This is a genomic window from Acinetobacter sp. WCHAc010052, from assembly GCF_002165295.2.
In the GTDB taxonomy this organism is placed as follows: Bacteria; Pseudomonadota; Gammaproteobacteria; order Pseudomonadales; family Moraxellaceae; genus Acinetobacter; species Acinetobacter chinensis.
Window position 1 is genome coordinate 1499453 of record NZ_CP032143.1, and the last position, 57671, is coordinate 1557123.

The window sequence follows — 57671 nt, forward strand, 5'->3', positions numbered from 1 at the left end:
CTGCAATGCGGTGAAACCAGATGATGATGGGCGGGTTGCAGTGGAATGGCTGTCTTATTTGCCGTATGAGTCAGTTGTGGTTGTATGTCATATGAATGTTGTGGCATATATGGAATCTGTACTGATTGAAGAATCTTTCCATCCTTTTGCACTGGCAGAAGCACGACTGTATGAGCAGGCTGTTATTGCACCTGGTCTGTCTGTAAAAACCACTGCATTTATACCAGAATCTTAATTTTCAATTTTTAAAATGGCAGAAGAATAACAATGTTGCATTTATGGATGCCAGAGACAAGCGGGGCCTGGCACTGGTCTGTTGGAGAGCACTGGAATCAGGCTGTATCGCTTGAACAGCTGATTCAGGATATCCAGGGCTACCATGGGGAAGAAGCGGTCGTGTTTTTTCCATCCCGAAATTTGCAGATTCTGCAACAGCAGTTGCCTAAAGTGCAGTATAAACAGCTGGGCGCGGATGGCGTTAAATATCTGTTGGAGGAATTTGTAATTTTTCCTATGGATGCAATGAAAGTGCTGAATCACTTTCAGAGCCCTGATCAGTTAACTGTGCTCGGTGTCTCAAAGGGTGCAGTTGAAACGATGCAGCATGCGCTGAATCTGATCCCTGTTAAAATTGTTTCGTTATTGCCTGATTTTCTTATACTGCCAGTTCCTGCGCAGGATGAAACAGTTATTGTCAATATAAACGGTCGTCTGCTGGTTCGTGAAAATGAATTTCTGGGTAATTCCATAGATGACCTTTCCTTGTTTCTGGATTACCAGCCGAAATCAAAAAAATACCGAATTTCAGGCTTTACAGATGAACAGCTGAGTACAGTTGAAGCAGCAGCGACACAGGAATTACTCGAAAGTTTTCAGTATGAATTTACTGCGCTGAAAAAAAGTAAAAATCATCCTTTTAATTTTCTGCCTAAAGCAACGCGTGAGGGTGGCGTTTCAGGTTACTGGAAAGCCTGTGCTGTTGTTCTGTTGAGCGTACTGGCAGTACAGTTCAGTTATGATGCTGTGCGATGGTTTAAGCTGAAAAAAGTTGCAGATCAGACTGCGCTACAGGCAACTGATCAGTTTAAATACTGGTTTGGGCAGAATTATCCTGTGACTGAGCAGAATATTAAAAGTCAGTTTAAGGCGCAACTTGAGAAAAGTAAGGCTGCAAATACTCAGGCTTTGCAGTTACTCAGTAGAATAGGTCCGGTTCTGATGCAGAATCAGATTGTGGCTCAAAGAGTGAATTATGACGCATCCATGCTCAGTATGGAGCTGAAAGCAGGTTCATCGACAGTTCTTCAGAATCTGACACAGCAGTTGAATCAGCAAGGATTTAAGGTTGAGCTTGGAAATATTCAGCCTGATGGTGCGGGTGTTATAGGATTGGTGAAAATACAGTAATGGAAGCAACTGATAAATTACAGCAGCAGCTGGGTAGCTGGTCTGAAAAAATAAGCGATTATCTGGATAGCTTATCCACGCGTGAACGCCTGCTTGTCATATTCACCTGTATTTTTGTTGTGGTGGCAGGTGTGGGCTCAGCCATCTGGGCAATGTATACAGCTGCAGAAAAGCAACAGGACAGAGTTCGTGAGCTGAAGGATACCGTGGTGTGGATGCAGAGTAATGCAGTTACCATGAAACCGGCTACAGATCTTGAATTAAGTGCTTCAGATAAGGTGCAGCGTATAGCGCAACAGCAGGGATTGTCTGTAGCATCTCAGCAGCAGGGCGATCAGATCCAGCTGGTGGTGACACATCAGAATTACTCAGTACTGGCTGTTTTTTTAACTCAGCTGGCGCAGATGGGCTTAAGTATAGAAAAAATGGAATTAATTTCTGAAGCCGGTCAGATTAAATTAACGGCGACTGTACAATAAAGTCAGGAAATTATCCTGTTTCAGGCATGGTGTTTTGTGTGGGCTATGCCTATAATGTGGCGACTTAAAAAGCAGTAGACTTTTCCAGATATGTTGTATTCTCTTGCTCGCCCTTTGTTGTTTAGTTTAGCACCAGAGCGTGCACATGAGCTGACATTGTCCATGCTGAAATCTGCCCATAAAATGGGTATGATGCGACAGAATGTTGAACCTAAGCCTGTCACCTGTATGGGAATTGAATTTCCAAATCCGGTAGGACTGGCAGCAGGACTTGATAAAAATGGTGCATATATTGATGCACTTTCAGGTCTGGGTTTCGGTTTTATTGAAATTGGTACCATTACCCCGCGTCCACAGGCTGGAAACCCTCATCCACGCCTTTTCCGTTTACCTGAAGCCAAAGCGATCATCAATCGTATGGGTTTTAACAATGACGGTGTTGATCAGCTGATTGAAAATGTAAAAGCTGCAAAATTTAAGGGTGTACTGGGGATCAACATCGGTAAAAATGCGGATACAGCGGTTGAAGATGCAGTTTCTGACTATCTGATCTGTCTTGAAAAAGTTTATAACTACGCTTCTTATATTACAGTCAATATTTCCTCACCAAATACTAAAAATCTGCGTAGCCTGCAAAGTGGTGATGCGCTGACTGAGTTATTGCAGACCCTGAAAAAGCGTCAGCTGGAACTGGCTGAAGAGTTTCAGCATTATGTTCCTCTGGTTCTCAAGGTTGCGCCTGACCTGACAGCAGAAGATATTCAGTTTATCTCAGCTCAGCTGATTGAGTTTAAAATCGATGGTCTGATTGTTACCAATACGACACTGTCCCGTGAAGGTGTGGAAAACCTGAAACATGGCAATGAAGCGGGTGGTCTTTCGGGTGCGCCGGTATTTGAAAAAAGTACCGCATGTCTTGCAGCATTTTCTGCTGAATTAAAAGGTGAAATACCTTTGATCGGTGTTGGCGGGATTCTGTCAGGTGATCAGGCTGCTGCAAAACAAAAAGCAGGTGCTGACCTTGTACAGATCTACAGTGGCCTCATATATACAGGGCCGACTCTTGTAAAAGACTGCGTAGATGCATTTGCGACATGAACGCCCTTGATATCTTCATACTGATATTATTGCTGATCGGAGGGTTGAACGGCTTGAGACATGGATTTGTGAAAGCCTTTGCCAATCTTGTAGGATGGATTTTTGCACTGATAGTTGCTGCAAAATACGCTACAGCAATGGCTCCTCTGATGGTCACACTCAGTGAAGATCCTGTGGTACAGAAAATTGCAGCATTTGCATTTATTGTTCTGATTATTGTTGTGCTGACCTGGTTGGTAACAGCATTACTGAGCAGTATATTAAAGACATTGAAACTCGGCCCTTTAAACCGTCTGGCGGGAGGTGCATTTGGCACACTCAAAGGGTTGATGGTGGTTCTGATTGGTATGCAGGGCATTGGTCCATTTGTGGAAAGTTCTCCGCACTGGAAAAACTCAAAAGCAGTTCAGACGCTGCTGCCTTATGCGCCATTGGCGAGTGAGCTGTCTAAAGATGCAGCTCATGAAGCACTTGATCATATTCGCTCGACAGATGCACAGCCTTCTGTTGAACCTTCATCTGACGCCGTGCAGAAAAATCGAAAGCATGCAGATGAATCAACAAATAATCCTTTTTATTAATCCTAGCTTGTTTGCGAGGTTGCTATGTGTGGAGTAGTTGGTATAGCTGGTAAATCACCTGTTAACCAAATGTTGTTTGATGCGTTAACGATGTTGCAGCATCGTGGACAGGATGCAGCTGGGATAGTGACTTGCCATAATGGGCGTTTGTTTCTTCGTAAAGACAACGGTATGGTGCGTGATGTTTTTCATACGCGTCATATGCGTGCTCTGCTTGGAAATTTCGGTATAGGTCATGTGCGTTATCCTACAGCAGGTTCTTCAAGCAGTGCTGAAGCACAGCCGTTTTATGTGAACTCTCCTTATGGTATTACCCTGGCACATAACGGTAACCTGACAAACGCTGAAGAAATTCATGATGATCTGTTTAAAACAGATTTACGTCATATGAATACGGATTCAGATACAGAAGTGCTGCTGAACGTCTTTGCACATGAGCTGCAGAAGCGTGGCAAGCTTGAGCCAATGCCGGAAGACGTTTTTCATGTTGTGAGTCGTGTACATGAGCGTTGTAAAGGTGCTTACGGTGTTGTTACGATGATTACCGGACATGGTCTGGTGGGATTCCGTGACCCGAACGGTATTCGTCCTTTGATTTACGGCTCCCGTGAAACTGAAGCTGGTACTGAATATATTATTGCTTCAGAATCTGTAGCGATTACAGCACTGGGCTTTAAAGTTGAGCGTGACATTAAACCTGGCGAAGCGATTTTTATCAACTCAAATGGTGAGCTGTTTTCACAGCAGTGCGCTGCTGCTCCTCAATACAATCCATGTATTTTTGAGTATGTTTATTTTGCCCGTCCAGATGCGACGATTGATGGAATTTCAGTGTATAAAGCCCGTCTGAAAATGGGTGAAAAACTGGCAAATAAAATACTGAAAGACTGGGGTGAAGATCATGATATTGATGTTGTGATTCCAATTCCGGATACCAGTCGTACTTCAGCTGTTGAGCTTGCAGGTATTCTGGGTGTGAAATTTCGTGAAGGTTTTATGAAAAACCGTTATATCGGACGTACATTCATCATGCCGGGTCAGCAACAGCGTAAAAAATCAGTACGCCAGAAGCTGAACCCTGTTGAGCTTGAATTTAAAGGTAAAAATGTACTGCTTGTGGATGACTCCATTGTCCGTGGTACAACATGTAATGAAATTATTCAGATGGCACGTGATGCTGGTGCGAAAAAAGTATTTTTTGCTTCCGCTGCGCCAATGGTGAAATATCCGAACGTATACGGTATTGATATGCCTGCAAAGGCTGAGCTGATTGCTTCTCATCGCAGTGTTGAAGAAATCCGTGAAATTATCGGTGCTGACCGTTTGATTTTCCAGGATCTGGAAGACCTTAAAAATGCGGTACGTACAAGTAAAGTACCTGAAGTTGCTGAGTTTGACTGTTCTGTATTTGATGGTCAGTATGTGACAGGTGATATTGATGAGCAGTATCTTGAAGCTTTGGAGCAGAGTCGAAGTGAATCTGCTAAAAAGAAAAAAGATGGTTATATTGATGTCAATATTGATGCATCATCAGTGGACCTGACCGGTCTGAAAGAAGAGTAATAAACATCTTCGATTCAATGTGAAAAGCGGGTAATTCCCGCTTTTTTCATTTATGATGGCAGGGACATGAAATACAATGTAAGTCAGGGATATTACATTTAGACAAATGCGCTATTCATTTATTAAAAACAAAAATATGCTTTGGTCTGCGAGTATCTGTCTGCTTGCAGTCATACTTTCGGTATTTATATTGAATACCTTATTGGGCTTGCTTGTCTTTTATGTTGATCAGACACAATCTATTTTGTGGCATGCGCTCAGTCCTTATCTAATCGCACTCCTGCTTTTTGTTATGGGTGCTTCCGTACTGATAGAGTTTTATGTGTTTCGCTCAGGTGGGCATTCTTTGGCAAAACAGCTCAGAGCCAGACGTTTAAGTCTGATTGAGAGCACACCTGAAGAAAGCGCGGCTCTGAAAATTACTGAATATCTGGCTGAAACTTTTCTGATTGATACGCCTGCTGTTTATGTTCTGCCAGATGAAGTGGGTGTCAATGCGCTGACAGCCGGTTTTTATCCAAAGGATATTGTGATTATTCTGACCTGGGGGGCTTTGCAGAACCTGGATGAGCAGGAACTTTATGGTTTACTCAGTCATGAATTCAATCAGATATTAAGTGGTGAGACGACTGAAAATACCCGATTAAAAATTCTGTACAGTGGTTTGACCACTTTCAGTCAGTGGGGCAGTAAAATTTCCAAACTGGGTTTCAATAAACATGGACAGAATCAGGAACATAAGTTTGCGACATCATTTGTAGCAGTTGGTGGGGTAATCTGGCTGATTGGAAGCCTTGGGATATTGATTACCCGTTTTATTAAATATCTGACACTCGGTGGGCGAACTTTTAAAAATGACCTGAAAACCCGTCGTCTGATTCAGAACAATGCCAATATTCAGACTTTGTTGCGAATATATGTACACCATGCGGGTTCTCAGATTCACAGTGAGTACTCAGAATCCATTTCTCATATGTGTTTTGCGAACTCTTTAAGCCCGCAAAGCTGGATGAATATTCATCCGAGTATTGAACGGCGCATCTTTGAGCTGAATCCGGCGCTGGTTCAGGATCTTCAGCTGGAAAATCTGAAAAAACTCCGTAATCAACCATTGTTCAGTCTTTTTCGCTCACTGGAAGAAGTGAACAGCGAATATCATTATCCGTGGAGTTCGCCACAGCCATTGCCTTTACTGCGGCTTTCTCCGATCAGTTTTGCAATCAATGATGCGATCAAACCACTGAATTCTGAAGTCAGGGGGAATATGCAGCGTCCCGAACTGATCCAGCGTGCATTACAGACAGCTACAGGATCACGGGAGGTCATGGTTGCTATTCTGATGATTCGTCAGTATCGGGAGTTTATCCCGCCTGAGGCAGAAGTCAGTCGTGCAATTGTTGACTCTTTGCTGAATATGGATGGTCGTGTCCATATTTCAATCTTTCATGAAGCCTGTAAAAATATTGGTGGAATGCCCGCTACGATCGCCAGGCAGTTTCTGACTAAACTTGCCCGAATTATCCAGGAAGATGGTGAGATTGGATTGCTTGATGCATTATTGCTCGAGCGGGTAAAAGCAGAGCTACATCTGCTGCCGTTACATACACCGACTGCGCTGGATGAGGTTAAGCCTCAGATTGTACGTCTTATAGATGCTTTACTGCATGTCCAGCAGATCAACTCGGCAAACCAGCTGGAAGTCCGTGAACTGATTCTTAAGCGGGTTCTGAGTGTTGAGGAGCTGGAAATATATGAAGAAATTTCTGATGAGCCAATTGATCTTTCGGAAATACTGAATGATATGGCAGGCTTACTGTTGCGTGACCGTTTGAGCATACTGGGGATTGCTGAAATATGTTTATGGAATGACCGTATCATTACGCAGGATGAGCTGGATGTACTTGAGTTGCTGTACTGGCGGCTGGGCTTTGAAAGCGATGATATTGTGGAGCAGATGCAGAAGAAAAACAGCATTATGATCGTATAAGGTTAATGCATATTGAATGAAGCCTGAGCGAATGTATGAATTAAGCTCGGCAAAAGTTCTTTATACCGTTAGAATATTCTTTGAATAGATTGTGATGAAAGAATGATGATAGGGCAAACGCGTGAAATACTTGCAAACCTTGGAATAGATGTATGGATTCCACGGGAAAATGCATGTCAGCAAATGCCGGAATTCAGTCTTTGGCGTGATCAGTCCGAACCTGTTGCTGTTGATCGGATGGTTGAATTTCCTCAGGTTTCTTTACCTGAACCTGGTCATTCAGACATTCCTGAATCAGTTGTAAAATCACGTGAAACAGAAAAGCCTGATGTGGTTTTGACGCCTAAGTCAGATACTGCTGTACAGGAAAATCTGCCACGGGTTATTTCTACAGCTGAACCTGTTCATATTCCTCCGTTTTGCCTTCAGGCGATCAGTCTGGAGCATTGTGCGGTGGTATTGAATGCAACTGTGCTTTCTCAGGCTGAACAGCATTTATGGGTAAATATTCAGAATGCATGCAGTGCCCAGTTTTATGAGTTGAAATGGCCATTTCCTCTGGTGGAAATTCAGGATGGCCGTGGGGTTGCCAGTTATGTCCAGGGTTTCCTGGATGCAGTATCTTCAGATAAAAATCTACTTTCGCTTGGAGAAATTCCGCATTGTTCTGCATCGAAAGTAATTCAGCTGGCGGATCTGCAGAGTATGCTGGAACGTCCGTTACTGAAAAAACGGTTATGGCAGTTTATGCAGAAATCAGTATCAGATCATGGATGAGTCATGGATAAAAAAGTGGTTGTTTTCAGTCAGCTGGATCAGGAAATATTAACTCAGCTCGAGCAGAAATATGAAGTCGCGGTGGTTGATCCCAGACAGGGTGATGTGAATCAGCAGATTTTAAAACTGGTTGAAAATGCGGATGGAATGATTGGAGCAGGGCGTTTGCTGAATGAAACCAATCTGCATACGGCTGAACGTTTAAAAGTGATTTCCAGTGTCAGTGTCGGATATGACAATTACGATCTGAATTATCTCAATAGTAAGAAAATATGGTTGTGTAATACCCCTCACGTACTGACTGAGACGACAGCAGATCTGGCATTTACCCTGATGTTGAGTGCGGCACGACGGGTGCCTGAGCTTGATCGGTGGACCAAAGGTGGGCAATGGAAGCGTACAGTTGCGGCTGCGCAGTTCGGACAGGATATCCATGCGAAAACATTGGGAATTATTGGTCTGGGGAATATTGGTGCGGCGATTGCAAAGCGTGGGCACTATGGATTTGGCATGAATATTCTGTATCACAACAGACATGAAAAGCCTGAGTCGGCTCAGGTATTCAATGCCCAGTACTGTACATTGTTGGAGTTGCTGAAAAAGTCTGATTTCATTGTAGTAGCAGTTGACCTGAATACTGACTCCAAAGCACTGATTGGGAAAGATGAGTTTACGCTTATGCAGCCGCATGCTGTTTTTGTTAATATCGCCCGAGGTTCGGTCGTTGATGAAAATGCGCTTGTTCAGGCTCTGAAAACAGAACAGATATTTGCAGCTGGGCTGGATGTGTATGCAAGGGAGCCATTGCAGGAATCTGAACTGTTTGACTTGCCAAATGTCGTGACATTGCCACATATAGGTTCAGCTACAGCAGAAACCCGTAAAAAGATGGCGCAACTTGCTTATGATAACCTTGTTTCAGTGCTGGATGGGACTTTGGCTGAAGCGACGGTTAATCCTTTATTTAATCATAATTGATAACACATCATTGCAAATTTCTCCTTTTTTCAGTGGTATATTCGATATGACTGAACCACTCACTGCTGGAAAACAGATTTGAAAAGGCTTATTTTTGCATGCAGTCTGAGCATCATTACAATCATGAGCCAGGCTCGATCTGAGGCATATACTGTATCACCGCAGTTCAATGTACCTGAAATTGGCAGTGGAATTGGTTTACTGGATCAGCAGAAAGAACGCTTGATTGGTGAAAAGGTTTTTCGTGAAGTTCAGAAGCAGATGCCGGTTATTCAGAATCCCTGGCTTGAAGATCAGCTTTCAGGGATTTTCTCTCATATATTAAGTCAGACTCAGCTTGGTCAGCCAGTTGGACTGGTGGTCATCAACGATCCTCAGATCAATGCTTTTGCTGTTCCTGGTGGTCTATTTGCACTGAATACGGGGCTTCTGATTTCAGCCAGAAATATGGACGAAGTGGCAGGGGTAATGGCGCATGAGATTGCCCATGTATCACAACGTCATTACAGTCGATCACAGGAAGCATTTAAGGGGCAGGGTTTGCTTGCGCTTGCGGGTATTCTGGTGGGTGCACTGGTTGCTTCACAGGCAGACGGAGATGCGGGTGCAGCGGTGATGCTGGGGTCTCAGGCGGCACTGCTTGATAAGCAGTTGTCCTACAGCAGGAATCAGGAGCGGGAAGCTGACCGTATAGGCATGCAGTATATGTATGCGGCAGGATACAACCCGCAGAGTATGGCTGATTTTTTTGAGGTGATGAACAGAGCGACCAGTCGGGTCAGTTTTCTACCAGACTTCTGGTATACCCATCCTTTGACCACAGAGCGTATGAGTGAAGCACGTCTAAGGGCAAATCAGCTGCCACAGGTCAAATCCAGCTTAAGGGACGAAGGGTTTGAAGTGCTGAAGATGTATTCAAAAGTCATTTCTTCCCAGATGTCTGAACAGCAACTGAAAATACTTGCAGACCGAGGGGACTTTGCTGCATTGCTGGGATTGGCAGTATTCTATGTCCGTCAGGGTGATTATGTGCTTGCTCAGCAGGCACTGGATCAGGCAAAAATAAAAAATAATTCACATAATCTATTGACCTTGACTCAAACTGACATATATTTAGGTCAGAATAAGCTTGATGATGCATTAAAAACAGTGGTTTCAAATGCACAGATCATGCCGGAAAACAGAGCTTTGAATTTGAAGCTGGCTGAAGTCTATATTCGACGTGGTGAACCTCAGGCTGCGAAAAATATTGTTCAGCGATTTGTGGATAGAAATTCCAGGGATATCAGTGCCTGGCGGTTGATGCAGCAGGCAGCAAACCTGGAGAAGCAGTCTTCACTAAGAGCGGTCAATGTCTTGCGCTATCGTGCGGAGGCGGAGTACTGGTCGGGTAATGAAGAAAGTGCGATTAAATCTTTATTGCATGCACAAAGACTGGCAAAAAATGATGATGTTGTATCATCGCAGGTAAAAGTACGATTAACAGAAATGCAGAATGAGCGACAGCTGAAAATATAACAAAAGATGATTGGTTGTTCAGCACTCCCTTTTCTGTCATAAAAATAAGGAGAGTAAAGTGATAGAAGGACAATGTCTTTGTGGCTCAGTCAGTTATATTTATCATGCCGAACTTGAAAAAACCATTCTGTGCTACTGTCAGCACTGTCAGCGGGCGCAGGGAACAATGTGTGGCTGGAACAGCCCTGTAGATAAAAATAAATTTGAAATTGTACGTGGTATAAAATATCTGAAAGAATATTTTCATAGTCCCAATAAAGCACGTGTATTCTGTCAGGAATGTGGAAGTCCAATTTATTCATATCGGGTGGATCTGCCTGATATCGTTCGGCTTAGACTCGGGACAGTAACACAAGGGCATATTCCTGCTCCGGTTGAGCAGGCGTTTATACAATACAGACCAGTATTTATGAAAGTGGAAGGCTGATGGATATGTGCTGTGATTTTTCAATGCTACAATGTTGTGGCGCTATAATTTTAAAGATCAAATGAAATTGTCCATGAGAAAAAAGCTGTTATTCATTTTATTTGCGGGAAGTTTTGCGGTTTATCAGAGTGTTCATGCAGGCAGTATTGAGCAGTATGTTCAGTCTGTGGAAGCAATTAAGGATACTTACAGGCAAGAAACCCGTGCATTTTTTAATGGTCTTGATCCGTATCAGAAAGGGTTCAGCCAGGTTCAGCAGGAACAGTTCTGTGGAATTGTACGAAAATATGTTGATGGGCTTTATCAGGCTGCTGATGAAAACAGAGCTTTTCTGGATAAACAGTACAGTGGATTGACAAAGCAGGATGTTATTCAGCAGGTGGAAACATCTAAAGAAATGCAGATGCTGAAAAAATACAACGTGAAATGTGATTTAAAATAATGAACAGGTTTGAACTGTCTTTTATGAAAGGCAGTTCAACGCTAAAGATGTGATCTGAAAAATAAACTTTATATTAAGAAAGTTTCGCTTTAATTTTAGCAGAAACCTGAGCAGGATCGGCGCGTCCGGCTATGAGCGGACGCAGAGAGTTCATCACCTTACCCATATCTTTCATGCTGGTAGCTTCTTGCGCAGTAATTGTCTGTGCAATGATGGAATCAAGCTCTTCCTCAGTCATAGCTTCTGGTAGAAATTGAGATAAAACTTCAATTTCAGCTTGTTCCTTACCAGCTAAATCTTCCCGGCCAGCACCTTCAAAGGCTTTGACCGATTCTTTACGTTGTTTGATTTGCTTTTCAATGACCGCAAGAACCTGATTATCGTCAAGCTCTATGCGTTCATCGACTTCGATTTGCTTGATTGCTGCCTGGAGACCACGAATTACCGTCAACTTATCCATTTCTTTAGCACGCATAGCGGCTTTCAGAATGTCTGTAATCTGGTTTTTTAAAGTAGTCATTTATATTGTCCGGTAGTCAATCAATCACAAATTAATCTTAGTAAAGGCGAGTTGTACGTACTGATTCGCGAGCCAGTTTCTTCTGGTAGCGTTTAACAGCTGCAGCTTTTTTACGTTTACGTTCCTGAGTAGGTTTTTCGTAGAATTCACGTTTACGAACGTCAGCAAGAACACCTGCCTTTTCGCATGAACGTTTGAAACGACGGATAGCTACGTCAACTGGTTCGCCTTCTTTCAATTTAACTTGTGGCATGAAGAATCCTCATAAGTTATGGATAAGATCTGGGCTGAATTGCCTTTGATCACAAGTGAAGTGCAGTATTTTACTCATTTACATCTCATATCACAAGTCTATAATAGCCTCAGCAATAATTTGAAACGGGTAAAAGGCAGTTTAATGATCGTTCTTGGCTTGGAAACTTCTTGTGATGAAACAGGTCTGGCACTTTATGACAGTGAAGTCGGCTTAAGAGGACAGGTGTTATACAGTCAGATAAAACTTCATGCAGAATATGGCGGTGTGGTGCCTGAACTGGCTTCGCGGGATCATGTCAGGAAAATGATTCCTTTGATTAATCAGTTGCTTGAAGAAAGTCAGGTTAAAAAGTCAGAAATTGATGCGATTGCCTATACACGTGGTCCAGGTTTAATGGGAGCACTGATGACAGGTGCGCTGTTTGGCCGTACACTGGCATTTGCGTTAAATAAACCCGCTATTGGTGTGCATCATATGGAAGGTCATATGCTGGCACCGCTTTTATCAGAAACACCACCGGAATTTCCGTTTGTCGCTTTACTGGTGTCAGGTGGACATACACAGCTCATGGCTGCACACAGTATTGGTGAATATGAAATTCTGGGCGAGTCGATTGATGATGCTGCAGGTGAAGCTTTTGATAAAGTTGCAAAAATGATGGGACTGCCTTATCCAGGTGGACCGAATATTTCTAAACTAGCAGATAAGGGCAACTGTGAAGCCTTCGCTTTTCCTCGTCCAATGTTGCATGTGGGACTGGATTTTTCATTCAGCGGACTGAAAACTGCTGTTTCCGTTCAGTTGAAAAAACTTGAAAATGAAAATATAGCACCAGAAAACTATGAAGCCGATATCGCTGCATCTTTCCAGGAAGCACTGGTTGAGACTCTGGTCAAAAAATCGGTCAAGGCACTGAAGCAGACAGGTTTGAAACGTCTTGTGATCGCAGGTGGCGTGAGTGCAAATAAACGCCTGCGTGAGCGTCTGGAAGCGGATCTGGCGAAAATTAAAGCCACAGTTTATTATGCGGAACCTGCACTCTGTACAGATAACGGTGCAATGATTGCATTTGCAGGTTATCAGCGCTTAAAAGCGGGGCAGCAGGATGGTTTGTCTGTGACTACAACCCCGCGCTGGCCTATGACTGAACTGACAAAACCTGAGTGATTGTCAGAACAGTCTGTGTGAAATAAAAAAGAGGCTTCTGCCTCTTTTTTTATTTGCTGTTTTTATTGCTCAGTTAGTCGGTTCTGGTAAATACCTTCAATGGTATCTACAAGTGTCCGTGTGGTCTGATCAATTTCAAAATTCAGCAGATCACCCTGTTTAACATTTTTAAAATTGGTCAGGCGTAAGGTTTCAGGGATTAAATCCACGGATATTTCATTACGCTGTTTATCGACATGGTTGATGGTCAGGCTGCATCCATGCAAACCAATAAAACCTTTAAGGAAAAAATATTTCATTTTTTCTGAGGGAATCTGGATGTCCAGGTGCAGTGTTTCACCAATATGCTCCAGTGCGCTGATCTGTGCAGTTCCTTCAATGTGCCCATAAATATTATGACCACCGTTTTCATGTCCCATTTTGAAAGAACGCTCAATATTGACCATCTGATCGGGATTCAGATGTCCTAATGTAGTCAGTTTTTTAGTCTGATCTGCGACATCAAAAGCGACCAGATTTTTGTCTTTGAGAATCTGTGTAACCGTCAGACAGGTTCCATCAACAGCAACGCTTGCACCTGTAAAAACATCGTCCATAAAGCCATGCTGATTCGTGATGAAAATAGTGTCGTAACCATTGCCATGAGTGATGGAATGAATACGTTCAGTTCCTGAAACAATTCCTGTATACATCTTTATATCAACATTATGAAAGTAAATCCTGGAGGGATTATAAGCATAAAAATACGGAAAAAGGGATTCTGTCTTCAGAGGTGTTTACATGTTAGATTGATTCAGTATGTAAACTGGAAATGGATATTTATCTGCAATGCAGAGTGATATCAGAAAACTAAAAAAGTCTGAATGAGAGAATAAAATGTCAAATAAATCAGAAATACTGAGCAGTACTGTTTATCAGAAATTTTCTCGGGGCGTTCAGCTTCCTTATGACATACTGGATATTCATGACATTCCAGATGGCGCAAAAGAAGGGCATTTTATTGAGATCCACTGTGGAGGATTCGGTTCGGAAATATCGCCACATCCAACAGAAAAGCATCAGTTTTACGCGCTGACCGACCGTGGTCCCAATACGACATACGATGTGAACGGCGATAAAGGAAAAATTTTCCTGAAACCTGATTACACGCCAAAAATTGGATTGTTTCAGCTGAACTCAGATGGAACGATCAGCAAACTAAAAGAAATTTTACTGAAAAATCCGGATGGTGAACCCATTACAGGATTGCCCAATCAGCATTTTGGTGCAACCAAAGAAATCGCTTATGACCAGCATGGCAAAGTCCTTGAAAAAGGTACAAATGAATTCGGACTGGATTCGGAAGGACTGGTGGCACTACAGGATGGAACCTTCTGGGTAAGTGATGAATATGGTCCTCATATTGTTCACTTTGATGCATCCGGTGTGGAGATTGATCGGATCAATGCTTATGAGCATGATGAGCGCAGAAAGTCTGGATATTTATTGCCACTGGAATATGCTAACCGTCGTCAGAACAGAGGAATGGAGGGGTTGACCATAACGCCCGATCAGAAAAAACTGGTGGGTATTATGCAGTCTGCGATGAGTAATCCAGATCCTTCTGTTACAAAGTCTGACCTTGTTCGTATAATGATGATTGATCTGGAAACAAAAGCGGTGTCCCAGTATCTGTACCGACAGGAGGGAGGAGATCAGGTCTATTCCTGTACCGCGATTGTTGCATTAAATCAGCAGCAGTTTCTTGTTGCTGAGCGGGACGATGATTTTTATATGGATAATCCAAAGGCATTTAAACGGGTCTATAAAATTGATCTGACTGACGTAACCGATCTGGAGCAGATCGAAAACAGTGATCAGTTTGAACAGGATGAAAAAACAGGCTTACTGATAGATGGTTTAACTCTGGAGCAGTTCGTTCTTCAGAGGGGATGGCAAGGGCTTCAGGATGTCGGCATTGTTCCTGTAGCAAAAACACTGGTGGTTGATCTTATAGAGAAGCTGCATTATCCACACGATAAAGTTGAAGGTCTGTGGGTCATTGATGAACATCATCTGGCTGTACTGAATGACGATGATTATGCTTTTTCAGAAACAGATGGTGTCATGCAGCAGAAGTATCTGGATAAAGATAAAAAAGTGATTGATGCCAATACTTTATATATTATTGGTGGTTTTGATACAGGAAAATAAAAGCTCAGAACTGTATTGGAAATGTTCAGTTCTGAGCTTTGATCATCAGAGTAAAAGAAAAAGACTGTCTTTTACTCTGTTTGGAATGAGGCTTAGAGTTGATTCAGTTGCTGTGATCCGACCCAGTGTTTAGAGAACTGATAAGCTGCCCGTCCAGAACGCTGACCACGGGACTGACACCATCTTAATGCTTCAGCGCGAGCTTCATCTGTCATAGGCATGTCAGATTTATTCAGATAGCTTTCCACAATTTCCAGGTAAAGCTGCTGATCCATTGGATAGAAAGACAGCCACAGACCAAAACGGTCTGAAAGCGAAATTTTTTCCTCAATCGCTTCCTGAGGATGCAGTTCTTTGTACTGAGGAACATCAACTTTGGTGACGGGTGTGTTTTCGTGCATGAACTCAGGTAACAGATGGCGTCGGTTACTGGTCGCATAGATAATAAAATTGCTTGAACCTGACTGTAGTGAACCATCCAGCACGCTTTTCAGACTGCGGTAATTTTCATCTTCGGCATTGAAAGCAAGATCGTCACAGTAAACAATGAATTTTTCAGGACGATGCGCAATCTGTTTCTGAATTTCAGGAAGTTCAGAAAGATCATCACGTTCAATTTCAATCAGACGCAGACCGTCTTTTGCATATTTTGTGAGTAAAGCACGGACAATGGAGGATTTTCCTGTACCGCGTGAGCCTGTCAGCAGTACGTCATTTGCAGGTAAGCCTTTCAGGAACTGTAAGGTATTCTGTATGACTTTTTCTTTCTGCCGTTCAATACCCCTTAAATCATCAAGGAAAATATCCTTAGGATTTAAAATAGGGATTAACTGTTTATTCTGCCATTTATAGGCAACAGCAGAAAAATCTGTCTCCTGTCGGACGGCTGGGAGACTTTGCTGTAGCTGTTGTAGTACAGTGGAGAGAGATTGCAGAATGTTATCAGGTAAATCTATATTGGCCATGATGTTCAGCTTATGATTGCAAAATGTTGGTTCTGTTTTGTGCTGACATAGAACTCTATACCACTCAGTCAGTATTTGCCAATATATTCATTGCTTTTGCAATTGAAAGACAGATAAAGTTTTCTGCATAGTTTAAAAGTTTCTTTAGACCTGTACTGCGTATAAAAAATTTATGTAATAAGGAAGATGTGCTTATGCTGTTCAAAGATTTGACCCAGGATATGAATCCACATCAGGCATACCGTATAAAGAAACTGAAGCGTCAGCTTGAACGTGCTGAGTCGTATGAAGAATGGAAATCCACAGCACTCAAAATAGATGAAGAGTCGGGTGCTCAGGAATGGAAATTGGACAACAGTTCAGCTTATTTTGATGCAGAAATTATTTCACACCGTCTAAACCTGCTCAGGCGTTACAGAACGTCCGAACGTACCCGTGATCTGATGTATATATTGCGGGAAGGTCTGACTTACGATATTGCCAATATTGCACATCCATTGCTGTTTACTGCCACCTATGTGGGAACAAAAAAAATTATTGAAGACTATATTGATGAAGTCAGTAAGAGTCTTGCTTTTGTGGCATCCAATGAATGCCAGTCACTTTCTGCGCAGGAAAAACTGGATTTTTTTGAGCAGTGCAGAACAGCTTATGGTCAGCCAGCCATTATGTTTTCAGGTGGGGCAACACTGGGGCTGTTTCATACAGGGGTCTGTAAAGCACTCATGGAACAGGATCTGATGCCTAAGGTTCTTTCGGGTTCCAGTGCGGGTGCGATCATGACCGCCATGCTGGGTGTTTCGAAACCCTCAGATGTGACTGGGATTCTGAGTGGTGAGAATTTTTTCAGTGAAGCATTTCATTTCAGGAAAATAGGACAGATTCTGAAAGGTGATGGCGGTATCGCAGATGTTCGCTATCTGAAAAAATTTCTGGTGGAAAACCTGGGAGATGTCACTTTTGCTGAGGCATTCAAAACTTCGGGTCTGCATATCAATGTCGCCGTGGCACCTTATGATGCATCTCAGGATGCACGGATTATGAATGCCTATACTTCTCCTGATTTACTGGTATGGAGTGCTGTACTGGCTTCATGTGCAGTGCCTGTCCTGTTTCCACCGGTCAGACTCACCAGTAAGCGTTATGACGGTGAGCAGACACCTTATATGGCAACAACGCGATGGGTGGATGGAAGCGTACGCAGTGACTTCCCTCAGGAAAAAATGGCGAGACTGTACAATATCAACTACACCATCGCAAGCCAGGTCAATCCTCATATCGTTCCTTTTATGCAGACCGATGAGCAGCGTTACAGAAGCGACATGCTCAGCTGGCCTGAAAGGATCGCTAGAAGGCAGGGGAAAGTTATTTCCAAAGGGGTAATGGACTTTACGCGGCAGAGAATGGGCAACGTCAATGCTCTGCGCAGGTTAATGGATCATGGCTATGGCATTGTAGACCAGCGATATTATGGTGATCTGAATATCGTCGGTAATTACAGTTTTAAACATTATGGTTATATGCTTCAGAACCCGCGACCATTTCTGTTTAAATTGCTGCAACGTGAAGGCGAACGTGCAACCTGGCCAAAAATATCAGCCATTGAAACACATGCCAGGGTTGGGAAAACCATTCAGCACTGTCTTGAGCTTTTAAATTACCAGCAAAATAAAGCTGAACATGTCAAAGCCGAGCATATTTCAGTTTAGCCAGGAGCAGATCACATCACTGGATCTGAAACTGGTCACCAAGCCACGCAGCCAGATGTTTGGTCGGCGGCTCTATACATTCAGTTTTGATGAGCAACAGTACTGGCTTAAGGCACAGATCAGAAATACACATAAAGATGTGGAGCAGGGTTTTCTGCGTGAAATGGACTTCTATCCGCAGATAGGGGTTGGTGGAGACTTTTCACTGCCTTTCAGCCAGATGGAGTGGGGCGATGCATTATTTCAGAGGGATCAGGAGCATTATTATCCTGGCGTTCTGATTTTACCTCATGCTGTTCCAGTTTTTGACCTGCATCCTGAAAAGCTCAATGCCAGTGAAATTCACTTCCAGATTCTGAGTGTGCTTGAACTGCTGGATGGTTTGTATAAATGGGGCTATCTGCATGCAGATTTAAAAGCAGAACATTTTGTTCATTATGCTGGAAAAAATGCATTGATCGATTTTGAACAGATCATCCCTCAACTTAAACAGCAATCTCAGAAACTGACGGCAACTCCCCGGTATATGGCACCCGAACTCTTTCATGGTGACGTTAAAAGTGTGCAGAGTGAAATTTATGCTTTAGGAGTTATCCTGCTTGAATGGCTGACACAGCAAAGGCTAAGTGCAAAAAACTATCAGGAATGGGCTGTTTTGCACTGTCAGACACTCAAGGTTGAACTTCCTGTGCAATTTCAAGCCTATTCAGAGATTATTAAAAAAATGCTTTCAAAGAAAAAAGATCACAGATTTTTATGTTTTGAACAGATTAAATACAGCTTAATGCTTGAAAACGTTTAAGAAAAATACAGAAAAGCGGGTTTTGTTTCTTATTTAAACAAACAAGTGGATTTTTAATAAAAAGGGCTTGTCATGATTAAGTGATCTCTATAATATACACAGCCATCGGGGACGTGGCGAAATTGGTAGACGCACTGGATTTAGGTTCCAGCGCCGCGAGGTGTGAGAGTTCGAGTCTCTCCGTCCCCACCACTGATTCTTCAAATGTATTTGAAGATAAGGTAACAGAGGATTGGTGTAATGGTAGCATGACGGTCTCCAAAACCGTTCGTCAAGGTTCGAATCCTTGATCCTCTGCCAGTTTTAAAAAAATCTGACTTAGGTTAGTACCCTGATGGGGACGTGGCGAAATTGGTAGACGCACTGGATTTAGGTTCCAGCGCCGCGAGGTGTGAGAGTTCGAGTCTCTCCGTCCCCACCATCATAAGTAAGCGTGTAACTTACTTGTCTTTTAAGACTTAAAAATTTATTTAGATTATTACACTGACCGGGGATGTGGCGGAATTGGTAGACGCACTGTGTTCAGGTCGCAGCGCCCACAAAGCGTAAGAGTTCGAGTCTCTTCATCCCCACCATATTTAAGCAGGTGTGTAACCTGCTTGATTGTTAGAGTTTAGCTTTAACAGTTGAATTATTACACATGACCGGGGATGTGGCGGAATTGGTAGACGCACTGTGTTCAGGTCGCAGCGCCCACAAAGCGTAAGAGTTCGAGTCTCTTCATCCCCACCATATTTTATAAAGCCAGGCTATGTCCTGGCTTTATCTTTTTATATCTGAACGATATTTCATTTCAGTGACATCAGCCTGAAATTACATCATTCTGAATAAAAGTCTGCCAGGTTGGTTTGAGCTCATACGGTTGCACATATTTGATCTGACAGGCATGCAGTGATCCTTACTGATGCCTGTAATATGGGTGATACTGTGCATGGATTTGTATACTTAAGCTTTAAGGTGATCTTCAAATTCTTCGCCTAACTGCATTGCCAGATGGTTGCCAGAAAGATCGCAGGTGACTAAGCCATATTCTTTTTTAAAGCTGAATGTAAAACCTTTATTATCGGCAAGTGTTTTGACTGAATAGCCAATATTTTCCAGCCAGATACGGAAAGCAATTAAATTTTTAGCTTTTACGACTTTTTTCACGGAAATACTCCTTAATCACGCTTAAATAATAAATAGGGATGGTGGAGATATTTTTAAAGGGCTGAATTGAGCTGATTTTGAGCAATGACGTTTTTTTATGTAAAAAAATAAAATAAATGGCAAAGGATAATGAGAAATTTATTTTTATTGTGATTAAAAACAGATATTTATATTTTTTTGATGCCCGTGTAAAAAAAGAGGCATGACGCCTCTTTTTTATGATGATCAGACTTAAAAATATTCTACATTCGACATATTCCACATGCGGAAATAGAAGTTTTCGTCATCTTTGTTTTCACAGTTGAGCAGCTCTCCCGGTTTCAGCCAGAAATGAAGCTGAGCATAGTTCTTGATTTCACGGTCATTGACACGCTGAGCCAGATGGTGAGCTTTAATGTCTTCTGGGTGTTGTAAACCAGCCGCAGCGATCAGCTCAGAAAGGGCATGCAGGGTATTCCTGTGATAGTGATAAACCCGATCTGCTTTGGTTGGAACATGAAGCGCTTTCTGTCTTTCCTTGTCCTGTGTGGCTACTCCAACAGGGCATTGATTGGTATGGCAGCTCTGTGCCTGAATACAGCCGACGGCAAACATAAAGCCACGGGCTGAGTTGACCCAGTCTGCACCGATTGCCATAGTGCTTGCAATGTCAAAGGCACTGACCAGTTTGCCACTGGCACCTACACGTATTCTGTCTCTTAATCCTGCGCCGACCAGGGTGTTGTGTACAAACAGTAATCCCTCACGCAGCGGTGTGCCGACGTGGTTGATCAGTTCAACCGGTGCAGCTCCTGTACCGCCTTCTGAACCATCGACCACTATAAAATCCGGAATGATTTTGGTCTGAAGCATTGCTTTGACAATGCTCATAAACTGCCATGGCTGACCAATACAGAGTTTAAAGCCTACTGGTTTCCCACCGGATAAATCACGTAACTGCTGTATGAATTGCATCATTTCTACAGGGGTGCTGAATGCAGAGTGCTGTGCAGGGGAAATACAGTCCTGGTCGCGGCTCACACCTCTGATCTGTGATATTTCTTCAGAAATTTTATCTTTGGGTAATATACCGCCGTGTCCGGGTTTAGCCCCCTGGGACAGTTTTATTTCAATCATTTTGATCTGGGGTAATATTGCCTGTTGAGCAAATTTTTCAGGATCAAATTTTCCATCTAAAGTCCGACAGCCAAAATAACCACTGCCTAGCTCCCAGACAATATCGCCACCATTTTCCAGGTGATAAGGGCTGATGCTTCCTTCACCAGTATCATGATAAAAATTGCCACTCTGCGCTCCTTTGTTCAGTGCGCGGATTGCATTTGCACTTAAACTTCCAAAACTCATTGCCGAAATATTGAAAATTGAGGCACTGTACGGCTGTCTGCACTGTTCATTACCGATAGTAATGCGGAATGATTCAGGGTCAGCAGGTTTGCAGGGGGTGAGAGAGTGAGTGATAAAACGATAGTCTTCCTGATAGACATCAATAATTGAGCCAAAAGGTTTATCGGCATTTTCATTTTTTGCACGCTGATAAACCAGGCTGCGCTGCATTCTTGAAAATGGTAAAGCATCCTGGTCAGACTCAATAAAATACTGGCGTATTTCTGGTCGGAAATCTTCGAAAATAAAGCGGAAATGACCCATGATCGGATAGTTTTTTAATATGGAATGTTTGTTCTGAAGTATGTCATGCAATCCCAGCAGGCTTAAAAGCGTGCTGACTAACAACAGTGTATTCAGCAATGTATCTGAAATAAAATAATAGATGTAATGCGGTGCATGATAAAAACGGAACCACGCAAGAGAAACCGCAATGATAATACATAAAAACCAGACAGAGTGACGTGAAAAGAAGGTATTTAAGAGTTTATGTCTGACTGATTGGGCTGGACCTGGCATTCTTAATATATTTCCTTGGAAGTACAGTTTTAAATGTCTCAGGATTGGTCAGTCAGTACAAGTATAAAAGTGTGATTTGATATAGGTTTTAAAAGTAAACAGCACGGTATAGTGATTAATCGGCTTGAATCATCTGTTTCAGTCGTTAAATTGCATTACAGATTTGAACATAAAACAGGGAAAATCCTTAAATTACTTATTTTTAGTGATGGTAATTCATCGACTGTAAATCTATATTATTTCTTTAGTGTATTGAATGGGGAAAAACGGTGGCAGACAAAGATATTATTTTACCTGTTCCAGTACTGATACTTGAAGATGAGTCCATTATACAAAGTCGCCTGAAGTGTATTCTGCAGGAATTGGGATATCAGGATGATATGCTGATTTTTACAAGTACTTTAAAGGAGTCACTGAGTTTAATTGAAGATCATCCAGTCTCTCTTGCACTGGTCGATCTTGGGTTGCCTGATGGTAATGGCATTGAGCTGATTGAGGCGTTACGCTGTAAAGATCCTTCGGCTGTGATTCTGGTGATTTCTGCATGGAGTACCCAGGAGAGCCTGTTTAAAGCAATACGGGCGGGTGCGACGGGTTATGTGCTTAAGGAGCGTGACGATGCAGAAGTTATGATTGCTATACGCAGTATTTTACGTGGTGGTGCGCCAATTGACCCATTTATTGCACGTGAAATTTTAAGCAGACTGCCGGTTGAAGATACTCAGAATCCTTCAGATAAAGAAACCAGCAGTGAGGAATACATAGAAGCGCTGACCAACAGGGAGAGGGAAATTCTGACACTGGTTGCTCAGGGGTTAAGTAACCGTGAAATTGCTGAAATGCTGTTTGTGTCCAGATATACCGTGGAAAGTCATATCAAACATATCTATCGAAAACTTTCTGTGACCAAGCGGACGAAAGCCGTAAGCACAGCCCGGTCTTTGGGTCTGATCTGAATGCGTTTTGTCTGTGCGGTTCTGTTTTATTTTTTTACAGGGATTTACAGTTCTGTCTTTGCACAGCAGTTCCCTGTTAATGAACAGTGTCGCGTCAATGTTCATGCAATGGAGGCGGTCCGTACAGATTCAATGCAGCATGTGCCTGCTTCAGGCTGGGAAAAAGTCAGCTTACCAGACACGTGGAGTGAGCGATGGCATAATTATAATGGTGCTGTGTGGTATCGGATTAAATGGGACTGGCATTGTGATCATGATGCACATCTGCAGGAGCCTGTTGTTTTTTCAGTAAAATCAATCAATTCGGCTGGAGCAGTATTTCTGAATGGTGATCTGCTGTGGTCAGATAAAAATCTGAGTGGCTCTTTATCCAGAAGCTGGAATATGCCGCGTTACTGGATTTTACCGATTGCAGGACTGAATCAGGGGAAGAATGAGGTTCTGATATTTATAAAGGGCTACGCATTTCAGCTGCCGGGTCTTGGTGCGGTTGGATTTAATAATGTCCAGAAAAATTATGAAATCCACAAGGATCGGGTGTGGAATCAGCGGACAATGTTTTTGATCAGCATCATCATGTCTGCAACACTGGGTGTCTTCTGTTTTGTGATATGGCTGTTCAGACGGGAAGACCAGACGTTTGCACTGTTTGCACTTAGTTCATTGTTCTGGATTTTGTTTATTTCAAGTGTCCTGAGGACAGAAACACTACCGTTGATGACAACACTACAGGATGCACAGTTCACCATGATTGTGCTTGTCTGTTATATCTGTTCATTCTGCCTGTACCTTATGCGTTTTATAGATAAAAAATTCCCCCGCATTGAAATAAGTATAGCTGTACTGACCGGTCTTAGTATTCTGGGTCTGCTTTTTACAGATATGAATAACACAGCAAGTTTTCACAGTCTGATTTTTTTATGTTATTTAGTGCTGTTGTTGCTCTGCATTTTGTATGTTTTCTATATAACAATCAGAACACGAAAACTGGAATATATACTGCTGTCGCTGGCGATGCTGGTGATTCTGATTATTGGTTGTGTGGATCTGGGAATTCTGACCCTGAATCATTTTAAAAATTTACCACCACTGGTGCCATATACATCTTCGGTGATCACACTGTTTATTGTGGTGGTTTTATCCATGCGCCTGACCCGGAGTATTAAGCGTATTGAGTTGTTTAATCATGAACTGGAAGTGAAAATTCAACATGTGAGTGATGATTTAAAGTCGAGTCTGATGGAAAAACACGGGCTTGAACTGAAAAATGTACGCTTACAGGAAAGAATACATCTGTCTCATGATTTACATGATGTGCTTGGAGCATCCATTGTGCGTTCCATGATTATGGTTGACCAGAGTAAAGAAAATTTCTCAAACCAGCATTTTCTGTCGATGCTGAAGTTGCTTCGGGATGACTTAAGGCAGATTATAGACAGTGGCTCATCGGCAGGGGTTGCAGTTCCTGAAAATCCTTTACTGTGGATCGCACCTGTACGTCACCGTTTCAGTCAGCTGATGGATGAAATGGATATAAATTCCAGCTGGTCATTGCCTTCTCAGTGGAAGATTCAGCCAACAGCACTGCAGTGTCTTACCCTTATTCGGGTGCTTGAGGAAAGCCTGACCAATATTGTGAAACACAGTTATGCAACAGAAGTTAAGGTGGTCATGGATATACCTGATTCCACTCAGATTGTGTTGATTGTGGTGGACAATGGTGTTGGATTTGATGTGGATTGTGTACTGAAACAGGGGATGAGTGTTGGAATGCGAAGCATGCAGCTTCGTCTGGAAAAGATAGGTGCTTCACTTCAGATGTCTTCGCAGGCAGGTCGGACGGTGATCTGTGCCATTATGCCCGTCAGGCTGTGAAGAACTGAAAAAATTACAGACAATAAAAAAGAAGGCATACAGCCTTCTTTTTTTTAGCATCTGGCTCAGTCAGACGATGCTGGAACCAGCATCAGTACTGAGTCATTCAGTAATTCTGCAATATCTTCGAGAATTTCATCATCCATCAGTGAAAGATCCAGAGGCACAGTCTGCCCATCTGCAAGTTTCTTTAAGCTGCCTGTAAACTGTTCAGAAATACAGATGCCTTCGCCATTTGCCCAGAACATCACATCACCATCCTGTTCGCTGTAGAGCAGACGGGATGCAGGTTCAAGCATGAGCAGATAACCTGCTTCAAGCGCCTCTTCGAGATCACCTGTACCAATTTCATCTGCTTCTGGAATACCATCAGGATACTTAGGCTCAGACAGCAGGCTCATAATGGCATCTTCAAGAACATTGGTCTGTTGCAGCTGTGCCATGATTTCTGCTTTGAGGTATTCAAGCTCATCAACTGTGACTTCACCTGCACATGATACCGTATCTCTTACAATATCGACCAAAGGATTTCTTAAGACAGGATTGTCGGAAAATTTATCGCCAACACGGTCCATCATGTCTGAAACATTCGGCATGCGGAAACCAAATGAATAGGTCAGACAGTCATTTTCAGCAACACCGTAATGTGAAAGGCCAGGTGGGACATAGAGCAGGTCACCTGGAGACAGAACCTCATCAAAATGAACGTCCATTTCAGCAAGCAGCTTTAATGGCTGTCCTGCAACAAAATCAGTGTTCTCATCACACATCTGTCCCAGTTGCCATCTGCGTTGACCATAACCCTGAACCAGGAATACATCATAGAAATCAAAATGCTTACCGACTGAACCGCCCTGTGGAGCATATGACACCATAATGTCATCACGGCGCCATTGTGGAATAAATGGAAATTTTTTCCATAATTCCGCAAGGTCAAATGAGTAATGATCCACAGCCTGAACCAGCAGCGTCCAGAGTTTAGGCATTTTCTGGAAGTCACTTTTATTTAACGGCGAAGACTTGACTGACCATTGATCTGGATTTTTATCCCGCTGTTTGATCAGACGCGCTGTGATATTTTCATCCAGTGCCAGTTCCATAACATCATCGGGAACAAGCAGACTGGCTATTTCAGGCAGGGCATTGCGAACCAGCAACGGTTTTTTTTGCCAGTATTCATTAAGAAACTGTTCAGCGGTAATACCGCCTAAAACATCTAAGGATTGGGACATGAAAATAGCCTAAGCAAATTTAAAACAATATTGTGACTATTGTCTTATGATCGAAAGCCTAAGTGCAAGTATCGTGAGATTTATTTAAATGGGCTTGGTTGATTTAAATAAATTGAGTTTGTCTGAGTTATTGTGGTTGTATACATCAAAATCTTTACTGCATCATAGGTCTAAAATACAGCGAAGAAAAATAATGTTAAGTAAAGAAGATGCCGAGAAAATGGCGAATGAGATATTGCAAAAAGAAAGAGAGAAAAGTCAGTCCAGATTAGCGAAACAATCATCCTCAATCGATAGGATATATAAAGCAAAAAATTTGGCTGAGGTGCCGCAATATCAGCATATCTTACTTTTTAGACAAGCCAAAAGCCTTGCTGAAGATCATCCGCTATATAATAAATGTGGTATGGCTATTTGGTACTGGCATTGTTATTTGTCAAATATCTCTTTAGACAGAGGGAAAGTGTGAGTAGCTTTGACCCTGATAATATTAGTCTATTTTTCTTTCTTATTCTTTTTATGTTGATTACGCTATACCGTAGTTTATTAATTCGAATGTACTTTAAACGACTCATTCAAGCTTATCTCTCAGCAAATTCATCCAGAATTTTTGAGCGATTGGTCGTATATTATATTAATGCTGTTGTTAAATTTAATATTCAGTATTGAACGGCAACATCTGCTGCCGTTCAATTTATTGGGAGTCAACTAAAAACACTTCCAGTAATTATGGCACAAGTACTTTTAATTCACGCAGAATATGACAGAGCTTGATCATGGGCATACCCATCAGTGTGGTCTGATCCAGTCCATTCATTTCTTCAAACAGGCTGATCCCGAGGCTTTCACATTTAAAGCTGCCGGCACAGTGCAGGGGCTGTTCCACCTGAACATAGCGCTCTGATTCAGCCAGTGTCAGTTTGCGGAATTTTACTTTGTAATGTTCGACCAGGGTGCTTTCAAAACCTGTAGACTTCTGTTGCACACTCAGCGCCGTGCTGAAGTAGACAATTTTATCGGAATTAGCCTGAAGCTGCCGAACCGCTTTTTCAGCAGTCAGTGGTTTGCCAATAAAAATATCAGGTGCACCTTCACGCCAGGCTACCTGATCTGAACCGATCACAATGGCATCAGGATACTGTTCAGAGATGATCCGAGCTTTTTCATACGCCAGCCGCTGTGCAAGAATATCTGCATGATTTTCACCCTGAGGCGATTCATCAATATCAGGAACAACGGAGATATAAGGAAGATGCAGTCGATTCATCAGATCTTTGCGGGTCTGACTGCTGGATGCCAGGATAATCTGTGGGTGGTTATTTGAAGTAGACATATTCAGACTGCGTATTCCATCAGTACATCAAGCGGAACATAAGACAGAACTGCCTGATGACATGCCTGAATTTTAACAGGAGGTGCCTGATCAGCCTGGTAAGCTTCAACCCAGCGGGTGACACAGATGCACCAGAAATCACCAGGCTGTAAACCGGGAAAGCCAACTTCAGGGACTGGTGTGATCAGATCATTCCCCACTTTCTGGGAAAAATTAAGGAACTCAGAGGTCATCTGTGCACACATGGTGTGCTGACCAATATCAGATGCTGCTGTATGGCAGAAGCCGTTTCGGAAATATCCCGTGATCGGGTCAAAGCAGCAGCTTGCCAGAGGTTCGCCTAAAACATTTAAACGATTGATTTTAGGATCAGGATGAATGGACATAGTACTGAATCATTGTGAAGTCTTTTCACTATCATAATCAAAACTTTCGGTTTCGACAGCTTTTATGCAAAAGAAGCTAACCTTTTTCTGCATAATCATTTAAAATCAGGGCGATTTTTATATCTATAAAGTGAGCTATACATGAACTTTCAGCGTATGACTGACCTCGATTTAGCAGGCAAACGTGTACTTATCCGTGAAGATTTAAACGTTCCTGTTAAAAACGGTGTGATTACCAGTGATGCACGTTTACGTGCTGCATTACCGACAATTAAAGCTGCGGTTGAGAAAGGTGCAGCTGTGATGGTGTATTCACATCTGGGTCGTCCTGTTGAAGGTGAGCCAAAACCAGAACAGTCTCTTGCTCCAGTTGCTGCTTATCTGACAGAAGCGCTGGGACAGGAAGTAAAACTGTTTACAGATTATCTAGATGGTGTTGAAGTTCAGCCTGGTCAGGTTGTACTGCTTGAAAACTGCCGTTTCAATGCGGGTGAAAAGAAAAACAATCCTGAGCTTGCTGCAAAATACGCAGCACTTTGTGATGTGTTTGTTATGGATGCTTTCGGTACTGCACACCGTGCAGAAGCATCGACTGAAGGTGTTGCACGTTTAGCAAAAGTAGCTGCGGCAGGTCCTTTACTTGCTGCTGAACTGGATGCTTTAGGTCGTGCATTGCAGACACCTGAAAAACCAATGGTTGCAATCGTTGCAGGTTCAAAAGTATCGACTAAGCTTGATGTTTTAACTTCACTGTCTGATATCTGTGATCAGTTGATTGTGGGCGGTGGTATTGCCAATACATTCCTTGCTGCGGCAGGTTTCAATGTGGGTAAATCTCTGTGTGAACATGATCTGATTGATACTGCAAAAGCAATTGCAGCAAAAGTTTCAGTTCCACTTCCGATAGATGTTGTTGTTGCAGATGCTTCAGAAATCAACTTTGATGATTTCCTGGGTTCACTTGCTGCTGCAAAAGCCGTTGTGAAAAACGTGGCAGACGTAACTGACAACGATATGATTCTGGATGTAGGTCCAGAAACTGCAAAAGCATTTGCAGAAATCTTAAAAACTTCTAAAACCATTTTATGGAATGGTCCTGTAGGTGTGTTTGAGGTCGATCAGTTCGGTGAAGGAACAAAAGCACTTTCACTGGCAATTGCAGAATCAGAAGGCTTCTCGATCGCAGGTGGTGGTGATACTTTAGCTGCAATTGATAAATATGAAGTTGCAGACAAAATCGGTTATATCTCTACAGGTGGTGGTGCATTCCTTGAATTTGTAGAAGGTAAGACTTTACCGGCAGTTGCTGTGTTACTGGAACGTGCTGAATAAGCATCAGATTTCATAATAATGAAAGGGGTTGGCATGAAGCCAGCCCTTTTCATTTTTGCGTCATTAAAATGAAATATATCTGCAATAAACTTAAAAATAATAAATCACCCGTTGTAGGAAAAATGTGATGAACTTAAAACTGACACTGGCAGCTTTACTGATTGCTCCATTAGCTTTAACAGCTTGTGCAAAGAAAGATGATGCGGCTAAAACTGAAGGTGCAGCATCAGAAGCTGTTGTGGAAGAGAAAGTAACCCCTGAACAGCAGGCAGCAATCGACGTCATTGATAAACCTGTTCTGGATGAAAAAAATACTGACGTACCTGCGGATATCGCAAATGCACCTGCAGATGCTGCCACTCCAGCGACTGAAGCAGAGGCTGCGGCTGAAACTGCTCACTGATTTTGTTTTTTATTTAAAAATCCCTGCACTTGCAGGGATTTTTTTTGAAATACTACATATTGTTGCTGAATTGAAATAATTAGGCATGTAGAATATGGGGCATTACCTGGGAGGATATTATGGCTCTTATTTCATTGCGCCAGCTCTTGGATCATGCCGGTGAATACAATTACGGCGTTCCAGCGTTTAACGTAAACAATTTAGAACAAATGCGCGCAATTATGTTAGCCGCAGACGAAACCAATTCACCTGTAATTGTGCAGGCTTCGGCAGGTGCACGTAAGTATGCAGGTGCACCATTCCTTCGTCATTTAATTTTAGCTGCAATTGAAGAATGGCCACACATTCCTGTGGTAATGCACCAGGATCATGGTACAGACCCAGACGTATGTCAGCGTTCTATCCAGTTGGGCTTTTCATCTGTAATGATGGATGGTTCATTAGGTGCAGACGGTAAAACACCAACGACTTATGAATATAACGTTGATGTGACCCGTCGTACAGTTCAGATGGCGCATGCATGTGGTGTTTCTGTTGAAGGTGAAATCGGCTGTTTAGGCAGTCTTGAAACTGGTATGGCTGGTGAAGAAGATGGCGTAGGCGCTGAAGGCGTTCTGGACCATTCTCAGCTGCTGACTTCTGTTGAAGAAGCAACTCAGTTTGTAAAAGACACCAATGTAGATGCTTTGGCAATTGCAGTAGGTACTTCACACGGTGCGTACAAGTTCACACGTCCACCTACAGGTGATATTTTAGCGATTGACCGCATCAAAGAAATCCATGCAGCACTTCCGAATACACACCTTGTTATGCACGGTTCAAGCTCTGTTCCTCAGGAATGGCTTGCAATCATTAACCAGTATGGCGGCGACATCAAAGAAACTTATGGTGTTCCTGTTGAACAGCTGGTTGAAGCAATCAAACACGGTGTTCGTAAAATCAACATTGATACAGATTTACGTTTAGCGTCTACAGGTGCTATGCGTCGTATGATGGCTGAACAGCCAAGCGAATTTGATCCACGTAAATTCTTTGCTAAAACTGTTGATGCAATGAAACAGATCTGTGTTGACCGTTATACACAGTTCGGTACAGCGGGTCATGCAGACAAGATCCGTCCAGTTTCTTTAGAGAAAATGGTTGATCGTTATAAATAATTCATATTGAATGATTTATAAAAGAAAGCCCACGTTATTGTGGGCTTTTCTGTATCTGGAAAATAAACCAAAAAATGGATAAGAGTGGCTCATGGAACTGATTTTTGCTGCTGCACTTTGCAGCGTAGTGGTTTCTGTACTGATCAAGATATGCAGTACCCGTGGATTCAGTATCATTCAGATGATCACCTGGAATTATGCATCTGCTTCGGTGCTTTGCTATCTATGGTTCAAGCCTGATCTGATTCATGTTTCAGTGAAACAGACTCCCTGGTGGCTGATTATCAGTCTGGGGATATTGCTGCCGACCATTTTTGTATGCCTTTCTAAAGCATTACAGACGGCAGGTATTTTAAAAACAGAAATAGCACAGCGACTTTCAGTTGTATTGTCTCTTTGTGCGGCCTGGCTAATTTTCAATGAACAGTTCAGTACTCTTAAAATCATTGGGATTGTACTGGGCTTTATGGCAGTGGTCTGTATTTTATATGCGCAGAAAGGTGATGGAGCAGCTTCGGGAAATAAGTGGGGGATTCTTTATCTGATCCTGGTCTGGGCGGGGTATGCACTGATTGATGTATTACTGAAATATATAACCGGTCTGGGATTGCAGTTCAGCGTGGTGCTGAACCTGATGTTTGTCTGTGCTTTTTTTATAACTTTAATGCATGCTTTTTTTGTTCAGAAAACATGGCCTTCCGTTAAAAATATCAGTGCAGGTCTGTTGCTGGGAGTGCTGAATATTGCCAATATTGCACTGTATGTAAAAGCGCATATGCTGCTAAAAGACAGTCCTGCGGTCGTATTTGCAGGTATGAATATTCTGGTTGTACTTTTAGGCGTACTTAGTGGCATGTTACTTTTTAAAGAGAAAATAAAACCTGCAACAGTGGCAGGTCTTATTATGGGAATTGCGGGTGTTATGTGCCTTGCTTCAGCAATGGCAGGTTAAAAAATGATTTAATAAAAGTCACTGGATGTTTAAAAATATCTTCAGTTTCAACCGAACCCAGCAGCATACCTGCGGTATCACAATCAGGGCAGTGCGGATAATTGACCAGTGCCTCAGCTGAATATTTCTGCATGTAGATTTTTTGGCAGTGATGGCATTCAAATTTAATAGGCATATTGGATACAGTAGGCATGGTCATTGCACCGTTTAAAATTTGCGCAAATATACCTGATTTTATGTCATTAAATAAGTCCCAAAATGACATAAAAAGGGGTTTTTAACCCCTTTCGTCGGTTTTATTTATAAATTAGAGCTTGGTAAAGATTTCTTTGCTGTTTAAACGTGATTTTGGAAGTTTTGCGTTGAAATCACTTTCACTGCGATAACCTAAAGTCATGATAACAGAAGGAATGAGTCCTTTCTCAGCCAATCCTAATTCTTCACTGATGATTGCTTCATCAAAACCACCGATTGGAGTTGCGTCAACGCCTTCAAGACCAGCTGCATACAGTAAATGTCCCAATGCAATAAAGGTCTGATTTTCAGCCCAGCGCTGAATATCGCCTTTTTCATTGCGATAAAAGTCAATATAGCCTGTGCGGGTGTCTTTCTGTCCCTGTTTTGCTTTTTCATCTTTAAAGCGTCCGCTGACATCATCCTGATTCAACAGGTCTTCAAGATGCTGCTCTGTAATATCTTCAAGGGTACAGAACAGAATGGTGTGTGAAGAATCCATGACTTTGGGAGCATTGTAGGCATATTTGCCAACCAGTGCTTTAGCAATACGTTCTTTTGCTGCCTGATTGTCGGCAATAAAAAAATGCCATGGTTGAATATTGATGGAAGAAGGTGCAAGTCGTAAGATTTCGAGTAAGCGATCAAACTGTTCCTGAGGAATTTTTTTCTCAGGGTTATAAGCTTTCGTGGCATATCTTGATTTTGAAGCGTTTAACGAATCCATATCTGTGACTCTTATATCGAATATTTTCGATTTATTATATTCTTAAAAATCAAAATGTGAATCCAGTAAACGTAAATAAACATGAAAATGGTCGTTTTTTTGAATCAGGTAGCTGTACCCAGATCATGACGGATAATCAGATTTCTGTGATTAGTGAATAGTCCATTTAAAGAAGTGACATTGAGCTTGTTCATCCACTTCGAGGATCATTGCTTCGGAGCTGAGTTCACGCCAGTCGCCTAAAACGATTCTTGGCTTACCATTTACATCATGAATTTCAGGGCGGTGTGTATGTCCGTGAATCAGCACATCCACATCAGATAAGGCATTTTCCACTGCCTGTTCATTGACATCCATAATGGTATAGCTTTTGCTCTGATTGGCTTCACGGCTTTTTTTACGGAATCCATTAGCCAATTTTTGTCTAAAACTGAGCGGAGTACTTTTTAAAATACCAAGAATAATTGGATTGCGAATGATTTTCTTAAAGCGCTGATAGGACACATCATCGGTACACAGGGCATCGCCGTGTTCAATTCTGAATTTTTTATTTCCAATGTTTAAGGTATAAACATCAGGAAGGAGTTTGCCATTGAATTGACAGAGAAATTTTTGACCTAAGGCAAAATCACGATTACCCACTAAAAAGAAAATCTGATTGCCTGCATGAGTAAACTGTTTCAGTGCATTGACGGTTTCATCCAGCCACGGTGCAGAGTAGTCATCTCCGATCCAGGCGTTAAACCAGTCGCCTAAAATATAGAGTTGGGTTGGTTTTTTGGCATCGCTGTGCTGATATTGTTCCAATAAAGCTAAAAACCCCCGAATGAGTCGAGGGTGATCAGGTGACAAATGTAAATCGGCGATAAACAGATGGGTCACAATTTTAATTTACCTGTTTTAGAATCTCCCTAAATCCCTCTTTGAGAAAGAGGGACTTTCCACCCATTTATATTTGGGCTTTTACTCCCTCCTTTATTAAAGGAGGGTTGGGGAGGATTTAAAAATTATTCAGAAATAATCTTAGCAGATTCGATGACAACATTTTCTAAAGGAACATCAGCGTGATAACCACGGTTACCAGTGCGAACACCTTTGATTGCTTCAACGATATCCAGACCTTCAGTCACTTTACCAAATACTGCATAACCCCAGCCTTGTGCTGTTTTACCAGTGTGGTTAAGGAAAGAGTTGTTTTTCACGTTAATGAAGAACTGAGCAGAAGCAGAATGAGGTGCTTGTGTACGAGCCATTGCAATTGTACCTTCGTCATTGCTTAAGCCGTTGTCTGCTTCGTTTTCAATAGAATCACGTGTTGCTTTTTCTTTGAAGTTTTCGTCCATGCCGCCGCCCTGGATCATGAAGCCATCAATCACACGGTGGAAGATAACGCCATCATAAAAACCATCACGAACATATTCTAAAAAGTTAGCAACAGTTTTAGGTGCTTTTTCAGAATTCAGTTCAAGAACAATACGCCCTTTATTGGTGTTTAATTCGACTTGAGGAAAACTCATTGTGTAATCTCCTGATCATGACAAAAAAGCCATGGGTTTTTGGTTGAGAGAAGCATAAGCAAACTGTAAACTACATAGCAAGCAAAAATACGAAAAACTTTTGTTAAAAAAGTATAAAGCGTATTTTTATTCTCCTGATTTTTATTCAATAGAAGTGATTTTACTACCATGAAGCCAAATGATGTTGTTTCAGACCTGCCAAAAAACCCGACAACCAGTACATCGGTCGATGCTGTGCAGCAGGAACAACAGGCAGGCTTGGACTTTATCCGTCAGGTGATTACTGATGATCTTGCAGAAGGTCGTGTGCAGTCTGTTGTAACACGTTTCCCACCAGAACCGAACGGTTATCTGCATATTGGTCATGTAAAGGCAATCTGCCTGAACTTTGGTATTGCAAATGAATATAAAGGTTTATGTAACCTGCGTTTTGATGATACCAACCCTGATGCTGAAGAGCAGGAATATGTAGATGGTATTGCTAATGATGTGAAATGGCTGGGTTTTGAATGGGATGGTGCGCCACGTTATGCATCGAGCTATTTTGATCAGTTACATACCTGGGCAATTCAGCTGATTGAGCAGGGCGATGCTTATGTCGATCTACAGTCTCCTGAAGAAATTAAGCTGAACCGCGGTAACTTTGTGGAACCAGGTAAAAACTCTCCATACCGTGATGCATCTGTAGAGGAAAACCTTACCCGTTTTGCTCAGATGAATAATGGCGAGCTGGGTGAAGGTCAGGCAGTTCTGCGTGCCAGAATTGATATGACTTCACCTAATGTACACATGCGTGACCCAATTCTGTACCGTGTTCTGCATTCAGAACATCATCAGACTGGCGATAAATGGAAAATGTATCCAATGTATGACTATGCTCATCCATTGTCTGATGCAATCGAAGGCATTACGCATTCTTTATGTACTCTGGAATTCCAGGATCACCGTCCGTTTTATGACTGGGTTGTGCAAAAGGTTAAATCACCATCTGTACCGCATCAGTATGAATCCAGCCGTCTGAATATTGATTACACCATCACCTCTAAACGTAAATTGCGTAAACTGGTTGAAGGCAATCATGTAAATGGCTGGGATGACCCACGTATGCCAACAGTGGTTGGTATGCGTCGTCGTGGTTTCACGCCTGAAGGTTTACGTGATTTCTGTAAACGTGTTGGTGTCTCTAAAACAGATGGTATTGTTGATGTGGCAATGCTTGAGTTCTGTATCCGACAGTCTCTGGAAAATACCGCAGCGCGTGGTATGGCTGTACTGAATCCATTAAAAGTGACGTTGACGAATTTACCTGAAGCTATGGATATGCTGCATGCACGTCATCCAAACGTGGATATGGGTGATCGTATTATTCCGTTGACTTCTGAGATTTATATTGACCGTAAAGACTTTGAAGAAGTGCCACCGAAAGGCTTTAAGCGCTTGATCCCTGAGGGTGAAGTGCGTTTACGTCATGCTTATGTGATCAAATGTGATGAAGTGATTAAGGATGCAAACGGTGAAGTGGTTGAACTGAAATGTTCAATTGACCCTGAAACTTTAGGTAAGAATCCTGAAGGTCGTAAAGTGAAAGGTGTCATTCACTGGGTTTCTGCGACTAAAGGTATTCCTGCTGAAGTCCGTATTTATGACCGTCTGTTTACTGAGTCTGATCCAGAAGTGGGCGATGACTTCCTGGCAAATCTGAACCCGGATTCTTTACAGGTTGTTCAGGCCATTATTGAACCTGCTTTAGCAGATGCAAAACCTGAAGATCGTTTCCAGTTTGAACGTGAAGGCTATTTTGTTGCTGACCAGTATGATCACACCAGTGAAAAACCTGTGTTTAACCGCATTCTGGATTTAAGAGACAGCTTCAAACCAGGTAAGTAAGGTAAGGAATATGTCATTAAAAAACCCAGCTTAGGCTGGGTTTCTTATTTTTCAGACTGAAATAAATTTTTTCAAACTGTCATGCTTCCTTTTTATAAAAACAGATATACTGGAAAACAGAATGACAGCAGGGATGTAACCATGTCACAGCAACTTGATTCTGTATCCATTCATAAAAAGCCAAATATTCATTTTAATGGTCGATCCATCAGCTATCTGGTTGAATTTAAAGATGGTTCAAAGAAAACACTGGGAGTGTTACTGCCAACTGAAAAACCGCTGACTTTTGAAACGCATATACCTGAGCGTATTGAAATTATTTCAGGAAAATGTCTGATCGGAATTGGTGATGGTGAATTTAAAACCCTGGTTGAAGGTGAGATTCTGAATATTCCTGAAAACTGTCGTTTCAGTATGCAGTCGAGTGAGGTTGTTGATTATATCTGTCATTTAGAGCTTTGAATCGCGGTTTATAGGGATGTGTCAGATAAAACCTATAATGATTGCTGCAAATGATGCTGTAAGAATTCGATCAGTACTTTTACCTTGCTGGATACAAACTTTTTATCAGGTGTCACAGCATAAACAGCAGTAGGTTCAACCGTAAAATCAGGCAACACCTGAACAAGTTTCCCATCCTTTAAATCCTGCTGTACATGCCACAAAGAATGGTTTGATATTCCAAGACCTGCCAGCGATGCCTGGCGGATTCCTTCACCTGAATTGGTAATGAAATTTCCTTCAAGCTCAATATCAGTATTCTGTCCTGCTTGATCTACAAAATGCCATGTATTACTGATGCCCTGTTGATGGCGTTGAACAATACAGCGGTGTTGTTTTAAATCCTGCAGGGACGCAGGATGACCATATTTCTGAAGATATTCAGGGGACGCACACAGCAAGCGTCTGTTTATACACAAAGGTCTGGCAATCAAAGAAGAATCTTTCAGTTTTCCAATGCGTATCGCAAGATCAAACCCATGTGCAACAAGATCGACGTTCTGATCATTCATATCTAAATTGATTTTAAGTTCAGGGTGCAGTTTTAAAAACTCTGCAATGATCTGCACAAGAATATGAGCACCAAAGGTGGCCGAGGCAGTCATATTAATTGTGCCTGATAAAATCGGATGGTTCTGCTGTAAGTTTTCTGTCAATGCGTGAAAACCATCAAGCAAGGGTCGTCCTTGCTCAATCAGGACTCTGGCTTCTTCAGTTAAACTTAAACGTCTTGTTGTTCTGTAAAAGAGCCTGAGTTTTAATTGATTTTCAAGGCGTTGAATCCGTTGACTGGCAACCGACACAGCAATATTTTCTTCTTTTGCTGCCTGAGTCATGGAGCCGGATTCCGCAACACGCAGAAAAAAATGGAAATCTTCAGTATTCATTATCCATAAAATCGAAAAAATGTTTTCTGATTGTCCTGATTTTTCAGACAAAACAAAATTGTTATTTTGTGATCATATTTATTTGCGAGTAGAGATCATGAAATATAACTTTCTGGGAAATTCTGGTTTACGCGTTTCAGAGCTTGGTTTTGGTGCAGGAACTTTTGGTGGGAAAGGGCAGATTTTTTCTGCATGGGGGCAGGCAGGACAGACTGAAGCCAGCCAGATGATTGCATCATGTATGGATGCTGGAATTAATTTTTTTGATACTGCCGATGTCTATTCAGATGGAGAGTCTGAGCGGATGCTCGGTAAAGCTTTGCTGCGGCAACGTCAGAATGTCATTATTTCAACCAAAGTGGGTATTCGCACGGGTGAACAGATCAATCATGTGGGCTATTCACGAAATTACCTTATTTATGCTGTAGAGCAGTCTTTGAAGCGTTTAAATACTGATTATATTGACGTTTTACAATTGCACCAGTCTGACAGTTTTACAGCACCCGAACAGTTGATGAAATCACTGGATCACTTGATTCAGAGTGGTAAAGTCCGTTACATTGGGGCATCGAATTTCTCTGGATGGCAGCTGATGAAAGCTCAGTCTGTTGCTGAGCGTTATGGCTATGAAAAATTTATTGCACATCAGGTTTATTATTCTTTAATTGGGCGGGACTATGAGTGGGAGCTGATGCAGCTGAATCATGATCAGAATATTGGTGGCATTGTATGGAGCCCTTTAGGCTGGGGGCGTTTGACGGGTCGGTTTGACCGAAATCATCCATTGCCGGAAAACAGCCGCTTACATGAAACTGTGCAGTTTGCCCCGCCTGTGAATGAAGAATATCTGTACCAGGTGATTGATGTTTTACAGCAGATTTCACTGGAAACCGGACACAGTATTCCTCAGATTGCTTTGAACTGGTTATTGCAGCGACCAACGATATCAACGGTATTGATTGGTGCCAGGAACCAGCAGCAGTTAGCTGAAAACTTACAGTCCAGCCAGCTGGTTCTCAGTCCAGATCAGATTCATAGACTGAATGATGTCAGCGCAGTTTATCCGCCTTATCCTTACTATCCTTACTGGAATGGACAGTTTTCTGAACGCTTCAGATCTGTGGTGGATTCTCAGTATGCACCATAAGCAGAATGGCAGAATTAAAAATTGCTCACACTTTACAGATAGCCTCAATCTGTAAAGTTGTGGTATCTGTAATTCAATACAATCATAAAAGATCAATTCGAGGGGCAATGTTATGAACCCAACCATTGAAGTTCAGATGCTGATCCGCAAGCCGGTTACAGAGGTTTTTCAGGCGTTTATTGATCCATCCATTACAGCAAAATTCTGGTTCAGTTCTGCAACGGGCAGACTGGAGCAAGGAACAACGGTTGAATGGACATGGCAGAAGTACCAGTTTACAGCTCAGGTTGAAGTGCTTGAAGTGGTCACTGATAAGCGGATTCAGATTAAATGGGGCACACCTAAAACGACAGTGGATTTTATATTTGAAAAAGTATCTGAAAATCAGACTTATTTAAAAATAAGAAACTACGATATTCCTTTACAGGGGGCGGAACTTATTTCATTTATTATTGACAGTACTGGCGGTTTTACAACTGTTGTAGATGGAGCCAAGGCTTGGCTTGAGCAGGGTATTCAGCTGAGCCTTGTAGAAGATAAATTTCCACCCTTTAATGCATGAAATGAATAAATACAGTGTAAATGCTGAATATTCAGTTTTTATGCTGTTTTTTCTCAAGGAAAACATCAGCCATCTGATTCCGTGATTTATCCCTGAGTTTTTTCTTGATATACAGAACAAGTGCAAAACTGGTTGTTGTAATGGTCAGCAGCATACTGTTCATATAACTCATAATAGAGCTGACATAACCAATAGTTGTCAGTCTGTTCATCATACGGATAACCTGTGGGCTGCTTTCAACACCTGTAATTGCCCAGGTACATAGATGTTCACAGTTGTTTACAATCAGATGATAGTTGTTTTCATTCATGCGGGAACGCATACGGCGCACAACTTTTCGTCCAGAATACCGTGGATTATGGTAGGTCTGAACCGTGATGTTTTTGCCATAACTGAATTTTTCTAAAGACGTTATTTCGATGGGGCGTTTTTTGAACAGATGTGCAAAACCCGAATAGTGAATGATACGACCACGTCCGACATAGATACCATGATGTGAATATCCAAAGTGTTTGACGATCAGATGTGAGCCTAGAGGAAACCGTATTTTCTGCTGCTGCATTGTGACGTTTGACCAATAACTAACAAGTGTATTTTATATCTATTCTAACGCCTTAAAGTTAAATAAGCCAATTGAAGTCACATTTTCAGGTATTCCGATTGTGACCAGATTTATCAGTCTGCTGATATGAAGCCCTGTTCAACGCTGAATACTGAACAGGGAAGAGCTGTAGATATATTGGATTATCCCTGGAAAACAGGAGTGTTCTTCCGGTTCTGAACAGAGAATAAAAATGGTGGTTTACTGACCGACCACACCCAGTAAAGTACTTTGTGACTTACACATTTCAGTTGCCTGAGCTTTATCCATCTGTTTAATTTCATGTTCAAATTTTGATTTCTGACTTTTGATCTGTTCATCTGTCAGCCCCATCTGTCTGGAAAGTTTTTCCATTTTTGACCAGGAATCTGCACATTCTTCAGGAATTTTACTGCAGGCGTTCAGGCTTAGTATGACGGTGATCAGACTCAGAATTTTGATAGTTCTCATGAATTAAACCTTTATTTTAATTTAAATAATTTTGTTTTGAGCTGAGAATGATAACAGAGAAAGAATGCGTTTTAATTAAAATCTGAGCAGTTCATTCGGGATCATCAATTGAATAAAATTAAAGCTATGAAATAACAGCTAATTTTGTTCAGATATGTTAAAAGTTCGAAATGAGTGAAACTGAATACATATGCGGAGACAGAAGCGGAAAAATGCTGAACCGCTTCTGGCTCAAATGCTGACGGTTAAACTGTTAAAAATGGTAGCCTATTTTTAAACCGTAACCAATGGCATTGTTGTTTTCGAAATCACCGACCCGGGCAGCTTCAGTTGCGCCTGGCAGAGGAAGATAGTAGGTTCCATCCTGAGATTCAGTGTCGCCCAGCCAGTAATATTTTACACCGGCGGCGATGAAATAACTGGGTTCAGGATTAAACTGAAACGACAGGCCCGCACTCCAGTAGCCTTTGGTTGGATTTAAAATGGATGCAGGTTCACCGGTACCTGAGTCCCAGCCTGCATCAATTGCAGTTGCCCATTGTCTGTTCCACTGTCTGGCAAGTCCTAAAGTGGCTGACCACTGGTCTTTATTGTAGTCATCCAGATTGAAACCACCTGTATACTGCCCTCCACTGATCAGTGAGGTTGCTATTTCAGACAGTGCGCCAAACTGCACAGGGCGGATGGAAAAATCTTTCCAGTTGACCCAGCGGATGTTGCTGTATAAAAGCGTATCAGCGGCAACACCGCTCTGAAAATCGATATTGACAGACTGTGGTGTGGTGATTTTTGTTTTACTTTCATCTGTAAATAGTAGCGGTGTGCCGAAAATACTTTCAGTCGCTTCCAGTTCATGTTTGATTTCTGAACGGTATGTGACTGCGGCTTTTAAAGCGATATCTGGAATTTGCCATGCGAAACCTGCAAGCCATCCGGGACTGCTGTCCTTACTGAACTGAGCGTCATAACCATTAAAATCCTGATAGACCAGACCGCGAAGTGAAACTTCACCTTTCACTGTTTCGTAGACTGGACCTGCAAAAAGACTTAAATTTCTGGTGGGCTGAATACCAAAAAGTATCGCCAGATTTTCAGTATTCACATTGGCTATCGTCCCCTCACTGGAAATGACAGGATCGGAAAAACTGCCGTTTTCTTTGACTTTATAGCGTATATCAGCACCAAAAGGCTGGTCATATAAAATCCCAAAAGACAGCAGGGGCGTAAGCTGCAGTTTCAGTGCCGCGCTGTAATACTGAAAACTTTGTGCAATATCATCCGTTGAATAGTCAGTGATGCCTGGAATAACGTAATCAGGACGTGTCTCAAGCGTTCGTCCAGAAACTTCAGGGTCAGCTGCTGATATTGAAGCTTCAAAATAATGACCGTTTTCCAGAAAAGGCAGTATGGACTGACCGGATTGATCCATGGCGGCAGCAAAACTGTGGGCTGTGAAAACACTACAGAAAACCATCAGGAGTGGAGCATGATATTTCATATTTTTCCCCGTCATTTTCTTACTTTTTATAGATGCATTTATTAGAGTTGTATTCAGATACAGTAAAGCATTTTCATATTTTAATCGGAAGGGGATTTAGATGAATGGTGATGTTCAGACATTAAAAAAGCACTCAGTCTCCTGAATGCTTTTTTCTTTCCTACTGCATAGGAAAATGTTTAAGTTCGTTTAACTCTTTACGGCTATACCCTCTGGAAAGTAAAACCTTTTTAATTCCTGCAATGATGTCTTCATCTGTTTCTTTAACAAGTAAATCCAGAAGCTGATCATCAGTTTTACAGGAGCAATCATTTTCAACACAAGCAATTTGATTTTTATGCTCGTTCAGCTGTTGATTCGCAGAAAACAGCTTTTGCCAAAAACTCATAGAGCCTTCATTTGCAACCTAACATAGATCGAAATATAACCATTCCTGTAAATAATGCAAGTCCGTATGAGTGATAAAAGCATCGTTCAGTCTTTATATTTTCCGATGGTAACTGTCAGGTTTAACGGTATTATAAAAGCATGTGTTTAAAAGAGAGGTAAGGCATTCATTTGAAAGCCAATAAAAAAAGAGCAGAAAAAATCTGCTCTTTAAAATGTACTGAATACTGGAAATAATTTGTTTAAATCTTTTCCAGTAAAACGCCAGATTCAACATGATGTGTAAAAGGAAATTGATCAAATAATGCAAATTTTACAATTTTATGTGTCTGGGTCAGGGTTTTCAGATTGTCATACAGCGTGTCTGGATTGCATGAAATATAGATAATTTTCTCAAAGCGCTGTAACAGTTTCAGTGTTTCTGCATCAATACCGGCACGGGGTGGATCGACAAAAACGGTTTCAAAGTCGTATGCAGAAATATCAATTTCAGCTTCCTGTAAGCGACGGAATTCTCGGTCCCCATTGAATGCTTCAGTAAATTCTTCAGCGGAAAGACGGGCAACCTGAATGTTGTTGACCGCATTTTTTTCGATATTCCACTGAGCGGCATAGACCGAAGATTTTGCCAGTTCTGTTGCCAGTACTTTATTGAACCGTGTAGAGAGCGGTAATGTGAAATTACCATTACCACAATACAGTTCAAGCAGGTCACGTGTAGTCGGCTGAACAGCATTACATGCCCATTCAAGCATGTGCTGACATACGATTGCGTTAGGCTGAGTGAAACTGCTTTCAATTTGTTTATAAGCATATTGCTGACCATTTACAGTCAGTTTTTCGACCACGTAGTCGTCCGTTAAAATGACTTTCTGTCCACGGCTACGGCCATAGATTTTAATATTAAGGCGTTCAGCAAGCGCACGGGCATGTTTTTCCCATTCTTCATCAAGCTTACGGTGATAAATCAGGGTAACCAGCATGTCACCGCTGAGGGTTGCCAGAAAGTCAGCTTCGAATAGACGGTTTGAAAGCTGCGGTGTAGTTTTCAGCGCATCCAGCAGGACAGGCATTAAATCATTGATACTCTGATCTGCAATATCAAATGTATCTACACGAACGACCTGTTTCTGCTGGTCGTCATTGCGTTCAAACATTGCATAAAACATATCATTTTCAGTGTGCCAGATGCGGAATTCAGCGCGCATGCGGTAACCCGAAGCTGGAGATTCAAATACTTCCAGTTCTGGAGGATTAAATTCGTTAAACTGGGCAGAAATACGTTCAACTTTATCATTAAGTTGTTGCTGATAGGATGAAGTCATATAGCGAAAATTTCACAAACACACTGAAAGAAAGGATGGTAACAAAGTTTGATGGATATGCCTAAAGTTATTGATTTGAAAACTGCAAAAATAGTGGCTTTAAGGCAGGAAGAAGTGAATCTGGATGCAGAATTTTAAATGCAGTCAGAGACATACAGAACATAAAAAATCAGACTGACAGTGAAAGGGAGATGTCAGTCTGATAAAGAGGTATGGAAAAGCTCAGTCATGCTGTGATCTGACAACATGACTGATGTGGTTTCAGTCCAGTGTCATCAGACTAGCATTACCACCCGCTGCTGCAGTATTTACACTGACGGCACGTTCAATCAGCAGGCGTTCAGCAGGAATAAATGCATTGCCTGGTTTCATGTGACTGATGCCTGTAACAGGACCGGTTCGGTTTGCCATCTGCTGCTGAAGTTTCAGTAACTGCTCGTCAGTACCATGATGAAGTACAGCATCAAACTCACCTTCAGTGACATCATTAATGAAGATAAAACTGTCCGATACTTCTTTTGGCATGCTTTTCAGGTATTTCTGAACAAATGGGTTGTCCGCCAGTACAACCGGCTGACTGCCGACTGAAAAGATAGTCAGTAATTGCTGGATCTGATCGGATTCGGAGGTCGCAAGACTGAGCACATGTTTACGGGGCAGAACGGTATATTCATTACTTTCACCTGTAGGACCTTTCAGCAGGAACTGCTGTCGGCTGCATACAGGCTCAGGCAGAGTGATGTTCAGCTGGCTGAAACGGGTATTGAGCCATTGTTTAAATTGAATAAATGTTTCAGTTTCAGAGTATTCAGTCAGTGCCTGAACTGAAAATGGCTGACGCAGTTTTTTATCTGAACATTGTCTGATTAATCTGTACAGATATAACGGACCTCCAGCTTTTGGACCTGTACCTGAAAGCCCCTCACCACCGAAAGGCTGTACGCCTACCACTGCACCTACAATATTTCTGTTGATATACAGGTTTCCAACTTCTGCTGTGGAAACAACCGTATGAATCGTTTCATCAATACGGGTGTGAAGACCCATAGTCAAACCATAGCCTTTACTGTTGATCTGATCGAGCAGCTGGTTGAGCTGTCCGTACTTATAGGTAATGACATGTAACACCGGTCCGAACACTTCACGTTTCAGATCATTTAAATCAGGCAGTTCAATTAAAGTTGGAGCAATAAATGTTCCCTGACTGAGATCCTGTGACTGATCCATCATGAGCTGGTGAACAGGGTAGCCCTTGTCTTTCATTTTCTGAATATGCGCTTCAATAATGTTCTTTGCATCGGTGTCAATGACCGGACCAATATCCGTCTGCAACAGCGCAGGGTTACCGACCTGAAGTTCAAGCATGGCACCTTTGAGCATGTTCACGACACTGGCGGCATTGTCTTCCTGAACGCATAAAATACGCAAAGCTGAACAACGCTGACCGGCACTGTCAAAAGCTGAACTGACGGCATCCAGAATCACCTGTTCGGTCAATGCAGACGAATCAACAATTATTGCGTTCTGCCCACCAGTTTCAGCAATCAGTGGAACAGGCTGACCATCCGCATTGATGCGACCTGCCAGAGTTTTGTTCAGAATCACAGCAACTTCAGTCGAGCCTGTAAACATAATGCCTTGAATACGGGCATCAGCACTTAACTGTGCGCCTACAGTTTCACCGCGACCAGGCAGAAGCTGAATAACATCTTCAGGAACACCGGCTTGCCATAACATCTGGACAGCAACAGAGGCAATCAGAGGCGTCTGCTCAGCAGGTTTAGCAATTACCGTGTTTCCAGTAACCAGGGCAGCAGCAATCTGACCCGTAAAAATAGCCAGCGGGAAATTCCACGGGCTGATACACAGTACGGTACCTAATGGCTGAAGAACACAGTCATCGCTCAGATCAATCACTTGAGCTGCATAGTAGCGCAGGAAGTCTACTGCTTCACGTACTTCTGCAATTGCATTTGAATAGGTTTTACCACTTTCACGGCTGAGCAGGATCATCAGTTCCTGAAGATGTGATTCCATCAGATCAGCGGCTTTAAGCAGGCAGTCAGCTCGTTTGTTTTTACTCAGTTCAGACCAGTTCTGCTGTGCAAGTACTGCATTTTCCAGGGCTTGTTCTACCTGTTCTGCCGTGGCTTCCTGGACACTGCCTACAACATCCTGATGACTGGATGGATTTAGAATTTTATTCGCTGTTGAACCATTGGTCACAGTCAGATTTTTGCCCATAGGAGTGGCATGCCACTGGTGCTGTGCCAGCTGAACAGCGGTCTGATTCAGAACACTGAGATCCAGATCATTGGCAAGATCAAAACCGGCCGAGTTTTTACGGACATCACCATAAAGCTCTACAGGCAGAGGAATGGCAGGGTGTTTCTGACCTGTGATCTGTTCTTTCTGCGCGGTTTCAGTGATGGTGATGTAAGGGTTTTCAATCAGATCATCTATTTCTATGGTTTTATCTGCAATACGGTTGACGAATGAGGTGTTTGCACCATTTTCAAGTAAACGTCTGACCAGGTAAGCCAGTAATGTTTCATGGTTACCTACAGGTGCATAGATACGGCAGGGAACGCCCAGTTTGTTGTCACTTCGGTTACCGACCACCTGCTCATAAAGCGGTTCGCCCATACCATGCAGGCATTGAAATTCGTACTGACCGGTATAGTACTGTGCAGGATCTGCAAGCTGATAAATAGTAGCAAGTGTCTGTGCATTATGCGTCGCAAACTGCGGATAAATCTGATCGGGAGCGGCAAGCAGTTTTTTTGCACAGGCAATGTATGACAGGTCGGTATGAACCTTGCGGGTAAATACTGGATAATCAGTCATGCCATCCATCTGGGCTTTTTTGATTTCGCTGTCCCAGTATGCGCCTTTGACCAGACGGATCATCAGTCGTTTTTCACTGCGTTTTGCCAGGTCAATAATATAATCGACCACATAAAAACAGCGTTTCTGATAAGCCTGGATTACAAAGCCAATGCCTTTCCAGTCATTCAGTGAGGGTTCAAAACAGAGTCTTTCCAGCAGTTCCAGTGAAATTTCCAGACGCTCTGACTCTTCGGCATCAATATTCAGACCAATGTTGTACTGTTTTGCAAGCTGCGCCAGCTGAAGAATCTTTCCATAAAGTTCATTGTGGACACGACCGATCTGAGCACGCTGATAACGCGGATGCAAGGCAGATAATTTGATGGAAATACCAGGACCATCATAAACATCTTTTTCAGCAGAAGCCTTGCCAATAGCATGAATGGCATTGGTATAGTCTTCATAATAGCGTTCTGCATCATGTTCAGTCAGGGCTGCTTCACCCAGCATATCGTAGGAGTAACGAAAGCCTTTATCTTCAAGAGGTTCAGCGTGTTTCAGTGCCTCCTGAATGGTTTCACCTGTTACAAACTGTTCACCCATCATGCGCATGGCAACATCAACAGCTTTACGGATCACACCACGACCACTGCGGGCGAGCAGAGACGTCAGCATACCCGACAGACTGTTCTGTTTTGGTGTTTCCATCAGCTTGCCAGTCAGCATGAGTCCCCATGCTGCTGCATTGACAAACATCAGGCTGCTTTGACCAATGTGTTCTTTCCAGTTGCCCTGGTTTATTTTGTCTTTGATCAGCAGATCGCGGGTTGCAGCATCTGGAATACGAAGCAGCGCTTCTGCCAGGCACATCAGAGCAATACCTTCCTGTGAGGAAAGTGCAAACTCCTGAAGCAGTCCCTGTACGATACCTGCTTTACCTGATGAGCTTTTCCGTTCACGCAAGGTGTGAGCAAGGTTAAATGCAGTGTTATGAATCTGGTCATTCAGTTCATCAGGAATCTGGCTGTGTTCAAGCAGGTTTTCAACGCATTCAGGCTCAGCACGGCGCCATGCTGTATTGATCTGAATTTCATATTCATTTTTTTCACGGAATTCAGAAATATATTCAGAATTAAGTTCTTTATCGCTGAAATGCGCTTCAGTGTTCATCGTATTCATGCCAACATCCTGTGACTGATGATTTTTTAGGGGAGCTTTATTTAATGAATCATTACAGAATAAATGCCGAATATCTCACTATAATATGCCTAAAATTTAGAGAATAATTCAGATGAGCAGCCCAATTCTTAGCCTTGACCGAACGGATATTAAAATTCTGGATATTCTTCAGAAAGATGGACGCATTTCAAATACACGGCTTGCTGAAATGGTGAATCTGTCAGCTACAGCTGTACTGGCTCGTGTGCAGAAACTGGCAAAAGATAGGTTCATTACAGGGTATGAAGCACGCCTGAACCCAGAAATGCTGAATGCCGCATTTGTGGTTTTTGTGGAAATCCTGCTGGATAAAACAACGCCCAATGTGCTTGAAGAATTCAGCGATGCAGTTCTTCAGCACCCTGAAATTATTGAGTGTCATATGATCAGTGGTGGCTTTGATTTTGTTGTAAAAATCCGCTGTGCAAATATGGAGGAGTTCAGGAAAATATCAGGGCAGGTGCTGTGGCAGTTACCTGGAGTGAAAGAAACCCGAAGTTATCCTGTCATGGAAGTGATTAAGGAAAGCTCACAGATCAAACTGAAATATCAGAACAAAGCGGTATAGGTGGTGAAACTGCGGTGGTGTTCTTTAAATACAGGCGGTTTGCCAGTCTGCTTTCATAGGGTATCTGCACAAAAGTAAAGAGGGATGAACCCTCTTTACTTGAATGGTGGAACTGAAAATGTGGTCAGGATTTATTTCAGTTTTGCCATTTCACTTTTATACAGTGCATCTGATTTTTCAAAACGCTCAGTTACTTCAGCAGATGGCGCTTTACCCAGCAGGCTCACCACAATGATACTGATGAAAGACAGAACAAAACCAGGAACAATTTCGTATAAGCCTGTGTGTGCCATCGTGTTTTTCCAGAGAATCACAGTTACAGCACCAACGATCATACCAATGATTGCACCGTTGAGCGTCATGCGTTTCCAGAACAGAGACAGAATAATCAATGGTCCAAATGCAGCACCAAAACCTGCCCAGGCATAGGCAACCAGCCCCAGAACTTTACTGTCAGGGTTCATGGCAAGCGCAATAGCCAGTACAGAAATAGCCAGTACCATAACACGTCCAACCCATACCAGTTCATTCTGAGAGGCATTTTTACGGATGAATGCTTTGTATAAATCTTCAGTCAGCGCACTTGAGCAGACCAGTAACTGACAGCTGAGTGTACTCATGACAGCCGCAAGAATTGCAGCAAGAATAATTCCGGCAACCCACGGATTGAATAAAATTTTATTCAGTTCCATAAAGATGGTTTCAGGGTTCTGGGTTACAGCAGCAGCCAGTTCTGGATGCAGCTGGAAATAAGCAATACCGATAAAACCTGTACCTACAGCACCACCCAGACAGAGAATCATCCAGCTCATACCAATTTTACGGGCAGCAGGGATGGATTTGACGGAGTCAGCAGCCATAAAACGGACGAGAATGTGGGGCTGTCCAAAATAACCCAGTCCCCATGCGGCGGATGAAATAATCGCAAGGAAACTCAGACCTGAAATCATATTGGTGGCATGTGGACGGGCCTGTTCAATCAGACCTGCAAAGTGAGCGCTGTTATCACCCAGTGCCAGATACGTCATGATTGGAGTCAGCAGCAGGGCAAAAATCATTAAGCCTGCCTGAAAAGTATCTGTCCAGCTGATCGCCAGGAAGCCACCGATACAGACATAACTGATGGTGGCTATAGCACCGATCCATAAGGCTGTTGTATATGACCAGCCAAACAGGCTTTCAAACAGACGCGCACCGGCAACCATGCCTGAAGCACAGTAAATCGCAAAAAAAACCAGAATAACGATGGCTGAAATGATACGCAGAATTTTTTTGCTGTCACCAAAACGGCTGGTGAAATAATCCGGTAATGTCAGTGCATTATTCTGCACTTCAGTATGTACCCGCAAACGACCTGCAACAAGCAGCCAGTTCAGCCAGGCACCAATAATCAGCCCAATGGCAATCCAGGCTTCAGATAACCCTGCCAGGTAAATTGCACCAGGTAAGCCCATGAGCAACCAGCCACTCATGTCAGATGCACCTGCGGAAAGAGCTGTAACGACACTCCCTAAACTGCGTCCGCCCAGAATGTAGTCGGAAAAGTCAGTGGTTGCTTTATAGGCATATAAACCAATACCAACCATTGCCAGGATATAGAAAATAAAAGTGATTAATGTGGGGTTCAGTTGACTCATATGCCCATCCTTATGTCCTTATGGATAAACCTGTCCAGGGTTAATTTTTATGCACTGTCAGCAAGGTGCTGATTCAAACATAAAAATAAAATTACCATCTGTAACATTTAAGAGTAATTTATGATGATCTTGTGTATCTAAATGTACGTTTAGATACAATCTGAATTTATTGAATAAAAACATCATATTAAAATGATGCATCAGCGCAGGAAAAGTGTGTTTGACTGATTATGCCAGATTTGGGCAGTTACTGAATTATAAAAAACACGATGGACGAAATCACAACTTTATTTACATAGAGTTACATAAGCAACAGAGCGTATTGAAACAGTAATAAACCATTTCCAAACATGATAAATTGCCATGTAGTTGCTCTGTATAAAACAGCTATGATGATGGTGCACGGATTCAGTGCATTACGGTGAGTATAGATTGTGTCTACAGTTCAAACGGTTAAAACAAGAATAGAAAAAGACCTGCTGGGTGTGAAAGAAGTACCTTCAGATTGTTATTATGGAATTCATACCTTACGGGCACTGGAAAATTTTCAGATATCAGGTCAGAGAGTGGGAGCAAATCTGCACTTTATACGTGCGCTCGCACAGGTAAAAAAAGCTTCGGCTCAGACCAACCTTCAGTTTTCTAAAATCAGTGAGGACATCAGTCTGGCTGTTCAGCGTGCCTGTGATGAACTGATTCAGAATGCTGAGGGCTGGAGAGACTCATTTCCGCTGGATGTTTATCAGGGGGGTGCAGGTACTTCCATTAATATGAATACCAATGAGGTACTGGCAAATATTGCCCTTGAGCAGATGGGCTATGAGAAAGGTATGTACAGCGTTATTCATCCGAATGACCATGTCAATAAATCACAGTCAACCAATGATGTATATCCAACGGCTCTGAGGCTTGCAACGTATTACAGTCTTGATGATCTGTTTGTTCAGCTTAGAAAACTGATTGACAGCTTCTATGCCAAAGCAACCGAATTTCAGACCGTACTGAAAATGGGAAGAACTCAGTTGCAGGATGCTGTACCGATGACGATGGGACAGGAATTCCGTGCTTTTGGAACTCTGCTGAAAGAAGACCTGAAACTGATCGACAGAACCCGTCAGCTTTTACTTGAAATCAATCTTGGGGCGACTGCAATTGGTACAGGGGTAAATTCACCCGAAGGATATGCCCATGAAGTGGTTAAAGTGCTGCATGAAATTACGGGGCTTGATTTGCAGGGAACAGAGGATTATGTCGAAGCTACCAGTGATTGCGGTGTCTTTATTATTTTATCCAGTACGCTGAAACGCCTGGCGGTGAAGCTGTCCAAAATATGTAATGACTTACGTCTATTGAGTTCAGGTCCACGGACGGGTCTGGCTGAAATCCGCTTACCTGAGCTTCAGGCAGGTTCTTCCATCATGCCGGCAAAAGTCAATCCTGTGATACCGGAAGTGGTCAATCAGGTTGCTTTTAAGGTGATCGGAAATGATCTGACCGTGACCATGGCGGCAGAAGCAGGACAGTTACAGTTAAATGTGATGGAACCGGTCATTGCGGTATCCATCAATGAATCCATTCAACTGCTGACCCATGCCATGGATACACTGGAAAGCAAGTGTATTGCTGGAATTCAGGCAAATACACAGACCTGTTATAACGCTGTAATGCGCAGTGTCGGTATTATTACCCTGCTTGATCCATTACTTGGACATGCTAAATGCGATGAAATCGGTAAGTTGTGTATCGAGCAGAACAAAACCATTCAGCAGGTAGTACTGGAGCAGAATTTACTGACTCAGGCTCAGCTGGATGAGATCTTTTCTTTTGAAAATATGATTTCAGAAATAGAACGTCCAGGTGGGGATGTGCTGTCAGTTGAACGTGCAGGATAGATCTGAATATTATTTCGTTGCGGTACATTCATTATAAGTTGCGGTACATTCATTATAAAAAGGTAGCAGGCACAGGCAGGCTACCTTTTTTATATTGACTCATTTTTATTCTTCCATCATTTTGTCGGTGTCTGAGTAATACATCAAAACAAGCCATATACAGACATGTTTTAAATTTAATAAAAAGTGAAAATGTCATGAATCAAAAAATATCAGCACTTATTTTATGCAGCCTGCTTTTAAATGGCTGTTCAAAAAAAATGGAAGAAGCTCCCGCTGAAGCATCGACAGAAGCAGTAGCGGCGGACAGCGCTGTGAGTATGGAATCAGAAGCCAAAGCCCAGCATGAACCTGATACAACGCCACAGACTGAGCAGAAGCCAGACGTTATTCTGAATACTCAGGTTAACAGTGCTGAATCTGCACGTCGTATGGTGCGTGAAGCGAGTGTGGACTTTACCGCAACAGATGTGATTAAAACAGGTTTGGCAATTGATAAGCTGACCTATGAAGCTGGTGGTTTTGTAGAGCAGAAGAATATTGATTTTCAGGTGCTGGATACACAGTCACAAAGTATTTCTGATGGAAAAATCAGAGTATTTGAAAAAGTAAATCCTGTGGCTCAGATTGTGGTCAGAGTGCCAAGCGAAAAGGCAGCAGGCTTTGTTAATCAACTGTTGCCCCTGATGTACTTCCTCAATCAGCAGCAGTATTCTGCAAAACGCTATGAGCTGAAACTGCTGGAAGAAAAAATTGCACAGACTCAGAGTGTTCCGTCCGATACGCGCAATTCGCAGTTAAGTGAAATTGCACGTCTGACTCAGATGGAAGTTCAGGATCGGGTTCGTTACAGTACCATCAGCCTGATAGTCAATCAGCCTTCAACTGTCAGAGAAAGGATAGATGTAGATGTCGATGCTGTTGCAAGACTGAATGGTGACAGTTTCTGGAAACGTGCGTGGAACGGAGTTCAGTATGGCTGGCAGTTTGTACTGGATCTGCTGGTAATTCTGATTACAGTCTGGCCTTTGTATCTGATTGTGTTGATTTTATATGTGCTGTACAGAGTGCTGAAGCCTTTCCTGAGCAAAATTAAATAGTGCTGTGTGATTCCTGCTTTTTTGTCACTGATGGAAAAGCAGGAATTATGAAGCGGTAAGCATCAGTTTTTATGCGTTTTGCAGAGTTCTGAGAACAGCACCTGTAAGCCCTCAGTAGCAGTCTGTGCAATACACTGGTATTGTGCGGGCATCTGCTGCTGATCTGCTTTAGGGTCTATATAATATGCCTGACATGCAGGCGGTATTTCATGAACCAGCCCTGCAACAGGATAAACGACCAGGCTTGTACCTATCACAATAAAAATATCTGCCTGCTGGATTATTTCAAGTGCATCATCATATGCAGGAACAGCTTCTCCAAACCATACAACGTGTGGACGAAGTGGGTAACCATCTTTGCAAAAGTCCTGATCCAGCAACAGGCTGTCACCTTTAACAGGATAAAATTCAGTGGTGTACTGAGCTGTAGGACCTGAGCTTTTGGCGAGCCTGATATTTCCATGCAGATGCAGCACATCTGAACTTCCGGCACGTTCATGCAGGTCATCAATGTTCTGAGTAATGACCTGTACTTCAAAATATTTTTCCAGTTCAGCAATCAGCCTGTGTGCCTGATTGGGTGTTGCAGTCAGAATATTTTTACGTCTTTCATTATAAAAACGCTGAACAAGCTCAGGATTTTTCTGCCAGGCTTCAGGGGTGGCAACATCATGGATATTGTGATTTTCCCATAAACCATTACTGTCACGAAATGTACTGATGCCACTTTCAGCACTCATTCCCGCACCTGAAAATACAACAAGTTTTTGCATGATTTAATCCTTTAAGGCAGAACAATAGTCGGTCAGATCATTGACTGAAGATGGATGTAATTCGGACTTCAGCCAGGCTGTAAACTTCTGGATCAGAGGAGAAGACTGCTGTACCGCGTGAACCATATAATAAGAGCGGCTACCCTGGAGTTTCGCTGAAGATACAATCGCAAGCTGACCGGTTGTCAGTTCCTGTTCAATCAGCATCTGTGGAATCAGCGCCATACCCATCCCATGACTGGCTGCGACTGAGAGCATGGAAAACAGTTCATGACGTTGCCCATCATGTGGTCTGGGATGCTCAGTCTGATGTGTCTGAAACCATTCCTGCCAGATCGCAGGGCGTGTGGTCTGCTGTAAAAGCGGTAAATGTATCAGTTCTGAAGGCGTCAGGTTGAAACTGCCGTTTCCATTCATGACGGCATCTGGAAAGTGTTGCTGAATCAGCTGAGGTGAACAGACTGCAACCAGGTCTTCCTGCATGAGAAAGTGAGTCTGTGTTCCTGGCCAGTGATCAATCTGCTGTTGAGTCCCTGCATAAATGGCAGCATCAAAAATATTATCATCAAATAAAAACGGTTTTGTACTGGTTTCCAGGTGAACTGTAATTTCAGGATGACGGACATTAAAACGATGAAGTCTGGGCAACAGCCAGCGGGTTGCAAAGGTAGGAACAACGCCCAGTTTCAGTGTTCCTCCCTGACCTTTATGAGAAATCATATCGGAGGTCATTTTTTCAAGACCCGTCAGGTAAGGACGGACATTTTTTGCATATTGCTGTCCTGCATAGGTCAGTTCAACGCCGTGACGGGTACGGGTAAACAGACTGATCCCCAAAAAATCTTCAAGTTGCTGAATCTGCCTGGAGACTGCGCTTTGTGTAATGCACAGTTCTAAAGATGCATGTGTATAGCTTGAGTGACGGGCAGCAGACTCAAAGCAGATCAGGCTTTGCAGTGAAGGAATATTACGGCGCATGACATGAGTCCTTTTATACATGCTATCTCAAAATATCATATGAAGATTAGCAGAGCAGTTGTGGATTTCATATCAATAATTCAGTTACTCAGGTTTTTTAGTGCTTTGGGTATGAGTTTGACGATGGCGGGAGATTTAAGCTATGCGAAAATGGAATATCTGAATGCAAATTAATCGTTTGAAAGAATGAATGATCACACTTACCATCAGATTCAATAAATGACAGAAGATATTGCAGAGGAAGCAATGAATCAAATGGTTAATTCAGCAAAAAAAGCACGTGTACAGTTTAACTGGCAGGACCCATTTCTGCTGGAACAGCAGCTGACAGAAGAAGAGCGCATGATCCGTGATTCGGCTCAGGCTTATTGTCAGGGTAAGCTGATGCCACGCGTGCTGGATCAGTTCCGTCATGAAAAAACAGATATTTCCATTTTCAGGGAAATGGGAGAGCTTGGACTGCTTGGTCCGACTATATCAGAGCAATACGGCGGCGCAGGACTGAATTATGTCAGTTATGGTCTGATTGCACGTGAAATTGAACGGGTGGATTCAGGCTATCGCTCTATGGCGAGTGTACAGAGTTCTCTGGTGATGGTGCCTATCAATGAATTTGGGTCAGAAGAACAGAAGCAGAAGTACTTACCAAAACTGGCGACGGGTGAGTATATTGGTTGTTTTGGGCTGACTGAACCAGATCACGGCTCTGATCCTGGCAGCATGATCACACGTGCGAAAAAAGTCGAAGGTGGCTACCGTCTGACAGGCGCAAAAATGTGGATTACCAACAGTCCCGTTGCAGATGTTTTTGTGGTGTGGGCAAAAGAGGTCTCTGCTGAGGGTAATGTCGGTGAAATCCGTGGTTTTATTCTGGAAAAAGGCTGGGAAGGGCTTTCAGCACCTGCAATTCATGGAAAAGTCGGCTTACGGGCTTCGATTACAGGTGAAATTGTGATGGATAACGTTTTTGTCCCTGAAGAAAATGCCTTTCCTGAAATCCGAGGTCTTCGAGGTCCATTTACCTGTCTGAACAGTGCCCGTTACGGTATTGCCTGGGGAGCAATGGGAGCGGCTGAGTTCTGCTGGCATACAGCGCATCAGTACACCATGGATCGTAAACAGTTTGGTCGTCCACTGGCGGCAAATCAGCTGATTCAGAAAAAACTGGCCGATATGCAGACTGAAATTGCCCTGGGTTTACAGCTGGCATTGCGTTTTGGTCGTATGAAAGATGAGGGGATTGCCTCTGTTGAGGGGACTTCACTGATCAAACGTAATAACTGTGGAAAAGCATTGGATATTGCCCGTGTTGCCCGCGACATGATGGGTGGAAATGGTATCAGTGATGAGTTCGGTGTTGCCCGTCATCTCGTTAATCTTGAAGTGGTCAATACTTATGAAGGCACACACGATGTTCATGCCCTGATCCTGGGACGGGCGCAGACAGGTATTGCTGCATTTGCGAACTGATTTTTCAGGAAAAATGAATGGTGGTTTTCCGCCATTCATATCAATAGAACAATTTTTTCATTAAGAAACCAGAAAGGATAGGGATTTGGCAATGGGTGCTTTAAAAGGAATCAGAGTGCTTGATTTGAGCCGTGTACTTGCAGGTCCATGGTGTGGTCAGATACTGGCAGATCTTGGTGCTGAAGTGATCAAAATTGAAAGACCGCAGGTGGGTGATGATACCCGTATGTGGGGACCGCCATGGATGAAAAGTAACGATGGCGATTTAACCCGTGAATCCGGATATTTTCAGTGTGCCAACCGAAATAAACTCTCAGTTGCAGTTGATATTACAACGGCTGAGGGACAGCAGCTGATCCGTGAAATTGCTCAGGATTCAGATGTCATTATAGAAAACTTTAAAGCAGGTTCATTAAAAAAATATGGACTGGATTATGAGTCTTTGAGTGCTTTGAATCCATCATTGGTTTACTGCTCCATCACTGGATTTGGGCAGACTGGACCCCGTGCGGCAGAACCTGGTTATGACTTTATTATTCAGGGTATGTCAGGGCTGATGAGTATTACCGGTGAGCCTGAAAGCGAGGGAGGCAGCTCACAGAAAGTGGGTGTGGCAGTTGTGGATATACAGACGGGGCTGTATGCAACGGTTGCCATTCAGGCAGCACTGCTTGCCCGCCAGCATACTGGTCGTGGGCAATATATTGATATGTCTTTGCTGGATGTCCAGGTTGCAACACTTGCAAACCAGGGAATGAATTATCTGACTTCAGGTAAAGCACCGCAAAGAATGGGAAATAAACACCCTAATATTGTGCCATATCAGACCTTTAAGGCGAAAGATAAGGAGTTTATACTGGCTTGTGGAAACGATAAGCAGTTTAAAGACTTATGCCATGCAATCGGTCTGACCGAGATTGCAGCAGATGAGCGTTACAGTAGAAATCAGGACAGAGTACGTAATCGTGAGACTCTGATTCAGTTGCTGGGTGACTGGTTCAGAACTGATACAGCCGAAACCTGGGTCAATGCCATTCATGCAGTCAAAGTTCCAGTCGGTATTATCAATTCCATTGAAGATGCACTGAATGAACCTCAGGTTTTGCACCGAAACATGGTGGCATATGTCCCCCATGTGCTGAATGATGAATTTACAGTGATCGGTTCACCAATCAAACTTTCAGATACACCAGTGGAATATAAAAATGCTCCTCCTCAGCTGGGTGAACATACACAACAGATAGTGGCAAGATACCGTAATGAGCAGGAAATACAGCATTTGTATGACCAGGGAGTAATAGAGCGTTTGGCTCAGAATGCAGAAGTTTAATGACTTTTTAAATAAACAAGGTCAATCATGGTTGCTCCCGTTTTCGGATTCATTCAAATGAGTCCGTTTTTTTTTGGAAACCCATGAGTTCAGTTTTTCTGGAAAATTGTAGCATTTAGTACAATTGCTGTATTCAGCATCCATGCTAACGTCGCGTTCAGATCAGATGAAGCGGAAACAGGCATGGAACTCAGGCATCTCAAATATTTTGTTGCTGTTGTTGAAGAGCAGAGTTTCACACGTGCCGCAGAAAAACTGTTTATTGCCCAACCACCTTTAAGCCGTCAGGTTCAGAACCTTGAAAGTGAACTGGGGATTCAGCTGTTTGAAAGGGGAAGCAGACCTTTACAGACCACAGCAGCGGGTCATTATTTTTATAAACAGGCATTGAAAATCCTGTCACAGACTGAAGAAAGTAAATCTATGGCAAAGCGTGTTGCCTTACAGGAACGCACTGTCAACATTGGCTTTGTGGGCTCACTGCTGTATGGATTACTGCCACGGATTATTCATTTACTCAGACAGCAGCGTCCAAATATTCAGACAGAACTTGTTGAAATGACTGCAAGCGAACAGATTCAAGCACTTAAAGAGGGCATCATTGATG

At 42.6% G+C, this 57671-nt stretch carries 56 protein-coding genes and 5 tRNA genes (2 of these 61 running past the window's edge); 38 read left to right on the top strand and 23 right to left on the bottom strand.

What is annotated here, in order from left to right; translation table 11 throughout:
- From CDG61_RS07385 to CDG61_RS07440, 12 genes are all read left to right on the top strand, one after another.
- Window positions 1–235, top strand: the 3' portion of a protein-coding gene (locus CDG61_RS07385) for a phosphoglycerate mutase family protein (RefSeq protein ID WP_087511571.1). The gene continues 221 nt to the left of window position 1, outside the view; 235 of the gene's 456 nt are visible here — the last part of the coding sequence; its start codon lies beyond the left edge, outside the window; the stop codon is at window positions 233–235.
- 32 nt (window positions 236–267) lie between these two features.
- The gene (gene gspL, locus CDG61_RS07390) at window positions 268–1407 is read left to right on the top strand and encodes a type II secretion system protein GspL (protein ID WP_087550248.1); all 1140 of its coding nucleotides are present in this window, start codon (window positions 268–270) and stop codon (window positions 1405–1407) included.
- Window positions 1407–1886 (top strand): type II secretion system protein GspM, encoded by a 480-nt coding sequence (gspM, locus tag CDG61_RS07395; RefSeq protein WP_087550247.1) that lies wholly within the window; start codon window positions 1407–1409, stop codon window positions 1884–1886. Before gspL ends, gspM begins: the two co-directional genes overlap by 1 nt.
- A gap of 90 nt (window positions 1887–1976) precedes the next feature.
- Entirely contained in the window at window positions 1977–2984 is a 1008-nt protein-coding gene (locus tag CDG61_RS07400; RefSeq protein WP_087550246.1) for a quinone-dependent dihydroorotate dehydrogenase, read from the top strand.
- Window positions 2981–3565 (top strand): CvpA family protein, encoded by a 585-nt coding sequence (locus CDG61_RS07405; protein WP_087550245.1) that lies wholly within the window; start codon window positions 2981–2983, stop codon window positions 3563–3565. The genes CDG61_RS07400 and CDG61_RS07405 overlap by 4 nt, the downstream gene beginning before the upstream one ends.
- Before the next feature lie 24 nt (window positions 3566–3589).
- Entirely contained in the window at window positions 3590–5128 is a 1539-nt protein-coding gene (gene purF, locus CDG61_RS07410; RefSeq protein ID WP_087511576.1) for an amidophosphoribosyltransferase, read from the top strand.
- A 106-nt stretch (window positions 5129–5234) separates the two neighbouring features.
- Window positions 5235–7115 carry a M48 family metalloprotease gene (locus CDG61_RS07415; protein ID WP_171405581.1) on the top strand — a complete coding sequence of 627 codons (1881 nt, stop codon included), beginning with the start codon at window positions 5235–5237 and terminating at the stop codon, window positions 7113–7115.
- A 102-nt stretch (window positions 7116–7217) separates the two neighbouring features.
- The gene (locus CDG61_RS07420) at window positions 7218–7892 is read left to right on the top strand and encodes a hypothetical protein (RefSeq protein WP_416240700.1); all 675 of its coding nucleotides are present in this window, start codon (window positions 7218–7220) and stop codon (window positions 7890–7892) included.
- 3 nt (window positions 7893–7895) lie between these two features.
- Window positions 7896–8870, top strand: coding sequence for a 2-hydroxyacid dehydrogenase (locus tag CDG61_RS07425; RefSeq protein ID WP_087550244.1), 975 nt, complete (start codon window positions 7896–7898; stop codon window positions 8868–8870).
- 78 nt (window positions 8871–8948) lie between these two features.
- Window positions 8949–10388: a M48 family metalloprotease gene (locus CDG61_RS07430; protein WP_416240701.1), complete on the top strand. Its 1440-nt coding sequence runs from the start codon at window positions 8949–8951 to the stop codon at window positions 10386–10388.
- Between the two features lie 58 nt (window positions 10389–10446).
- A complete protein-coding gene (locus tag CDG61_RS07435) occupies window positions 10447–10815 on the top strand; it encodes a GFA family protein (RefSeq protein WP_087511580.1) in 369 nt (122 codons plus the stop codon).
- A 73-nt stretch (window positions 10816–10888) separates the two neighbouring features.
- Window positions 10889–11257, top strand: coding sequence for a hypothetical protein (locus CDG61_RS07440; protein WP_171405582.1), 369 nt, complete (start codon window positions 10889–10891; stop codon window positions 11255–11257).
- Window positions 11258–11330: 73 nt separating this feature from the next.
- On the opposite strand, the gene CDG61_RS07445 is transcribed toward CDG61_RS07440, so the two are convergent.
- Both CDG61_RS07445 and rpsU read right to left on the bottom strand, forming a co-directional pair.
- Window positions 11331–11777, bottom strand: a complete 447-nt coding sequence (locus CDG61_RS07445; RefSeq protein WP_087550242.1) for a GatB/YqeY domain-containing protein — start codon at window positions 11775–11777, stop codon at window positions 11331–11333.
- A 37-nt stretch (window positions 11778–11814) separates the two neighbouring features.
- On the bottom strand, window positions 11815–12030 hold the full coding sequence (gene rpsU, locus CDG61_RS07450) for a 30S ribosomal protein S21 (protein WP_001136722.1): 216 nt from the start codon (window positions 12028–12030) through the stop codon (window positions 11815–11817).
- A gap of 144 nt (window positions 12031–12174) precedes the next feature.
- Between rpsU and tsaD the strand changes: the two genes are divergently transcribed.
- On the top strand, window positions 12175–13200 hold the full coding sequence (tsaD, locus tag CDG61_RS07455; RefSeq protein ID WP_087550241.1) for a tRNA (adenosine(37)-N6)-threonylcarbamoyltransferase complex transferase subunit TsaD: 1026 nt from the start codon (window positions 12175–12177) through the stop codon (window positions 13198–13200).
- 62 nt (window positions 13201–13262) lie between these two features.
- Here the strand turns inward: tsaD and CDG61_RS07460 are convergent, their stop codons facing one another.
- Window positions 13263–13892 carry a riboflavin synthase subunit alpha gene (locus tag CDG61_RS07460; RefSeq protein ID WP_087550240.1) on the bottom strand — a complete coding sequence of 210 codons (630 nt, stop codon included), beginning with the start codon at window positions 13890–13892 and terminating at the stop codon, window positions 13263–13265.
- 184 nt (window positions 13893–14076) lie between these two features.
- Between CDG61_RS07460 and CDG61_RS07465 the strand changes: the two genes are divergently transcribed.
- Window positions 14077–15393: an esterase-like activity of phytase family protein gene (locus tag CDG61_RS07465; protein ID WP_087550239.1), complete on the top strand. Its 1317-nt coding sequence runs from the start codon at window positions 14077–14079 to the stop codon at window positions 15391–15393.
- Window positions 15394–15485: 92 nt separating this feature from the next.
- Here CDG61_RS07465 and CDG61_RS07470 read toward each other — a convergent pair whose 3' ends face one another.
- Entirely contained in the window at window positions 15486–16358 is an 873-nt protein-coding gene (locus CDG61_RS07470; RefSeq protein WP_087550238.1) for an ATP-binding protein, read from the bottom strand.
- A 194-nt stretch (window positions 16359–16552) separates the two neighbouring features.
- Between CDG61_RS07470 and CDG61_RS07475 the strand changes: the two genes are divergently transcribed.
- From CDG61_RS07475 to CDG61_RS07505, 7 genes are all read left to right on the top strand, one after another.
- The gene (locus CDG61_RS07475; RefSeq protein WP_087550237.1) at window positions 16553–18067 is read left to right on the top strand and encodes a DUF3336 domain-containing protein; all 1515 of its coding nucleotides are present in this window, start codon (window positions 16553–16555) and stop codon (window positions 18065–18067) included.
- On the top strand, window positions 18039–18869 hold the full coding sequence (locus CDG61_RS07480) for a protein kinase domain-containing protein (protein WP_087550236.1): 831 nt from the start codon (window positions 18039–18041) through the stop codon (window positions 18867–18869). The genes CDG61_RS07475 and CDG61_RS07480 overlap by 29 nt, the downstream gene beginning before the upstream one ends.
- Before the next feature lie 107 nt (window positions 18870–18976).
- Window positions 18977–19061: transfer RNA gene (locus tag CDG61_RS07485), tRNA-Leu, on the top strand.
- A gap of 34 nt (window positions 19062–19095) precedes the next feature.
- Window positions 19096–19169, top strand: a tRNA-Trp gene (locus CDG61_RS07490).
- A gap of 36 nt (window positions 19170–19205) precedes the next feature.
- Window positions 19206–19290, top strand: a tRNA-Leu gene (locus CDG61_RS07495).
- A gap of 68 nt (window positions 19291–19358) precedes the next feature.
- A tRNA-Leu gene (locus CDG61_RS07500) sits at window positions 19359–19444 on the top strand.
- A 71-nt stretch (window positions 19445–19515) separates the two neighbouring features.
- A tRNA-Leu gene (locus CDG61_RS07505) sits at window positions 19516–19601 on the top strand.
- Window positions 19602–19814: 213 nt separating this feature from the next.
- Here the strand turns inward: CDG61_RS07505 and CDG61_RS07510 are convergent.
- Together CDG61_RS07510 and CDG61_RS07515 are read right to left on the bottom strand one after the other, a co-directional pair.
- Complete coding sequence (locus tag CDG61_RS07510) at window positions 19815–20018, bottom strand: hypothetical protein (protein ID WP_087511588.1); 204 nt, start codon at window positions 20016–20018, stop codon at window positions 19815–19817.
- A gap of 231 nt (window positions 20019–20249) precedes the next feature.
- Window positions 20250–21920 (bottom strand): FMN-binding glutamate synthase family protein, encoded by a 1671-nt coding sequence (locus CDG61_RS07515; RefSeq protein WP_087550235.1) that lies wholly within the window; start codon window positions 21918–21920, stop codon window positions 20250–20252.
- A gap of 269 nt (window positions 21921–22189) precedes the next feature.
- On the opposite strand from CDG61_RS07515, the gene CDG61_RS07520 reads away from it, so the two are divergent.
- Window positions 22190–22876 (top strand): LuxR C-terminal-related transcriptional regulator, encoded by a 687-nt coding sequence (locus tag CDG61_RS07520; protein ID WP_087550234.1) that lies wholly within the window; start codon window positions 22190–22192, stop codon window positions 22874–22876.
- Complete coding sequence (locus CDG61_RS07525; protein ID WP_087550233.1) at window positions 22877–24751, top strand: sensor histidine kinase; 1875 nt, start codon at window positions 22877–22879, stop codon at window positions 24749–24751. It abuts the gene before it with no gap.
- Between the two features lie 65 nt (window positions 24752–24816).
- On the opposite strand, the gene CDG61_RS07530 is transcribed toward CDG61_RS07525, so the two are convergent.
- Entirely contained in the window at window positions 24817–25983 is a 1167-nt protein-coding gene (locus CDG61_RS07530; protein ID WP_087550232.1) for a cupin domain-containing protein, read from the bottom strand.
- A gap of 88 nt (window positions 25984–26071) precedes the next feature.
- Here CDG61_RS07530 and CDG61_RS07535 point away from each other — a divergent pair, with 88 nt between their 5' ends.
- Entirely contained in the window at window positions 26072–26452 is a 381-nt protein-coding gene (locus CDG61_RS07535; protein ID WP_228199627.1) for a hypothetical protein, read from the top strand.
- A gap of 258 nt (window positions 26453–26710) precedes the next feature.
- Here the strand turns inward: CDG61_RS07535 and CDG61_RS07540 are convergent, their stop codons facing one another.
- Both CDG61_RS07540 and CDG61_RS07545 read right to left on the bottom strand, forming a co-directional pair.
- A complete protein-coding gene (locus CDG61_RS07540; RefSeq protein WP_087550231.1) occupies window positions 26711–27316 on the bottom strand; it encodes a Maf family protein in 606 nt (201 codons plus the stop codon).
- A 2-nt stretch (window positions 27317–27318) separates the two neighbouring features.
- Entirely contained in the window at window positions 27319–27702 is a 384-nt protein-coding gene (locus CDG61_RS07545) for a DUF2237 family protein (RefSeq protein WP_087511594.1), read from the bottom strand.
- 141 nt (window positions 27703–27843) lie between these two features.
- Here CDG61_RS07545 and CDG61_RS07550 point away from each other — a divergent pair, with 141 nt between their 5' ends.
- The 4 genes from CDG61_RS07550 (at window position 27844) to CDG61_RS07565 (ending at window position 31546) form a co-directional block, all read left to right on the top strand.
- Window positions 27844–29034: a phosphoglycerate kinase gene (locus CDG61_RS07550; protein ID WP_087550230.1), complete on the top strand. Its 1191-nt coding sequence runs from the start codon at window positions 27844–27846 to the stop codon at window positions 29032–29034.
- Between the two features lie 127 nt (window positions 29035–29161).
- Window positions 29162–29437 (top strand): hypothetical protein, encoded by a 276-nt coding sequence (locus CDG61_RS07555; protein ID WP_087550229.1) that lies wholly within the window; start codon window positions 29162–29164, stop codon window positions 29435–29437.
- Window positions 29438–29556: 119 nt separating this feature from the next.
- On the top strand, window positions 29557–30594 hold the full coding sequence (gene fba, locus CDG61_RS07560; RefSeq protein WP_087511597.1) for a class II fructose-bisphosphate aldolase: 1038 nt from the start codon (window positions 29557–29559) through the stop codon (window positions 30592–30594).
- 91 nt (window positions 30595–30685) lie between these two features.
- A complete protein-coding gene (locus CDG61_RS07565) occupies window positions 30686–31546 on the top strand; it encodes a DMT family transporter (RefSeq protein ID WP_087550228.1) in 861 nt (286 codons plus the stop codon).
- On the opposite strand, the gene CDG61_RS07570 is transcribed toward CDG61_RS07565, so the two are convergent.
- From CDG61_RS07570 to CDG61_RS07585, 4 genes are all read right to left on the bottom strand, one after another.
- A complete protein-coding gene (locus tag CDG61_RS07570) occupies window positions 31515–31745 on the bottom strand; it encodes a hypothetical protein (RefSeq protein ID WP_228199628.1) in 231 nt (76 codons plus the stop codon). The genes CDG61_RS07565 and CDG61_RS07570 overlap by 32 nt on opposite strands.
- 108 nt (window positions 31746–31853) lie before the next feature.
- Window positions 31854–32507 carry an oxygen-insensitive NAD(P)H nitroreductase gene (gene nfsB / locus CDG61_RS07575; protein WP_087511599.1) on the bottom strand — a complete coding sequence of 218 codons (654 nt, stop codon included), beginning with the start codon at window positions 32505–32507 and terminating at the stop codon, window positions 31854–31856.
- Window positions 32508–32657: 150 nt separating this feature from the next.
- Window positions 32658–33389 (bottom strand): UDP-2,3-diacylglucosamine diphosphatase, encoded by a 732-nt coding sequence (locus tag CDG61_RS07580; RefSeq protein ID WP_087550227.1) that lies wholly within the window; start codon window positions 33387–33389, stop codon window positions 32658–32660.
- 125 nt (window positions 33390–33514) lie between these two features.
- Window positions 33515–34024, bottom strand: a complete 510-nt coding sequence (locus CDG61_RS07585) for a peptidylprolyl isomerase (RefSeq protein ID WP_087511601.1) — start codon at window positions 34022–34024, stop codon at window positions 33515–33517.
- Window positions 34025–34192: 168 nt separating this feature from the next.
- Here CDG61_RS07585 and CDG61_RS07590 point away from each other — a divergent pair, with 168 nt between their 5' ends.
- Both CDG61_RS07590 and CDG61_RS07595 read left to right on the top strand, forming a co-directional pair.
- On the top strand, window positions 34193–35911 hold the full coding sequence (locus CDG61_RS07590) for a glutamine--tRNA ligase/YqeY domain fusion protein (RefSeq protein WP_087550226.1): 1719 nt from the start codon (window positions 34193–34195) through the stop codon (window positions 35909–35911).
- A 141-nt stretch (window positions 35912–36052) separates the two neighbouring features.
- Entirely contained in the window at window positions 36053–36373 is a 321-nt protein-coding gene (locus CDG61_RS07595; RefSeq protein ID WP_087550362.1) for a pyrimidine/purine nucleoside phosphorylase, read from the top strand.
- A gap of 32 nt (window positions 36374–36405) precedes the next feature.
- On the opposite strand, the gene CDG61_RS07600 is transcribed toward CDG61_RS07595, so the two are convergent.
- On the bottom strand, window positions 36406–37299 hold the full coding sequence (locus CDG61_RS07600; protein WP_087550225.1) for a LysR family transcriptional regulator: 894 nt from the start codon (window positions 37297–37299) through the stop codon (window positions 36406–36408).
- Between the two features lie 97 nt (window positions 37300–37396).
- On the opposite strand from CDG61_RS07600, the gene CDG61_RS07605 reads away from it, so the two are divergent.
- Together CDG61_RS07605 and CDG61_RS07610 are read left to right on the top strand one after the other, a co-directional pair.
- Window positions 37397–38446, top strand: a complete 1050-nt coding sequence (locus CDG61_RS07605; RefSeq protein ID WP_087550361.1) for an aldo/keto reductase — start codon at window positions 37397–37399, stop codon at window positions 38444–38446.
- 112 nt (window positions 38447–38558) lie between these two features.
- Complete coding sequence (locus CDG61_RS07610; RefSeq protein ID WP_087550224.1) at window positions 38559–39008, top strand: SRPBCC family protein; 450 nt, start codon at window positions 38559–38561, stop codon at window positions 39006–39008.
- Window positions 39009–39039: 31 nt separating this feature from the next.
- Here CDG61_RS07610 and CDG61_RS07615 read toward each other — a convergent pair whose 3' ends face one another.
- The 6 genes from CDG61_RS07615 to putA form a co-directional block, all read right to left on the bottom strand.
- Complete coding sequence (locus tag CDG61_RS07615) at window positions 39040–39570, bottom strand: lecithin retinol acyltransferase family protein (protein ID WP_087550223.1); 531 nt, start codon at window positions 39568–39570, stop codon at window positions 39040–39042.
- 240 nt (window positions 39571–39810) lie between these two features.
- A complete protein-coding gene (locus CDG61_RS07620; protein WP_087511606.1) occupies window positions 39811–40059 on the bottom strand; it encodes a hypothetical protein in 249 nt (82 codons plus the stop codon).
- A 253-nt stretch (window positions 40060–40312) separates the two neighbouring features.
- On the bottom strand, window positions 40313–41557 hold the full coding sequence (locus CDG61_RS07625; protein WP_087550360.1) for a transporter: 1245 nt from the start codon (window positions 41555–41557) through the stop codon (window positions 40313–40315).
- A gap of 160 nt (window positions 41558–41717) precedes the next feature.
- Window positions 41718–41945 (bottom strand): hypothetical protein, encoded by a 228-nt coding sequence (locus tag CDG61_RS07630; protein WP_087550222.1) that lies wholly within the window; start codon window positions 41943–41945, stop codon window positions 41718–41720.
- A 241-nt stretch (window positions 41946–42186) separates the two neighbouring features.
- Window positions 42187–43269: a tRNA (uridine(54)-C5)-methyltransferase TrmA gene (trmA, locus tag CDG61_RS07635; protein WP_087550221.1), complete on the bottom strand. Its 1083-nt coding sequence runs from the start codon at window positions 43267–43269 to the stop codon at window positions 42187–42189.
- Between the two features lie 261 nt (window positions 43270–43530).
- Window positions 43531–47277: a trifunctional transcriptional regulator/proline dehydrogenase/L-glutamate gamma-semialdehyde dehydrogenase gene (gene putA / locus CDG61_RS07640; protein ID WP_087550220.1), complete on the bottom strand. Its 3747-nt coding sequence runs from the start codon at window positions 47275–47277 to the stop codon at window positions 43531–43533.
- Between the two features lie 112 nt (window positions 47278–47389).
- Between putA and CDG61_RS07645 the strand changes: the two genes are divergently transcribed.
- Window positions 47390–47884: an Lrp/AsnC ligand binding domain-containing protein gene (locus tag CDG61_RS07645; protein ID WP_087550219.1), complete on the top strand. Its 495-nt coding sequence runs from the start codon at window positions 47390–47392 to the stop codon at window positions 47882–47884.
- A gap of 131 nt (window positions 47885–48015) precedes the next feature.
- On the opposite strand, the gene putP is transcribed toward CDG61_RS07645, so the two are convergent.
- Window positions 48016–49521 (bottom strand): sodium/proline symporter PutP, encoded by a 1506-nt coding sequence (gene putP / locus CDG61_RS07650; RefSeq protein ID WP_087550218.1) that lies wholly within the window; start codon window positions 49519–49521, stop codon window positions 48016–48018.
- Between the two features lie 434 nt (window positions 49522–49955).
- Between putP and aspA the strand changes: the two genes are divergently transcribed.
- On the top strand, window positions 49956–51413 hold the full coding sequence (gene aspA / locus CDG61_RS07655; protein ID WP_087550217.1) for an aspartate ammonia-lyase: 1458 nt from the start codon (window positions 49956–49958) through the stop codon (window positions 51411–51413).
- A 197-nt stretch (window positions 51414–51610) separates the two neighbouring features.
- Window positions 51611–52513, top strand: a complete 903-nt coding sequence (locus CDG61_RS07660; RefSeq protein WP_087511613.1) for a DUF4349 domain-containing protein — start codon at window positions 51611–51613, stop codon at window positions 52511–52513.
- A gap of 62 nt (window positions 52514–52575) precedes the next feature.
- On the opposite strand, the gene CDG61_RS07665 is transcribed toward CDG61_RS07660, so the two are convergent.
- Window positions 52576–53286 (bottom strand): SIR2 family NAD-dependent protein deacylase, encoded by a 711-nt coding sequence (locus CDG61_RS07665; protein ID WP_087550216.1) that lies wholly within the window; start codon window positions 53284–53286, stop codon window positions 52576–52578.
- A gap of 3 nt (window positions 53287–53289) precedes the next feature.
- A complete protein-coding gene (locus tag CDG61_RS07670; RefSeq protein ID WP_087550215.1) occupies window positions 53290–54264 on the bottom strand; it encodes a LysR substrate-binding domain-containing protein in 975 nt (324 codons plus the stop codon).
- A gap of 246 nt (window positions 54265–54510) precedes the next feature.
- Here CDG61_RS07670 and CDG61_RS07675 point away from each other — a divergent pair, with 246 nt between their 5' ends.
- The 3 genes from CDG61_RS07675 to CDG61_RS07685 all read left to right on the top strand — a co-directional run.
- The gene (locus CDG61_RS07675) at window positions 54511–55734 is read left to right on the top strand and encodes an acyl-CoA dehydrogenase (protein WP_087550359.1); all 1224 of its coding nucleotides are present in this window, start codon (window positions 54511–54513) and stop codon (window positions 55732–55734) included.
- A 91-nt stretch (window positions 55735–55825) separates the two neighbouring features.
- A complete protein-coding gene (locus CDG61_RS07680; protein WP_087550214.1) occupies window positions 55826–57064 on the top strand; it encodes a CaiB/BaiF CoA transferase family protein in 1239 nt (412 codons plus the stop codon).
- A 183-nt stretch (window positions 57065–57247) separates the two neighbouring features.
- On the top strand, window positions 57248–57671 hold the start of the coding sequence (locus CDG61_RS07685; protein WP_087550213.1) for a LysR family transcriptional regulator. 491 nt of this gene lie beyond the right edge of the window; the window shows 424 of its 915 coding nt (coding positions 1–424); it begins with the start codon at window positions 57248–57250; the stop codon falls past the right edge of the window.

Coding starts and splice junctions, on each gene's coding strand:
- CDG61_RS07415 (WP_171405581.1), top strand. CDS start 5,235: ATGCGCTATTCATTTATTAAAAACAAAAATATGCTTTGGTCTGCGAGT.
- CDG61_RS07615 (WP_087550223.1), bottom strand. CDS start 39,570: ATGCAGCAGCAGAAAATACGGTTTCCTCTAGGCTCACATCTGATCGTC.
- CDG61_RS07425 (WP_087550244.1), top strand. CDS start 7,896: ATGGATAAAAAAGTGGTTGTTTTCAGTCAGCTGGATCAGGAAATATTA.
- trmA (WP_087550221.1), bottom strand. CDS start 43,269: ATGACTTCATCCTATCAGCAACAACTTAATGATAAAGTTGAACGTATT.
- CDG61_RS07595 (WP_087550362.1), top strand. CDS start 36,053: ATGTCACAGCAACTTGATTCTGTATCCATTCATAAAAAGCCAAATATT.
- CDG61_RS07680 (WP_087550214.1), top strand. CDS start 55,826: ATGGGTGCTTTAAAAGGAATCAGAGTGCTTGATTTGAGCCGTGTACTT.
- CDG61_RS07625 (WP_087550360.1), bottom strand. CDS start 41,557: ATGAAATATCATGCTCCACTCCTGATGGTTTTCTGTAGTGTTTTCACA.
- CDG61_RS07535 (WP_228199627.1), top strand. CDS start 26,072: ATGGGCTTGGTTGATTTAAATAAATTGAGTTTGTCTGAGTTATTGTGG.
- CDG61_RS07610 (WP_087550224.1), top strand. CDS start 38,559: ATGAACCCAACCATTGAAGTTCAGATGCTGATCCGCAAGCCGGTTACA.
- CDG61_RS07465 (WP_087550239.1), top strand. CDS start 14,077: ATGTCAAATAAATCAGAAATACTGAGCAGTACTGTTTATCAGAAATTT.
- CDG61_RS07545 (WP_087511594.1), bottom strand. CDS start 27,702: ATGTCCATTCATCCTGATCCTAAAATCAATCGTTTAAATGTTTTAGGC.
- CDG61_RS07675 (WP_087550359.1), top strand. CDS start 54,511: ATGAATCAAATGGTTAATTCAGCAAAAAAAGCACGTGTACAGTTTAAC.
- tsaD (WP_087550241.1), top strand. CDS start 12,175: ATGATCGTTCTTGGCTTGGAAACTTCTTGTGATGAAACAGGTCTGGCA.
- nfsB (WP_087511599.1), bottom strand. CDS start 32,507: ATGGATTCGTTAAACGCTTCAAAATCAAGATATGCCACGAAAGCTTAT.
- CDG61_RS07460 (WP_087550240.1), bottom strand. CDS start 13,892: ATGTATACAGGAATTGTTTCAGGAACTGAACGTATTCATTCCATCACT.
- CDG61_RS07550 (WP_087550230.1), top strand. CDS start 27,844: ATGAACTTTCAGCGTATGACTGACCTCGATTTAGCAGGCAAACGTGTA.
- CDG61_RS07665 (WP_087550216.1), bottom strand. CDS start 53,286: ATGCAAAAACTTGTTGTATTTTCAGGTGCGGGAATGAGTGCTGAAAGT.
- CDG61_RS07600 (WP_087550225.1), bottom strand. CDS start 37,299: ATGAATACTGAAGATTTCCATTTTTTTCTGCGTGTTGCGGAATCCGGC.
- CDG61_RS07445 (WP_087550242.1), bottom strand. CDS start 11,777: ATGACTACTTTAAAAAACCAGATTACAGACATTCTGAAAGCCGCTATG.
- CDG61_RS07400 (WP_087550246.1), top strand. CDS start 1,977: ATGTTGTATTCTCTTGCTCGCCCTTTGTTGTTTAGTTTAGCACCAGAG.
- CDG61_RS07555 (WP_087550229.1), top strand. CDS start 29,162: ATGAACTTAAAACTGACACTGGCAGCTTTACTGATTGCTCCATTAGCT.
- putA (WP_087550220.1), bottom strand. CDS start 47,277: ATGAATACGATGAACACTGAAGCGCATTTCAGCGATAAAGAACTTAAT.
- CDG61_RS07515 (WP_087550235.1), bottom strand. CDS start 21,920: ATGCCAGGTCCAGCCCAATCAGTCAGACATAAACTCTTAAATACCTTC.
- CDG61_RS07565 (WP_087550228.1), top strand. CDS start 30,686: ATGGAACTGATTTTTGCTGCTGCACTTTGCAGCGTAGTGGTTTCTGTA.
- CDG61_RS07420 (WP_416240700.1), top strand. CDS start 7,218: ATGATGATAGGGCAAACGCGTGAAATACTTGCAAACCTTGGAATAGAT.
- CDG61_RS07645 (WP_087550219.1), top strand. CDS start 47,390: ATGAGCAGCCCAATTCTTAGCCTTGACCGAACGGATATTAAAATTCTG.
- CDG61_RS07525 (WP_087550233.1), top strand. CDS start 22,877: ATGCGTTTTGTCTGTGCGGTTCTGTTTTATTTTTTTACAGGGATTTAC.
- CDG61_RS07405 (WP_087550245.1), top strand. CDS start 2,981: ATGAACGCCCTTGATATCTTCATACTGATATTATTGCTGATCGGAGGG.
- CDG61_RS07590 (WP_087550226.1), top strand. CDS start 34,193: ATGAAGCCAAATGATGTTGTTTCAGACCTGCCAAAAAACCCGACAACC.
- CDG61_RS07630 (WP_087550222.1), bottom strand. CDS start 41,945: ATGAGTTTTTGGCAAAAGCTGTTTTCTGCGAATCAACAGCTGAACGAG.
- CDG61_RS07540 (WP_087550231.1), bottom strand. CDS start 27,316: ATGTCTACTTCAAATAACCACCCACAGATTATCCTGGCATCCAGCAGT.
- CDG61_RS07660 (WP_087511613.1), top strand. CDS start 51,611: ATGAATCAAAAAATATCAGCACTTATTTTATGCAGCCTGCTTTTAAAT.
- CDG61_RS07475 (WP_087550237.1), top strand. CDS start 16,553: ATGCTGTTCAAAGATTTGACCCAGGATATGAATCCACATCAGGCATAC.
- CDG61_RS07480 (WP_087550236.1), top strand. CDS start 18,039: ATGTCAAAGCCGAGCATATTTCAGTTTAGCCAGGAGCAGATCACATCA.
- fba (WP_087511597.1), top strand. CDS start 29,557: ATGGCTCTTATTTCATTGCGCCAGCTCTTGGATCATGCCGGTGAATAC.
- gspL (WP_087550248.1), top strand. CDS start 268: ATGTTGCATTTATGGATGCCAGAGACAAGCGGGGCCTGGCACTGGTCT.
- gspM (WP_087550247.1), top strand. CDS start 1,407: ATGGAAGCAACTGATAAATTACAGCAGCAGCTGGGTAGCTGGTCTGAA.
- CDG61_RS07585 (WP_087511601.1), bottom strand. CDS start 34,024: ATGAGTTTTCCTCAAGTCGAATTAAACACCAATAAAGGGCGTATTGTT.
- CDG61_RS07530 (WP_087550232.1), bottom strand. CDS start 25,983: ATGTCCCAATCCTTAGATGTTTTAGGCGGTATTACCGCTGAACAGTTT.
- CDG61_RS07470 (WP_087550238.1), bottom strand. CDS start 16,358: ATGGCCAATATAGATTTACCTGATAACATTCTGCAATCTCTCTCCACT.
- rpsU (WP_001136722.1), bottom strand. CDS start 12,030: ATGCCACAAGTTAAATTGAAAGAAGGCGAACCAGTTGACGTAGCTATC.
- purF (WP_087511576.1), top strand. CDS start 3,590: ATGTGTGGAGTAGTTGGTATAGCTGGTAAATCACCTGTTAACCAAATG.
- CDG61_RS07570 (WP_228199628.1), bottom strand. CDS start 31,745: ATGACCATGCCTACTGTATCCAATATGCCTATTAAATTTGAATGCCAT.
- CDG61_RS07605 (WP_087550361.1), top strand. CDS start 37,397: ATGAAATATAACTTTCTGGGAAATTCTGGTTTACGCGTTTCAGAGCTT.
- CDG61_RS07440 (WP_171405582.1), top strand. CDS start 10,889: ATGAGAAAAAAGCTGTTATTCATTTTATTTGCGGGAAGTTTTGCGGTT.
- putP (WP_087550218.1), bottom strand. CDS start 49,521: ATGAGTCAACTGAACCCCACATTAATCACTTTTATTTTCTATATCCTG.
- CDG61_RS07620 (WP_087511606.1), bottom strand. CDS start 40,059: ATGAGAACTATCAAAATTCTGAGTCTGATCACCGTCATACTAAGCCTG.
- CDG61_RS07670 (WP_087550215.1), bottom strand. CDS start 54,264: ATGCGCCGTAATATTCCTTCACTGCAAAGCCTGATCTGCTTTGAGTCT.